Genomic DNA, 57671 nt, shown 5'->3' with positions numbered 1-57671 from the left:
CGACACCATTGGTGCGGCCTTCCGCCGCTGCCCCGGTGTCAGGCCCGCGCGGCAGCAGCGTACGCTTCTTCTGCCTGTGATCCATGGTCGGCCGCAACGCCTCGTCCGCCCGATCGCTGACGCCGAAGCGCCGTGCCTCGCGTTGGAGAATGCCGAGCGCCGGGGTCATGTCATCGATGTGATCGACCACCACATGGATGACGCCGCTTTCGCTCTGCAGGCGGCCGCGGATCTTCACCAGCCGCGCGCTCATGACAATGGCGCGGTATTTCTCGAATTTTTTCGGCCAGACGATCGCATTGGCGACGCCGGTTTCGTCCTCGAGCGTCATGAAGATCACGCCCTTGGCCGAGCCCGGCCGCTGGCGCACCAGCACGAGCCCGGCGATCGTCACCATCCGGCCGTTGGCGACATCGGGCAGGTCACGGCTCCGCACGATGCCCTGCCGCGCAAAATCGTCGCGCAGGAAGGAAACCGGATGCGCTTTCAAGGAGAGCGACAGGTAACGGTAATCCTCGATGACCTGCTCGCCGGGCAGCATTTCAGGCAGCGAGACCGCCGGCTCGATCTGCAGCTCCGCCTGGCCGCCGAGATCGAAGAGGGGGAGCTTTTCGGCAGCACTGCCGGCATCGAGTGCCCGCACCGCCCATAGCGCCTCCCGCCGGCTGAGGCCAACGGAACCGAACGCATCCGCATCCGCCAGTCGTTCGATCTGCGCCTTGGCAAGCCCGGACCGCAGCCAGAGATCGCGCACGGACCGATAGCCATCGCCGCGATGCTCGACCAGCTGCTGCATCTCGTCTTCGGAGAGGCCCTTGACCTGTCGGAAGCCGAGACGGACAGCACACTGCGACTTGATATGGTCACGCATCGTCGCATGACGTGACTCGACTGCACCACGATCGAAAGGCGCCTTCTCCAGCAGGCAATCCCAGACGGAATGATTGACATCCACGGGCCGCACCTTGACGCCATGCTCGCGCGCATCGCGCACCAGCTGCGCCGGCGCATAAAAACCCATCGGCTGGGCATTGAGGATCGCCGCGCAAAAGACATCGGGATAATAGGCCTTGAGCCAGGACGAGGCATAGACGAGCAGAGCGAAGGAGGCCGCATGGCTTTCGGGAAAGCCGTATTCGCCGAAGCCCTTGATCTGCTCGAAGCAGTTCTTGGCGAACTCACGGTCGTACCCCTTTGCGGCCATACCCTCGACCATCTTCTCCTCGAAGGTATGAATGGTCCCGGTTCGCTTGAAGGTCGCCATCGCTCGGCGCAGCTTGTCCGCTTCCGCAGGCTTAAATCCTGCTGCTGTAATGGCTATCTGCATGGCCTGTTCCTGAAACAGGGGAACGCCCAGAGTACGCTTTAGCACCGCCTCCAGCTCTGGACTCGGATAGTCGAGTTTTTTTCCCGCCCGTTTGGCCTCCCGCCGCTTGAGATAGGGGTGCACCATATTGCCCTGGATCGGGCCGGGCCGAACGATCGCTACCTCGATGACCAGATCATAGAATTCGCGGGGCCTGAGACGCGGCAGCATGCTCATCTGCGCCCGGCTTTCGATCTGGAAGACGCCGATCGTGTCGGCGCGGCAGATCATGTCATAGACCGGCCCGCCATCGGGATAATTGGCGTGACCGAGATCGGAGAGCTGTTTCTTCACATCGTAGTGCAGCAACAGCAGGTCGAAAGCCTTGGCGAGGCAGGTCAGCATGCCGAGCGCGAGCACATCGATCTTCAAGATGTTGAGATTGTCGAGATCGTCCTTGTTCCACTCGATCATGTAGCGATCATCCATCGCCGTATGCATGATCGGCACCACCTCGTCCAGCCTATCCTTAGTGATGACGAAGCCGCCGACATGCTGGGTCAGGTGCCGCGGAAATCCCATCAGCGTCGAGGCATAGGACAGGACGTTCTTCGTTGTCTTGTCGGTGAGATCGAGGCCGGCGATCTTCGCCTCGCGCTCGGACAGATCTTCCGTCGACCAGCCCCAGACGCCGCTCGCAAGGGCCGACTGCACATCCTCCGACAGGCCGAAGGCCTTGGCCACCTCACGGCCGGCCGAACGCGCCCGATAGCTGGTGACCGCCGCCGTCAGCCCGGCATGCTCCTTTTTGTAATGCCTGTAGATAAATTGAATAACCTCTTCCCGCTTCTCATGCTCGAAATCGACGTCGATGTCAGGCGGCTCCTCACGTTCCGTCGAGATGAAGCGTTCGAACAGGAGCATCGTGATCTCAGGATTAACCTCCGTAATCCTGAGACAGTAACAGACCGTCGAATTGGCCGCCGACCCTCGCCCCTGGCACAGGATATTCTCGCTGCGGGCAAACTCCATGATGCGGTGCACTGTCAGGAAATAGGGCTCATATTGCCGCTCGCGGATGAGCTTGAGCTCATGCTCGATCTGCGTCGAGACCTTTTTGGGAACCCCGTCGGGATAGCGCCAGTTCGCCCCCTCCCACGTCAGTCGCTTCAGCGTCTCTGCAACGGTCTCGCCGGGAACGCTTTCGTCGGGATAATTATGTTTCAACTCATCCAGCGAAAAAGACAGTCGGCTAAAGAATTTTCGCGTATTGTCGATGGCCTTCGGATAGTCTCGGAAAAGGCGAGCCATCTCGGCAGCGCCCTTCATGTAGCGTTCGGCATTGGCCGCCAATTTGAAGCCGGCCTCGGCGATCGGCACATGCTCGCGGATCGAAACGACGATATCTGCAAGCGGCTTGCGTTCGGTCGCATGATAGAGTGGCTGGTTGCTGGCGATCAAACGCACGCCGTTGCGCTGCGCGATGATGGATAATGTGGCAAAGACCAGACGGTCCCGTCCGTCATAGGCAGGCGACAAGACCATATGAAGTTTTCGGCCGAAGCGCGTCCACAGTCGCGCCAGGCATTGCTCCAGTCTTGCCTGCCCTTCTTCCGTCTCGACGCTCTCCGCATCGGGAACGAGCGCCAGCATCATCTCGTCGCCCCATTCCGTCAGGTCGCTTTCGTTGAGGATACAGGCGCCTTTCTCGGCCCTGAGGTTGCCGGCGCTCAACAGCCGGCAGAGATGCGCCCACCCCTTGCGGCTCTGCGGATAGGCAAGGATGTCGGGCGTGCCGTCCGAGAACACCAGACGAGCACCCGGCTGGAAAGCGACGGGCTTCAGGAGCGGTTTCACCGGTTCTCCCTTGGCGCTGAGTTCCAGATTTTCCCTGATGGTTCTCTCATATTCCGCCTGGAGAACTTTGGTATGCGCATGCGCCTTGACCACGCCGGCCACCGAATTGCGATCGGCAATCCCGAATCCGGAGAGCTTCAGGAGGGCGGCCTGTATCACCATCTCCTCCGGATGCGAGGCACCTTCGAGGAAGGAAAAATTCGTCCTCACTCCTATTTCGAGGAAGGGTACGGGTTCGTGAAAGCTCGGGCGCGCGTTCATGCGAAGACCCCATGCATATACCAGTCCGGCGCTGTCCCGCCCCGGCCATAAAGCCCCTTGCGGAACAGCCAGAAGCGATGACCCTCTTCATCCTCGATCTGGAAATAGTCGCGGGCAGGCTCTTCCTTTTCCTCGGTCCACCATTCCGCCGAAAGCCGCTCCGGCCCTTCGGCCCGGCTGACCCGATGCATGACACGCCGCCAGCGGAACTGCCGGGGCGGACCATCGGGCACTTCGGCGGCAATAGCCTCGATCGGCTCCGGCATGCGAAACAATCGCAGCGGCCGCTCGCCGCGGAAGAAGCCATGCCCGGCATCCTCTTTGGCGGTCCGCCGCCTGGAGGCGAGGATAGCCATGGCCGGCAGCGGCCGCACGGCCCGCTCGGGGATATGGCTCTGCCGCAATTCGAACCCTTGCAGGCAATCCGGCCCCAGCCGTGCGGCCACCCGGTCGACAAAGGCGGCAAGCGAGCCGTCCTGGCGGCTTTCTCCGACGAAATCGCCCTGCATCGCATCGAAGGGCGCATATTGGAGCACATTGAGGCGGATGATCTCGAAGCCGTAACCGACATCCAGATCGTCGTGAATGGCCCCGAAGCGCTCCGTGAACAGGCTGGCGACCCGGCTCGGTTCGCGCAAGGGCTGCGATGCGCCGGCGGCGATGCGGAAGACCGCACCATCCACCCGGAAGAGCAGAAGCTCGAAGGTGCGGCCGCCGACGCCGCGTGCCTCCAGCCCCGGTTTCAGGGTTTCGGCAAGCTGGCGGGCAATCTGCAGAATATCGTCTTCCGCCTGCACCGGTTCGGCAAGCCGGCGCTCGGCCGACAACTGCGCGACCGGCCGGCGCGGCGAGATCGGCTCTTCGACCAAGCCGACAGCCTGATCGAGCCGCAACAGCAGCGGCGCGCCGAACCTGCGGGCAAGCGGCGCCCGCGGCGCGGCCAGAAGATCGCCCACCTGCTTCAGTCCCAGCTTCTGCAACGCGGCAATCGTCTCCTCGCCGAGCCTCAGCGACGCCACGGGCAGCGGCGCCAGCGCCTCTTCCATGGCTTCGGGGGGAACGATGCGGCTCTCCTCGAAGCGGGCGACCGCCCAGGAGAGGCCGGGCGCGGAGGAAATGGCGCCGCGCACGTCGAGCCCCAGCCGGGAAATCCGGATCAATATATCCTCGAGCAGCGCCTCCTCGCCGCCGAAGAGATGGGCGCAGCCGGTAATGTCGAGAAACAGGCCGTCCTTGCCGTCGATCGCCACCAGCGGCGTATAGCGGTCGCACCAGTCGGCGATCGCCTCCAGCAGCTTGCGGTCCGCGGCGAGGTCTTCCTCGACGACATCGAGATCGGGGCAGATCGCCTTCGCCTCGGCGACGCCCTGCCCCTGCTTCAAGCCGATCCTCTCCGCACGCTCGTTGAGTGCGGTCAGACGCATGGTGTTGTTGAGCTTGCCGGCACAGGCCAGCGGCGGCGCTTCAAGCCTGCCTGCCGAACGCCAGGACAGACCCCAGCGCTTGCGCGCGATCCGGTCGGTCGGCAGATGCGGGAAGGTCAGCGCCAGAATGCGCTGCGTGTTCGCCGGGAAAGGCAGGGCATTGAGTGTCGAGGATAGGGGCAAAGCGGCGGTCATGGGCATTCCACTCCAGGGTTATGGAAAGAGGCGCCGGGTTTCGGCTCTTTTCCAAGGTCAGACGAAAGGCCGGATGACCGATGCTGCCGCCAAGCACCGATCCATCCGGCAGGGGCCGCGCCTGTGCTGGCGCGGGTTCGACGGAAAAGCGGAAGAGGGCGCTGCTCGCTTCCTCCTCGCCTCCCTGCCGCAAGAGAAACAAGGGCCGCCCCGCCGCCTTGGCCCTGAGCGCCAGCCGCCGGCTTTCGGTCAGGCCGAAACGGGCCGGATTGCCGCGCACCTCCAGAATGACGACAGCAAAGGCAGCACTGCCAAGTGCGGCTTCCGCCACCCAGAGCGCGTCCTCCAGCTTGCGCGGCGACGCCTGCAGAAAGGCCGCCGGCTCCAGCCCGAAATCCCGGATGCCGATGGCATAGGGCAGGCCCGCCTCCATCGTGGCGACCGTATCGCCGATCCACAGGATCGGAGACGGGGCCGTATCCGTACCCGAAGCCTGCGCATGAAGCTGCGCGGCAAGCGCAAGGACAAAGCCGCTCGCCACCGCCGCATCGCGCAGGCCGAGCGAGCGGATTTCCGTGAGGGCGTCGAGAGGAATACCGCCCTGCATCGCCCCATCGAGATCCTCGACCCCGGTCGCAAGCAATGGCTGGGCAGCATCTACCGGCGCAGGCGCCTGCTTCTCCGCAAGCGCTTCACGCGCCGACGCGGCCAGTGCCGGTAGCGGCCTGCCTTCCAGTCGGGCAATGGTTTCACGCAGGGCAAAAAGCGTTTCCCGCGCCACGGCGGCCTCAGCCATGACGTTAGCTCCAGATCAATAATGTTCCTGTTATGTTCTTATGGATTCCAGAGGTCGGGAAAAGAGTCAACACCATTTTATGAGAAAATATTCCTGTGCCTGGAGTCGGGCGATTTTGAGCCCATGCGACCGGAAATCTGAATCCGCTCTAAAATCAAACGGGTAGAGCATGATCTCGTCCGAAAACCGCTCAAATACTTTTCGGCATCATGCTCTAATCCGCTCTCGTAAAAGCGGCGCAAAGTCTCTATATGACCAGCCAAGGAAGGAAGCATTCATGGCTCGCATTGACCAGAGCGAGGATTGGCGGGATCGCCACGCGCCCTCAATCAGCACATTCGAATCTCTGGCAATGGAGGCCTACAGCCACCTGCCGGATGAATTCCGCTCGCTCACCGGCAACCTCATCATCCTCATCGAGGATTTTCCCGATGACGACGTATTCGAGGATATGGCGCTGGAAACTCCCTTCGACCTGCTCGGCCTTTTCGAGGGCCGTGGCATATCGGAACGCTTCACCGCCCAGACCGGCGACATGCCGAACAAGATCCGCCTCTATCGCCGGCCGATCATCGATTACTGGGCTGAGAACGACGAAACCTTGGGCGACATCATCACCCATGTCCTGATCCACGAGATCGGCCACCATTTCGGCCTGAGCGACGAGGACATGGAGCGCATCGAGGAAAGCGCCGAGGAAGCGACGGATCGCTGACGGCATGCCCTGACCGCAAGACGGTCAGGGAGAGGCATAAAACCTTTTATAAGGCGATTAAGCCCAGCTTACTGCTCTGAAAGCTTCATATCCGGATCGTAATCCTTGCCGGCGACTTCCTTGACGACGGCCTGGCCGCACTGCATCTGACCGCTCGCAGCATTGAAGGCATAGGTCGGCGAGCCCGACAGCTCCCAGCCCTTGTTCAACGCAGCGGATACCTTGTGGCAGAAGGATGCGTCATCGGGTCCGGTGAGAAAGCGGTAGAGTTTCATCAAGACATCTTTCGTAACATATCAGCCTTCATCCTGAGCCTGTCGAAGGGCGATGGAGCGCTGCGCGATCAGGCGAGCTTTATGGACGAGTCTTTCCGCCTGGACAAGGTGCAGCCGCTCCACCATCCGCCCACCGATATTCACGACATTGAGAGCGGCGGCACCCGGTTCGGCGAAGGCGGCGATGATGGCTTCAGCCTCGGCAACGGCTGCCGCATCCGGACCGAAATGCCGGTTGGCAGCCTCGATCTGGCTCGGATGGATCAGCATCTTGCCGGCAAAGCCCATGCTGCGGCCCTGGCCGCATTCCGCTTCGAACGCCTCCGCATCCTTGAAATCGTTGAAAACGCTGTCGATGGCTTCGAGCCCATAGGCGCTGACAGCCAGTATCACCTGCATCAGCCAGGGCACGAGATAGGCGCGGCCCGGCTGCGGCAGTACCCCCGTTTCCTTTCTGAGGTCGTTGAGGCCGACGACGAGGCAATCGAGCCGGCTGCCAGACGTGCGCCCGGCCTCGGCGATCGAAGCCGCATTCAGGATACCGCGCGGCGTCTCGATCATCGCCCAGATGCGCAGGTTTTCCGGCGCATCGGCCTCGGCGAGCCTATCGCCGACGAGCATGACATCCTGCGGCTCGTCCACCTTGGGCAGAAGCACCGCATCCGGCTCCAGCGCCAGGACCAACGCCAGATCGTCGGCGCCGAAATTGGAGGAAAGCGCGTTGATGCGGATGATCCGCTCCTTGCCGGGAAGGGGCGAAGCGGCAAAGAAAGCCCGTAAATTCTCCCGCGCCTCGGCCTTCTTCTCCGGCGAAACGGAATCCTCGAGATCGAAGATGACGGCGTCGCAATCGAGGCTCGAAAGCTTGTCCAGCGCGCGTCGGTTGATAGCGGGAACGCTCAAGACCGAACGGCGCAGGCGGGCGGGGCGGGAAGGGGAGGTTTGGCTCGCAGATTGGCTCATTGTGCCGTTTTGCCGCGCTTTTAATCGCCAGGCAAGTCAACAAAAAGCCATGCTCCTCTTGCAGAGGGGAGGAGAGAGGACCACATTGCCATGAGTAGAGAGGTCTCGACCATGCAGAATATCCGTTCCCTGTTCATCGCGCTTGCCGGCATCACCGTATTTGCCGCCATGGCGTTGTTTACAGTTTCGATCACGCTTGCCGTCGGCGCTATCCTGACCGTGCTCATGGCAGCCCGCGCGATTTCGCTCCGCATGAAGCCGGCACCGGTGCATGCCAAGGCGAAGACGAACGGCCAGCGCGAAATGCGCATCTGGAACGACGGTCGCGGCACGATCATCGACCTCTGAGGTCGAACACAGGCAAGGGCAGCCTGTTGCCGGCTGCCGAACGCGTTTGCCCGAGGGCTGACATGTTCCGGAAGGCAGGCTGCGGCCAAAGCGCCGCGTTTTAGAGCATTTCCAAGATTCTCCTTCATTTCGGGCCGGATTTGCTCTATTGGCAGGATAATTCGTGCTTTAGACGAGAATGAAGGCAGGACCCCATGGACAAGTTCGTGAAGTTGACCGGTGTCGCGGCACCCCTCCCGGTCGTCAATGTCGACACCGACATGATTATCCCGAAGGATTATCTGAAGACCATCAAGCGCACAGGTCTCGGCAAAGGGCTCTTCGCGGAAGCCCGTTACAACGAAGACGGCACGCCGAACGAAGAGTTCGTGCTGAACAAGCCGGCCTATCAGAACGCCAAGATCCTTGTCGCCGGCGACAATTTCGGCTGCGGCTCCTCGCGCGAACACGCTCCCTGGGCGCTGCTCGACTTCGGCATCCGCTGCGTCATCTCGACCAGCTTCGCCGACATCTTCTACAACAACTGCTTCAAGAACGGCATCCTGCCGATCAAGGTCAGCCAGGAAGATCTCGACAAGCTGATGGACGATGCCTCGCGCGGCTCCAACGCCATCCTGTCGGTCGATCTGGAAAACCTCGAAATCACCGGCCCGGACGGCGGCTCGCTCAAGTTCGAACTCGACGAGTTCAAGCGCCATTGCCTGCTGAACGGCCTGGACGATATCGGCCTGACGCTGGAAAAATCCTCCGCGATCGACAACTTCGAAAAGTCGAACGCCGCGTCGCGTCCCTGGGCCGCCTGATCGGTCTTACCATTACCGCATGTTTCGAAGCCGGGCCCTGTGCCCGGCTTTTTCATGCAAACATAAGGACCTCCGCTTCCCGTTTTGACGGCAGGGCCGTCGCATATGGCGCCGATCGATGCGGCATATACCTTCTCCCCTCGGGGAGAAGGGGGTACGCGGCAGCGATCCCGTCTCATATGCGATGGCCCTCCTCGAAAAAGGGAGAGGGATTATTCCGCACCTGCCATGCTCAAGAACTGGGGAATGCAGATCCCGGAAAACAAATCAGGGACTATCTTTCCTGTCCGCTGTAATATGATCGACAAGAAGCAGGTCCATACAAGCCTGCCGAGGCCGTTGCGGCCTCTCCTCCCGCCCTGATTCCTCTCCACGCAATGGAGCCTCTCCATGACAACTCTTCCTATTGTCGGCGCCGCCATGACGCTTGACGACGTCGAAACCCATCGCAACTGGCTGCTCGAAAAGCCGCGCGATCTGGAGCTGCAGAGCTTCGTCGAAGCCGATGTTCTGAACGGCGACTGGGCTCCGCTTGCCGAGCGCGCCCGCAAGCTGCTCGACGGCCATCAGGGCCGCCTCGGCATTCACGGCCCGTTCTGGGGCTTCGTCATCGCCTCGCAGGACCCGGATGTCCGCGCCGTCGTCACCCGGCGCCTGCTGCAGGCGCTCGATGTCTGCGCCAATATCGGCGCCACGCAGATGGTCATCCATAGCCCCTATACGTCGTGGTCCTACAACAACCTCGACAACAACAAGGGCGAGCGCGAGAAGATCATCGAATATACGCATCTGACGCTGAAAGATGCCGTCAAGCGCGCCGAGGACATCGGGCTGACGATGGTCATCGAGAATATCGAGGACAAGGATCCCCATATCCGCGTCGGTCTCGCCGACAGCTTCAACTCGCCCGCCGTCGCCGTCTCCATCGACACCGGCCATGCCCATTACGCCCATGGCTACACCGGCGCTCCGCCGGTCGACTACTACGTCCACGCCGCCGGCAACCGCCTGCAGCATATCCACCTGCAGGACGCGGACGGCTATGCCGACCGCCACTGGAGCCTCGGCGAGGGCAACATCCACTGGCGCGCCGTCTTTGCCGCCCTTGCCAAGCTCGACAGCAATCCGCGCCTGATCATCGAGATCAAGGACAAGTCGAAGATCCCGGCATCGGCCGCCTATCTCGCCTCGCTGGGTCTCACCGAGTAAAATATAAGGCAAAGCAAACCACCCGCCCTCGTCCTTCGAGGCTCCGCCTTTGGCTGCGCGCCTCAGGATGAGGGCTAATCTCCTCATCAGCATTTCAGCTCATTTCACCCCTCGCCAAAGGATAAGCGCGTCGAAGGATGAATTTGCCGGGTTATGGCGCGGTACTGTCTCCGCCCTCATGGTGAGGTGCGAAGCCCGGAGGGCGTAGCCTCGAACCACGAGGGCGGGTAAGGCTCTCAAAAGCCCGAAAACCGTACCGTTTCGGCCGCTTCCTCGCTTGAAAAGCCGCATTTGCAGGTCTAAAAACCCCGCAACTTTTTCTTTCGCGGAGGCTTTCCCATGACAGTGCGCAATCTCTTCCTCCTGCCGGGCGACGGCATCGGCCCCGAGGCCATGGGCGAAGTTCGCAAGATCATCGCCTATATGAACGAGGCCAAGAATGCCGGCTTCGTCACGGATGAAGGCCTTGTCGGCGGCTGCGCCTATGATGCGCATGGCGCCGCCATCTCCGAGGCAGACATGGGCAAGGCGCTTGCGGCCGACGCCGTGCTCTTCGGCGCCGTCGGCGGCCCGAAGTGGGACAGCGTTCCCTATGAAGTGCGCCCGGAAGCCGGCCTGCTGCGCCTGCGCAAGGACCTCCAGCTGTTCGCCAACCTGCGCCCGGCCATCTGCTATCCGGCGCTGGCCTCGGCCTCCTCGCTGAAGCCGGAACTGGTCGACGGCCTCGATATCCTTATCATCCGTGAGCTCACCGGCGGCGTCTATTTCGGCGAGCCGAAGGAAATCATCGACCTCGGCAACGGCCAGAAGCGCGGCATCGACACCCAGGTTTACGACACCTACGAGATCGAGCGCATCGCCGGCGTCGCCTTCGAGCTGGCGCGCACCCGCAACAACCGCGTCTGCTCGATGGAAAAGCGCAACGTCATGAAGTCCGGCGTCCTCTGGAATCAGGTCGTCACCGCGACGCACAAGGAAAAATATTCCGACGTGCAGCTCGAGCACATGCTCGCCGATGCCGGCGGCATGCAGCTCGTGCGCCAGCCGAAGCAGTTCGACGTCATCGTCACCGACAACCTGTTCGGCGACATGCTGTCCGACGTCGCCGCCATGCTGACCGGTTCGCTCGGCATGCTGCCGTCCGCTTCGCTCGGCGCGCCCGACGCCAAGACCGGCAAGCGCAAGGCGCTCTACGAGCCGGTACATGGCTCGGCGCCCGATATCGCCGGCAAGGGCATCGCCAACCCGATCGCCATGATCGCCTCCTTCGCCATGTGCCTGCGCTACTCCTTCGGCCTGGTTGCCGAAGCCGACGCGCTGGAAAAGGCGATCGCCAACGTCCTCGACAGCGGCATCCGCACCGGCGACATCATGTCGGCCGGCAGCCGCCAGGTCGGCACCGCCGAAATGGGCGACGCCATCCTTGCCGAATTCAAGGCTCTGTCCGCGTAAGCCACCTGATATATTTCACGTGAAACACAAGACCCCGCCCTGCCACGCAGCGCGGGGTTTTTGTTGATTGCCGCGGGGATGCGCCGGGAAGCCTCGAAGAGACGGTCGACGGCAGATCGCCTTAAAAATACTGTTACAGGAGCCTGCTAGTCGTCCCCTTGATTGGAAATCGACAATGGGCGGTGGGTTATGCAGGCGATCTTGACGTCTCTCGACAGGCGTTGGCGGCGGAGCGATGCGACACTTGCGCCATGCCATTGGAAGATCTGCCTTTTCCTGACGGCCAACGTCGTTCTTCTCTCGGCCCTCCTGTTCGATTGGCCCGTCGGCGCAACCCTCAAGAGCCTCTCGCCATCCATCCGCTTCATCGGCGAAATGCTGACCGGCTTCGGCAATTCCGAGTGGATCATCGTCATCAGCGCCTTCCTCTTTTTCGAAGGATGGGCCGGCAGCAGGCTCCTCCATTCGCAACGCTGCCGCTGTCAGGCGCTGCGTATCTGCCAGATCGGCGGCTATCTTCTGACGACCGTCGTGTTTTCAGGTCTTCTCGCCAATGTTCTCAAGCGCGCCATCGGCCGCGCGCGGCCGACGCATTTTGCGGACTGGGGACCTTTCGGCTTTTCGCCCTTCAACGGCCGCGCCAGCTTCGAAAGCTTTCCGTCCGGGCACGCGACCACCATCGGCGCCCTGTTCGTGGCGCTTGCCTTCATGTTCCCCCGCTATCGCTATATCTTCGCGGCATGCGCCCTTTGGCTCGCCGTTACGCGCGTCATGGTCGGCGCCCACTATCCGAGCGACGTCATGGCCGGCCTGGCACTTGGCGGCTGGTTTTCCTTCATGACGGCGATCGTCTATTCCCGCTATGGCCTGCTCTTCCGCATCAATGCTGCCGGCTGGCCGACACCGAGATGGCCGCTGCTGAAAGTCAGCAAGCCTTGATCCAAGCTCATCTGCCGCGATCGCAAAGGTTGCCATCGACCTCGAGCATTCATATATCTCTGAGCGTAGGTTGATCGAAGGCGGTCAACCCGATTTCGTTTCCCTTTGCGATGAAAACCATGGATACCGAGCCGATACGTTTGAGCGAAAGGCAGATGGGACTGATCTCCCGGGCCCTTGCCGAGCCGCGACGCGTCCAGATCCTGAAGGAAATCGGCACGCGAACCGAGCCTCTGCCCTGCAGCACCCTGAACGAGTGCCACGCCGTCAGTGCCGCGACGATGTCACATCACATCAAGGAACTTGAGAACGCCGGGCTGATCGAGATCCAGCGCGAAGGCAAGTTCGCAAACCTCGTGCTGCGGCGCGATACGCTGAACGCCTATATGGCGGAACTTTCCAGGATCTGACGATTCCGCATGGCCTCGGCCTCTCCTCCTCTTGTATCAATTAGATGATTATCTAAATATCAAACTGACGTTGCGGATCGGTTTTCGGGTCGCATGCGCCAAATGATTTGATGATTGTAAAACTGTCGAACAATTTCCGAAGGAAAATGACATGAGCAAACTGGCAGGAAAGGTCGCGATCGTGACCGGAGCATCCAAGGGAATCGGTGCAGGGATAGCCAAGGCGATGGGCGAGGCGGGTGCTGCCGTCGTCATCAACTATGCCTCAAGCCGCGAAGGTGCCGACAGGGTCGTGGCGGAAATAACCGCCAAGGGCGGCAAGGCGCTCGCCGTCCACGGCGACGTTTCGAAATCCGAAGACGTCAGCCGCCTCTTCGCCGAAACCAAACAGGCATTCGGCCGCGTCGATATCCTCGTTAACAATGCCGGCGTCTATCAATTCGCGTCGATAGAGGAGTTCACCGAGGAAGAATTCCATCGTGAATTCAACATCAACGTCCTGGGTACGTTGCTGACCACACGGGAAGCCGTCAAGTATTTCGGCCCGGAGGGCGGCAATGTGATCAACATCGGCTCCAATGCCGTCAGCATGAACCTGCCGACCGCCTCGGTCTATACGGCAACCAAGGCTGCCGTGAGCTCCATCACCCAGATTCTCGCCAAGGAGCTCGGACCGCGCAATATCCGGGTCAACAACCTGGCGCCGGGCGGCGTCGAGACCGAGGGTGTCGTTGCGGCAGGCGTCATCGGCAGCGATTTTGAGAAGCATCTCGTCTCGCAGACACCGCTCGGCCGCCTCGGCCAGCCGACCGATATCGCCCCGATCGCCGTCTTCCTCGCGTCGCAGGAAGCCGCCTGGCTGACGGGTGAAACCATCTACGCCGGAGGCGGCCTCAAGTAACGTCTCGCCAGCAAAGCCGCCCTCCTGCAAAGAGGGCGGCTCATTCGGCGGCCGTGGCGTCAAGCCGGATCGATGCGTCGGCAAGCAATTGCCAAACCGCCACATTCTCCTATTTAGTAGATACGTTCGGGTTTTCCGCATAGCATCGCAGACGACATGCCCGCAAACGGCGCCCCTGCCGTGCAATTTCAAAATGCATCCTTTTTCAATGCGATCCCACGCAACAGCGAATGTCATCGAACTCCCTTCATTATCCGCCGGCGATCGCTGTCGTGAACAACAAACGGAGGACGTCTTTATGAACACCGCCAACACCAAATCGAAATTGGGGACTCGCACCAATCTCAGCGAGGAGGCGACACGCGATATTTCGGCAGCATTGAACGCGCTGCTGGCGGATGTCTTTGCTCTCTATCTCAAGACCAAGAATTTTCACTGGCACATGAGCGGGCCGCATTTCCGCGACTATCACCTGCTCCTCGACGATCAGGGCGACCAGATCTTCGCGATGACCGACCCCATGGCCGAGCGCGCCCGGAAGATCGGCGGAACGACGCTGCGGTCGATCGGCCAGATCGCCAAGCTCCAGCGCATTCCCGACAACGACGCCGAATATGTCGATCCCCAGGACATGCTTGCCGAACTGGCGGACGACAACCTCAAGCTCTCGGCCGAAATCCGCGCCGTGCATGACGTCTGCGACGAATATGGCGATATCGCCACCGCCAGCCTTCTCGAAAACTGGCTGGACGAGACCGAACGCCGCACCTGGTTCCTGTTCGAGATCACGCGCAAGACCAATCGCTGACATTCGAAACCGCGCGCCCTCGAACACGACAGGGTGAAGGCGGGTTCCAATGTTCCCGATTTCCTCGCTCCCGCAGCGATGCCGGCGAGGAAATCCTTGACTCCTGTGGAAAACGTCTTAGAACCGGCGACGGAAAAGGAAGACTTCCATGGCTCGCTTCGAACAATTCGATAGCCTCCGTAACTTGGCAGACCATGCCGGGCGGGATGTCTATTTTCCGGTTTCTTCCAAAACCAAGGCCAAAACGACGACGAAAACCGTCTGACGTCTCTGGCCTGCCGCTCTCTCCCCGGCTCGGTCGGGGACAGGAACCGGCCGTCATGGCCGCGGTTCCCCCCTCGCCAAAGAGGAGAGAAGAGAAAGAGAGCTTGAGAAATGGGTTTCAAAGTTGCAGTAGCGGGCGCGACCGGGAATGTCGGCCGCGAAATGCTCAATATCCTCGCCGAACGTGGCTTTCCGGCCGATGAGGTCGTAGCGCTTGCATCGGCCCGCTCGCAGGGAACCGAGGTTTCCTTCGGTGACCGGACGCTGAAGGTTTCCAACCTGGAAAACTACGATTTCTCCAACACCGACATCTGCCTGATGTCGGCCGGCGGTGAAGTCTCGAAGAAGTTCTCGCCGAAGATCGGCGCCCAGGGCTGCGTCGTCATCGACAACTCGTCCGCATGGCGCTACGACGCCGACGTGCCGCTGATCGTGCCGGAAGTCAACCCGGACGCCATCACGCAGTTCACCAAGCGCAACATCATCGCCAACCCGAATTGCTCGACCGCGCAGCTCGTCGTCGCGCTGAAGCCGCTGCACGACTTCGCCAAGATCAAGCGCGTCGTCGTTTCGACCTACCAGTCCGTTTCCGGCGCCGGCAAGGACGGCATGGACGAGCTGTTCAACCAGACCCGCGCCGTCTTCGTCGCCGATCCGATCGAATCGAAGAAGTTCACCAAGCGCATTGCCTTCAACGTCATTCCGCACATCGACAGCTTCATGGAAGACGGCTACACGAAGGAAGAGTGGAAGGTGCTGGCCGAAACCAAGAAGATGCTCGATCCGAAGATCAAGGTCACCTGCACGGCTGTCCGCGTCCCCGTCTTCATCGGTCATTCGGAATCGGTCAACATCGAATTCGAAAACGAGATCACGGCCGATCAGGCCCGCGACATTCTGCGCGAAGCACCCGGCTGCCTCGTGATCGACAAGCAGGAAAACGGCGGCTACATCACGCCTTACGAATCCGCCGGCGAGGATGCGACCTATATTTCGCGCATCCGCGAAGATGCAACTGTCGAAAACGGCCTCAACATCTGGGTCGTCTCCGACAACCTGCGCAAGGGTGCAGCGCTCAACGCCATCCAGATCGCCGAACTGCTCGTCAACCGTGGCCTGATCAAGCCGCGCAAGCAGGCTGCATAAGGGTTCGTAAACCAATTTACGGTTTATAAACCTTCATTAGCTATGCAGGATTGAATGGAAGCCTCGCCATTTCGAACGAAAGGCGGGGCTTTTGTGAATGTTTGGGCGCCGATGTTTCACATGAAACGAAAACATCGACTGCTAAAATGTGATGATGACAGGACTGTCGGATGCTGGCATGGTCCGGTAGCGACGAACCACGCGTGAATCCCTGGCTTGGAAGGGTTTATGCGCCATTGAAAACGGTTACCGCGTTCGCAACGCGGTAAGAATTCGGGGACACTGAATGCGCTTCACAAAGTCTGGAATGGCAGCTCTCGTGGCGGGCGGGTTGCTGCTGGGGATGCCGCTTGCGGCAAATGCCGCATCTTGCGGCAACACTTCCGCCGGCTTCGAGAACTGGGTGCAGGAATTCAAGCGGGAAGCGCAGGGACAGGGCGTCAGCCCCTCCGTCCTCGACAGGGCCTTCGCCAACGTTCACTACAACCAGCCGACCATCCGCGCCGACCGCGGCCAGAAGAGCTTCAAGCTTTCCTTCGAGGAATTCATGAAGAAGCGTGGCGGCCAGACCATCATCAGTCGCGGCCGGAGCATGAAGCAGGCCAATGGGGCGCTGTTTGCCAAGATTCAGAAGCGTTTCGGCGTTCCGCCAGGCCCGATCATCGCGATCTGGGGCATGGAAACGGGCTTTGGCAGCTACATGGGCGACCAACACACGCTTTCTGCGGTTTCGACCCTCGCTTATGACTGCCGCCGTTCCGCATTCTTCACCGAGCAGCTCTATTCCGCCCTCAAGCTCGTCGGCGAAGGCTATCTCAGCCCGTCGGCTCGCGGCGCCGCCCATGGCGAAATCGGCCAGACGCAATTCATGCCAAAGAACGTCGTCGCCTTCGGTATCGATGAAGATGGCGATGGCAGGGTCGATCTTGTGGGATCGCGCGCGGACGCGCTGGCATCGACGGCAAACTTCCTGCGTGGCCATGGCTGGCAGCCAGGCGCCGGCTATCAGCCGGGCGAGCCGAATTTCGCCGCCATCGCCGGCTGGAACGACGCAAAGGTCTATCAGCAGGCAATCGCCTATATTGGCCAGCAGATCGACGGCAAGTAATCTGGATAATAAACAAAAAAGGCGCTGCGACCGAAAGGTCTGCAGCGCCTTTTTGTTTGATCTGGTTTCCACCTGGAGCAACTCCAGGAAAAATGTGCAGCGGTTTTCCGTCCGGAATCGCTTAAAAAGAGCGGCTACGCGCTTCGAAAAAGCCGAAACGCTATACGTCCGGGCGGATGAAATCGCGCGTTGCCGGATCCATGATCCATAGCTCGCCGGTCGAAATATCGAACCATGCGCCATGCAGCTGCAACTTGCCTTCTCCCTCAAGCGCCTTGATTTCCGGGAAGCTGCGCAGATTGTTCAGCGAATTGCGGATCGATATGCGCTCCAGCGCCGTCTGACGCTCGACAGGCGTCATGATGTCATTGCTCTGGATCTGTTCGGCAGCCGGCTTCAGCAGGCCCATCCACCGACCGATGAAATCGCCCGGCGAGAGCGGCTCGGCATTGGGATCGAGCGCCGCGCGGATGCCGCCGCAACGGCCATGGCCCATGACCACGATGTCGGAGACCTTCAACGACTGCACCGCGAATTCCAGCGCCGCCGACGTCGCATGGAAATTGCCGTCCGGTTCGTAAGGCGGCACCATGTTGGCGACGTTGCGGATGACGAAGAGCTCTCCCGGGCCGGCATCGAAGATGATCTCCGGCGCCGCACGGGAGTCGCAACAGGCAATCACAAGGGTCGAGGGGCTCTGACCGCTCTCGGCCAGACTGCGATAACGTTCGCGCTCGTCCGCATAACGTCCGCTCATGAAGTTGCGATAACCGCTCAGAAGGGAGGTGGGAAAGCTGTCCATGCAGATTGAATTACAGCGCCTCGCTGCCGATGGCAACTATTGCACTGCAAAAAGCTCTGGGCGACCTCGACCGCTATCTCTTCCGCTCCGCCGGATGAACGAGGTGCCGCAGCTGCACCATCGCCATCGGTGTCGACAGACTTGACGAATCCGCAGCCAGCGTCAGCTCGTCGCTGCCGCGCTTGACCGCCCTTGCCAGCACCTCATAGACGCTGGCCGTCGTCAATTGCAGCGCCCGCTCCTCGTCCAAGCCGGACAGCAGCCGGGACAGGAACACGGCCGACAGCAGATCGCCAAGCCCATTTGGCGCATTTTCTATGCTGCGATGCTCGGCAAGCAACGCGTTTCGACCGCTGAGGTAGAGGTTTCCGATGCCGCCGGCCATCATCGGCACTGCCGAGGTCACCAACATGCGCGACGGCCCGAGGGCGAGTGCCGCTTCCATGATGGCATTGTTGTCCTCGAGCGGCGCCCCGGCCAGCCAGGCAAGCTCATAGCGGTTCGGCGTCGCCAGCGACGCCAGCGGGATGAGATGGTCGCGGATCGCTTCCGCCGTCGCTTCGGGCACATAGAGGCCGCCGGCATCGCCGATCACCGGATCGCAGGCATAGAGAAGGTCGGGGTTTTTCTCCCGCAAGGCCGTCACCAGCCGGGCGACCGAACGCGCCTGTGCGGCGTTGCCGAAATATCCCGACAGCACGGCCTTGACCTCGGAGAGCCATGGCGCGGCGATGAGATCGTCGATCGCGTGGTCGAAATCCGCCTCGTTGAAGGTCAGCCGCGTCGAGCGGCCGTGACCCGGATGCCATGGCAGAACGATGGTCGGCAGCGCCCAGACAGGATGGCCAAGCGTTTCCAGCGCGAAGACGGCAGCACGATTGCCGACCGACCCTCTGACGACATGGCTGGAGATAACGATAACGGCGCCGGCCGACACTTGCGACATGATGCTTTGCTTTCAAGTTCAGGGCTTCAAACTGCAATGTCGCCGTTGATGGTCCCTTTCGCGCCATTCTGTCAACGGCACTTCACAGAGTCATGAAAACCTCTGTTGACGAACTGATTCCGCCAATTCCATCCGCTTTTCGCCAGGATCGCGCATTCCGGCAAGTTTTTTAAGAAAACGAGGCAAAATCAGTCCGAAAGCAACCAAATTCGCATTCTTTTTGCCAGTTTTTTCGCTAAACCTTCTGCTACTGTGGTCAAAATTCGAAAATCGGGAGGAATTCCATGGCGCCCAAAACCAATCCGAAACGGGAAAAACAGATCGAAGCGGCACGCAAGATAGCCGCGGCGACGGGCGAGGCGCACCTCGATCCCGAAATCCTGTTCGGCCGGGCTAGCAACGACGATATGGAGCTTTACAGCCCGGAAATGCTGGCCCTTGCCGCGACGCACGCGGCCAAGGAACTGGCAGCCTGGGGCCGCACGTCTCCGCGCGTCAGCATCGAGCAGGTCGCCAACATCGAGCCTGATGGCGTTGCCGTCTCGATCCTTTCGATCACCGACCACAACATGCCCTTCCTGTACGAATCGGTCATGGGCGAGGTGACCAGCAGCTATCGCGACCTCTACATGGCCGTGCATCCGATCCTGGTCATCGAAGACGGCAAGCAGCCGAGCCTCTATTCCGCCGACCACCCGAGCGATCCTGCCCACCGTGTCAGTCATATCCAGCTTCATCTCTCGCCGTTGACGGCGGCGCAGGCGACGGATCTGGCCAAGCGGATACAGGCCGTGCTCGATCAGACGCATCTCACCGTTTCCGACTGGAAACCGATGCTGTCGCGCCTCGATACCGTCATTTCAGAGCTTTCCACCTACGAGGCCGCCGGCCGCCGCAAGAACGATCGCGACGAAGCGCTCGCCTTCCTTGCCTGGCTGCGCGACGGCAATTTCACCTTCCTCGGCATGCGCGAATACGTCTATTCCGGCAAGGGCGCCAACGCCAAGGTCGAGCGTGATCGCGGCACCGGCCTCGGTATCCTCTCCAATCCGGACGTCCGCGTGCTGCGCCAGGGCAGGGATGCCGTCACCACGACGCCGGAAATCCTCGCCTTCCTCGATGGCCCGGATTTCCTGATCGTCACCAAGGCCAACGTCAAGTCGATCGTCCATCGCCGCGCCTATATGGATTATGTCGGCGTCAAGCGCTTCGACACGGATGGCAACGTCACCGGCGAGCTGCGCATCGTCGGTCTCTTCACCTCCACCGCCTATACCAGTGCCGCCGCCGAGGTTCCGCTGCTGCGCTCGAAGGTGCAGAAGGTCAAGGATCATTTCGGCTTCGATCCGACCAGCCACTCCGGCCGTATGCTCGACAATACGCTGGAATCCTATCCCCGCGACGACCTCTTCCAGATCGACACCTCGCTGCTGGCAAGCTTTGCCGAACAGATCAACGATCTGACCGACCGGCCGCGCGTGCGCGCCCTGCCGCGCATCGACCATTTCGACCGCTTCGTCTCCGTCATCGTCTATGTCCCGCGCGAGGAATACGACTCCGTCGTCCGCGAGAAGATCGGCAACTACCTGAAGACCGTCTATGACGGCCGCGTCTCCGCCTATTATCCGGCCTTCCCGGAAGGCGGCGTTGCCCGCGTGCACTTCATCATCGGCCGCAGCGCCGACAAGACGCCAAATGTTCCCCAGGCCAAGCTGGAAGAGGCCATCCGCGCCATCACCGCCCGCTGGGACGAACGCTTCGTCACGCTGGCCGGCCCGAAGGCGCCAAGCATCTCCGTCAGCCAGGCTTTTCAGGAAGCCTTCTCGCCGGAAGACGCTTTCGCCGATCTCGCCGACATGACCGCGACCGCCGGGGCGGAACCGATCCGCATCGGCTTCTATGTCCGCAAGGACGAGGCAGGCGATATCCTTTCGCTGAAGATCTTCCATGGACAAGGCAATCTGGCGCTGTCGCGTCGCGTGCCGCTGCTCGAAAATCTCGGCTTCAACGTCATCAGCGAACGCACCTTCGATATCTATGTCACCGCCAGGGACGGCTCGACCGGCCATGTCGTGCTTCACGACATGGAGCTTGAGGCCCGCAACGGCCTGACGATCGATCTTGCCCGCCATGGCGCGGCACTGGAAGAAGCTTTCCTCGCCGCCTTCGGCGGCACGATCGACAACGACGCCTTCAACAGGCTGATCGTCTCTGCCGATCTCTCCGCCCGCGAAACCAACGTATTGCGCGCCTATTCCCGCTATCTGCGGCAGGCGGGCATTGCCTATTCGCAGGATTATATCTCGTCGACGCTGGACAAATATCCGCACATTGCCGGCTCGCTCTTCCGCCTGTTCCACGACACGCTCGATCCCAAGCTCAGCGACAAGAACCGCACGAAAAAGCTCTCCGAGCTGCATACCGCCATCGAAACCGAGCTCGCCGACGTTCCGAGCCTCGACGACGACCGCATTCTGCGCCGCTATGTCAACGCCATCGACGCGACGCTGCGCACCAACTACTTCCAGAAGAACGCCGACGGCACGCCGAAGGCGATGCTGGCCTTCAAGCTTGATCCGAAGCTTCTCGACGGCTTGCCCGAGCCGCGGCCCTTCCGCGAAATCTTCGTCTACGGCGTCGAAGTGGAAGGCGTGCACCTGCGCTTCGGCAAGGTGGCGCGCGGCGGCCTGCGCTGGTCCGACCGTGCCGAGGACTATCGCACCGAAGTGCTGGGCCTGGTAAAGGCGCAACAGGTCAAGAACGCCGTCATCGTGCCCGTCGGCGCCAAGGGCGGCTTCTATCCGAAGAAGCTCCCCGTCGGCGGCAGCCGCGACGAGATCTTCAATGCCGGCCGCGAGGCCTACAAGACCTATATCCGCACGCTGCTGTCGATCACCGACAACATCTCCGGCGCCGATATCATTCCGCCCGCCGATACCGTGCGGCTCGATGGCGACGACCCCTATTTCGTCGTCGCCGCCGACAAGGGCACGGCCACCTTCTCCGACACCGCCAACGCATTGGCGCAGGAAGCCGGCTTCTGGCTGGACGACGCTTTCGCCTCCGGCGGCTCGGCCGGCTACGACCACAAGAAGATGGGCATCACCGCCCGCGGCGCCTGGGAAACCGTGAAGCGCCACTTCCGCGAGATGGACATCGACATCCAGACGACGCCCTTCAGCGTCGTCGGCGTCGGCGACATGTCGGGCGACGTCTTCGGCAACGGCATGCTGCTGTCGCCCAAGATTCGCCTCGTGGCTGCCTTCGACCACCGCGACATCGTCATCGATCCCGATCCGAACATGGAAAAGACGCTTGCCGAACGCCAGCGCCTGTTCGACCTGCCTCGCTCAAGCTGGCAGGATTTCAACAAATCCGTTCTGTCGAAAGGCGCGATGGTCATTTCCCGCTCGGCAAAGTCGGTCACGCTGACGCCGGAAGCGGTTGCCGCCATCGGCATCGACAAATCGGTCGCCACGCCCTTCGAGATCATGACGGCGATCCTCAGGGCGCCGGTGGACTTGCTGTGGTTCGGCGGCATCGGCACCTATGTCAAGGCACCGGCCGAAACGGATTCGGAGGTCGGCGACCGCGCCAACGATCCGATCCGCATTTCGGCTGAGGAGGTTCGCGCCAAGGTGATCGGCGAGGGCGCCAATCTCGGCGTCACCCAGAAGGGCCGCATCGCCTATGGCCTCAAGGGCGGGCGCTGCAACTCCGACGCCATCGACAACTCCGCCGGCGTCAACACCTCGGACGTCGAAGTCAACATCAAGATCGCGCTTGCCAACGCCATGCATGACGATCGCCTGACGCGCGCCAAGCGCGACACGCTGCTTGCCTCCATGACCGACGAAGTCGCAGTCCTCGTATTGCGCAACAACTACCTGCAATCCCTGGCGATCTCGCTGACGGAGCGCAAGGGCACCGGCAACGGCCTGGAACTCAGCCGCTTCATGAGCGTGCTGGAAGCGGCCAAGCAGCTCAACCGCAAGGTTGAAACCCTGCCTGACGACCAGACCTTCGCCGAGCGTTACGCCAACGGCCGCCCGCTCACCCGCGCCGAAATCGGCATACTGCTCTCCTATGCCAAGATCGTCCTCTTCGACGCGCTTGTCGCGAGCGACCTGCCTGACGATCCCTACTTCGCTGCCACGCTCAGCCGCTATTTCCCGGCCAAGATGCAGCGCTCGAACGCCGTCGATATCGAAACCCATCGGCTGCGCCGCGAGATCATCGGCACGGCGCTTGCCAATGAAGCGATCAACCGTGGCGGCCCCGGATTTGCGGTCAGCATGATGGACGCGACGGCCGCATCGGCTGCCGAAGTGGTCAAGGCGGCCGTGATCGCCCGCGACGGCTTCGATCTCGACCGGCTCTGGAACGAAACCGACGCGCTGGATGGCAAGGTCGGCGGCCAGATGCAGAACCGCGTCTACGGCGAGATTACCGAAGTCTATACCGTACTGACGCGGCTCCTGTTGAAGACGGGCGCGGTCAAAGGTGGCATCGAGGAAACCGTTAGCCGGCTTCGCGCGGCCCTCAAGAAGCTGCGGCCTGTCTTCCTCAGCCATATCCCGGCCGATTTCGCAGCCGAGATCGCCGTCCGCGAGACGGAATACCAGGCCGCCGGCCTGCCGGAAAAACTGGCTTCGGAGATCGCCACCATCTACGCGCTCGTCCTCGTGCCGGAGATCATGCAGATCGCCGAACGCACCGGCGATACGCTGAACCGGGCGGCGGAAAGCTACTTCACTGTCTCGCAGACCTTCCGCGTCGGCCGCCTGCTGCTGGCCGGCAGCAGGATCGTCACCGGCGACCACTACGAGAGCCTCGCCCTGGCGCGCAGCCTCGACCAGATCGCCGGCGCGCGCCGCGATATCGTCATCTCCGCGCTGTCCAACCACCCGAAGGACAAACAGCCGGTTCAGGCGTGGCATGCGGAGGACCGCATCCGCATCAATCGCATCGCCGAGGAGCTTGGCGGCCTCAGTGAAAGCGGCGATCCGAATCTCGCCCGCATCACCGTCGCCGCAGGCCTGCTCAGCGATCTTGCGAACGGCCGGGCAAGGTGACACAGTCCGCCCCGACCCGGCAAAGGCCAGGGGAATCAGGGGCTGGATCTGGTGGTGACTGACATTGACAATGACGTGCCGGCCAAAGTGCCGGCACGAGGCATCTGGGGCTGGATGTTCTTCGATTGGGCGGCGCAACCGTTCTTCACCGTCGTCACCACCTTCATTTTCGGCCCCTATTTCGTCGCACGGCTGACGGCAGATCCCGTCTCCGCCCAGACGACCTGGAGCAACATGGCGACGATCTCCTCGGTGATCATCGCCATCCTCTCCCCGGTGCTAGGCTCGATCGCCGATCAATCCGGCGCCCGCAAGCCATGGATCGCCTTCTTCGCCGTTATCAAGATCGCCAGCCTCTTCTGCCTCTGGGGCGCGGCACCGGGATCGCCGGTCATCTATCCGGTGATCTTCATGATCCTCGCGTCGATCTCCGCAGAGTTCTCCATTGTCTTCAACGATTCGATGATGCCGAGACTGGTGGGCAAGGACGATGTCGGCAGGCTGTCGAACACCGCCTGGGGACTCGGCTATCTCGGCGGGATGATCGTCCTCATCACCGTCGTGGCGCTGCTCGCCGGCAATCCGCAGACCGGCAGGACCATCCTCGGCCTGACGCCGCTCTTCGGCCTCGACGCGGCGCTCGGCGAGGATGCGCGCATCACCGGGCCGATTTCCGCCGTCTGGTACTTCCTCTTCATTCTGCCGATGTTCCTCTTCACGCCAGATGCCGCGCGCGGCCTGCCGCTGCGCGCCGCAGTTCGCTCCGGCCTGCGTGAACTCTCGTCGACCCTTCGAGAGCTGAAGCGCCGGCGTGGTATCAGCTTCTTCCTCATCGCCCGCATGATCTATCAGGATGGCGTCAACGGACTGCTGATCCTTGGCGGCACCTTCGCAGCCGGCATGTTCGGCTGGGCGACGATCGAGATCGGCATTTATGGCATCATCCTCAACGTCATCGCCATTTTCGGCTGCTTTGCCGCCGGCTATGTCGACCGCTGGCTAGGCTCGAAAACGACTGTCGTCATCAGCCTGACACTGCTGCTGGTTGCCACTTTCGGTATTATCTCCACAGGCCCCGGCTTCACGCTCTTCGGCCTGGTTCCGCTCTCGACGGTCAGTTCCGGTGGCCTGTTCGGCACGGCGGCGGAAAAAGCCTATATCGGCTATGGCCTGCTGATCGGCATCGCTTTCGGGCCGGTGCAGGCTTCCTCGCGCTCCTATCTCGCCCGCAGCGTCAGCCTCTCGGAAGCGGGACGCTACTTCGGCATCTATGCACTGTCAGGCCGCGCCACCAGTTTCATGGCGACGCTGTTCTTCTCGCTGGTGACTTATTGGAGCGGCTCGGCCCGCCTCGGCATGGCGACGCTCGTCATCTTTCTGGCCGGCGGCCTGCTGCTTCTGCTGCCCACACCCTATCCGGCCGACAAGACGAGGTAGGGATATCTCCTTATCTTCGTAGGGATATGCTCATCTCCTTCTCCCCAGCGGGGAGAAGGTGCCCAAAGGGCGGATGAGGGGCGCGCGCCGCGCATTCGGACCAACCTATCTCGTTGCGAACGATATGCAGACTCCCGGTAATGCCCCCTCACCCGGCGCTGTTGCGCCACCCTCTCCCCGATGGGGCGAGGGCAAAGTCATCAATGGCGGAAGTGGCGAATGCCGGTGAAGACCATCGCGACATCGTGCTCGTTCGCGGCGTCGATGACTTCCTGGTCGCGCATGGAGCCGCCCGGCTGGATGACGGCAGTGGCGCCGGCGGCGATCGCCGACAGCAGGCCGTCGGCAAACGGCAGGAAGGCTTCGGAGGCAACGGCTGAACCCCGCGTCAGCGGCTCGGCAAGCCCCATGGCCTTGGCGGCTTCCTCGGCCTTGATGGCAGCGATGCGGGCAGAATCGACGCGGCTCATCTGGCCCGCGCCGATGCCAGCCGTCTGGCCATCCTTGGCGTAGACGACGGCGTTCGACTTCACATGCTTGGCGACGCGGAAGGCGAACTTCATGTCCTCCAGCTCCTGTGCCGTCGGCGCGCGCTTGGTGACGACCTTGAGCTCCATGTCTTCGACCAGTGCGTTGTCGCGGTTCTGCACCAGCAGGCCGCCGGAGACGGTCTTCGCGGTCAGGCCGGGCGCGCGCGGATCGGGCAGGGCGCCGACCGAGAGCAGGCGGAGGTTCGGCTTGCGGGCGATGATCGCCTTGGCTTCCTCGCTGACCTCGGGCGCGATGATGACCTCGGTGAAGAGCTTGACGATCTCCTCGGCCGTTGCAGCATCGAGCAGGCTGTTCAGCGCGATGATGCCGCCGAAGGCCGAGGTGGAATCGCAGGCAAGAGCCCGCTTGTAGGCCTCTACGAGGCTCGGGCCGGTGGCAACGCCACAGGGATTGGCGTGCTTGATGATCGCGCAGGCCGGCCCCTTTTCCGGCAGGAACTCGGCAACGAGCTCATAGGCCGCGTCGGTGTCGTTGATGTTGTTGTAGGAAAGCTGCTTGCCCTGCAGCAGCGTCGCCGTGGAAACGCCGGGGCGGTTTTCGCCTGTCACGTAGAAGGCGGCCTTCTGGTGCGGGTTTTCGCCGTAGCGCATTTCCTCGCGCAAAACCCCGCCGATGACGCGGTGGCGCGGCGTGGCGATATCGAGCGCCTCGGCAAACCAGTTGGAGATCATCGCGTCATAGGCGGCGGTGCGGGCGAAAGCCTTGGCGGCCATGCGCTGACGGAAAGCATAGGCCGTCTGGCCGGCATCGGCGGAAAGCTGCTCCAGCAGTTCCGGATAGTCGGCGGGATCGGTCAGGATCGACACATAGGCGTGGTTCTTCGCCGAAGCGCGGATCATCGCCGGGCCGCCGATGTCGATGTTTTCCACCGTCGTCGGATAATCGCCGCCTGCCTTGCGGACGTCCTCGAAGGGATAGAGATTGATGACGACGAGATCGATGCCCTCGATGCCGTGCTCCTTCATCGCAGCCTGGTGCTCGGCATCGTCACGGATGGCGAGCAGGCCGCCATGCACCTTCGGATGCAGCGTCTTGACGCGACCGTCCATGATCTCCGGAAAATTCGTCACCTCCGACACGTCGGTCACGGCAAGGCCGGCCGCGGCGATCGTCTTGTGCGTGCCGCCGGTCGACAGGAGGCGCACACCCTGCGCGCTGAGGGCGCGTGCCAGCTCGACGATGCCGGTCTTGTCGGAAACGGACAGAAGCGCGGTCTTCACCTTCACTTTGTCAGGAGCAGGGATTTTCTTGGAAACGACGGCCATGGGCTTTCTCCGATCTAGAGCAATTCCAGGACCGGTATACGGCGGTTTTCCGTCCGGAATTGCGCGATAACAAAAAACAGAGCGCACCCGCTCTGGCATGAGGAGACGAGATGTCCGGCGGAAATGGCGCGGGACGATAATGCCGCCCCGTTAGCATAGCTGACGCGCTTAGCCTATGGCCGATAGGATAAAAACCAGCGGATTTCCGGCTTTTCGGTGATCCGGAAAACGATCTCGAGCTGATCGGAAGAGCGCATGCCCGAGGGATCGGCAAAGAATATATCTTCCGCCACCAGCACCTCGTTGCCCGGCGAGGAGAACACCCAGGTCTCCCCATCCGGCGCGATCAGCAGCGCGGCGTCCGTCTCGGTCTGCAGCAGGCTGATGGAGGGGTGGATGTGAAAGCGCGCGGAGGCGACGCCTTCGCCTCTGGGCGGCTGCTTCCTGCCTTCCGGTACCAAAAACCGGTCGCGGCCGGCGACGATCGTACCGCTGGCGTTGAGACTCAGCTCGCGCTCATGGACATAGCCGAAGGCAGGGAGATAGCCGTCATGGGCCGCGCGGACATAGTCCCGGCCGTCCTCGGTCTCGGCACGCTCCACGATGATCTTCTTCACCCCGCCGACCATGATCGGCCCCAGCGATTTCGCCTTGGAAAACTGACAGGACGACGTGTCGTTGAGCGTAACGGTCGAATGCGCCGCGGTCGCCCGCGCGGCCTGTATGAAGCGGTCGCCCGCGAACTCGGGCGAGCCGGAATTGATGATGAAGCGCGTTTTGCCCGACGACATCTCGAAGGAGAGGCAGCCGGCATGCGCCGTGCGGCTGAGATCGGTGGACGCGGCAGCCCCGACATCCATGATGACGACGGCCTGGCCGGCCGCCAGCCGGTGATATCGGGTGTGCGGCAGCGCCTTGAATGCCTGCCCCGCAGTCTCGTCATAGCGCAGCACCGACATCAGCTCGTTGGCAAGCGTCGACGTCGCGCCATTGAACAGCGCCAGATCGCCGTCCTGATGGCGGAAGAAGCGCAGCGCCGGATACATGCGGTCGATGCCGGGAATGAGCCGCACCGGCACGTCATGGCCGAGATTGACGTAGGTCTGGCGCAGCGGCAGCAGGTCGAGCAGCAGCTCCAGCGATGCGCGCGGATTGCGGGAGATATGGCCGCCATCCTGCAGGATCTGCCGGTCGATCTCGCGGTCGAGCGCCTGGCCGGCCCGCTTCAGCGTCAACGCGCTGCTCGGCATGGCGACCGACGACATGGCAAGCGCGATGCGCACGCGAAAACGGGTGATGCCGTCGGGTGCCGATGCCGCCATCCGCCGCAGAAAACGCACATGGAAGACGAGCATCCGCATGAAGCGGCGATAGAATCCGCTGTCCGTGCCATGCAGGAGCACCGGCGAATGCGACAGCAGCGCGATCAGCCGTTGCGCCGCTATGTCAGGCGACCAGGCGAGACCGTGCAGCCGGCGGCCGTGAACCGCAATCCAGTCGGTGAGGATCGCGCGCGCCATGGCCGAAGCCTGGTCGCTCTTTTCCGCCCGCAAATGCCGCAGCCAGCGAAAGTTATGCAGCTTGGCGGCAAAGGCCAGCGACGGCAATTCCAGCGAAAAGGGCGATGCCCCCTGCGTTTCCAGAACACGTCCGGCAAGCAGGATGCGCCCGTTCAGAAGCTCTTCGACGAAAAAGGGATCGACGCTGCGCAGATCGGTCGGCGCCACGATCAGGCGTTCCGGCACACGCAACGTGTGGCGGGTGAGACGCAATCGCGTCAACGCCGCGCGGCGCGACATCCGCCGCCATGCTTCCCGCATGTATGAACTCACTAAACCCTGCCGCAGATCTGCATATTTGCTTCTGCTTACTCTCATTATCCGTGGTTAAAAAGAGGTTACAAATATACCAATTAAGGACATGTTTGCAGGTTTTTAACCGTTCGATGCGTGAGAAACCCGGATGCCGCTAACGCGCACGCCGAAGTACGACGGCAAAGAAGCCGTCGAGCCCCGAGGCAAAGCCATCGGAAAGCGGCAGCATGTCCGGCGTGGTGCGGAAGGCGCCGAGCGGCGAAATCGCCGCTTCCAGGCCCGGCCAATCGGCCGCTGCGATCGGAACGCGCTCGGCATTGTCCGTATCGGCGAGCAGGCGCGCGACCAGATCCTCGCCCTCTTCGGGATCGAGCGAACAATTGGAAAACACCACCAGGCCACCCGGCTTGACCAGCGTCAGGGCATGACGAAGCAGGCGCTCCTGCAGGCCGGCAAGCTTGGCGATATCCTCCGGCCCCTTGGTCCACAGCACGTCGGGATGACGGCGCGTCGTTCCCGTCGAGGAGCACGGGGCATCGAGAAGGGCGGCATCGAAGAGTTCCTCGGGTCGATACTTGCTCATATCGGCCACGACGGTCTCTGCCTCCAGACCGAGACGCGCGAGATTGGTGGATAGTCTTTTCAGTCGATTGGCGGATTGGTCGAGCGCCGTGACCTTGCCGCCGGCGAGGACGAGCTGCGCCGTCTTGCCGCCGGGCGCGGCGCAGAGATCGACCACCCGCTTGCCGGCAAGCGAGCCGAACAATTTCGCCGGGATGCTCGCGGCCGCATCCTGCACCCACCACTCGCCGTCATCGAAGCCTTCAAGCGAAGGAATGGATCCTTCGAAGGAGGCAAGCCGCACGCCACCGGTCGGCAGGACAATTCCATTGAGGCGCTTCGCCCACCCATCGGCATCGGATTTTACCGTGAGATCGATCGCGGCCGGCTCCAATTGCGTGTCCGAAATTTTGATTGCCGTCTCCGCGCCATAGGCGAATTCCAGGCGGGAAAGAAACCAGGCCGGCATGGCGGGCACACCCGCGACCTGCTCCAGAATTGCCTGCTTCTCACGGCCGATACGTCGCAGAATGGCGTTGACCAGCTTGGCAAAGCGGCGGTTGCGGGGATCGCGGTTGGCCTGCTCGACGGCAAGGTCGACGGCGGAATGATCCGGCACATCGAGGTAGAGTATCTGCGCGGCACCGACGACAAGAACATGATGCAGCGCCCGAGCGCCTTCGGGCAAAGGCGAATCGAGCAGCGACGATATCGCCGCCTCGATGCGCGGCAAGTGCCGAAGCGCGCTGTTGAGGATGGCGCGCACCAGCGCGCGGTCGCTTTCGCTCAGCGCCCTATAGGCAGGGTTGCCGCCTTCCGCATCCAGCATGCCGTCGAGCGGCGTCTTGCGATCGATGACCGCAGCCAGGATCTTCGTCGCGGCGGCGCGCGCCGCAAAACCGGGCTTCGAAGGCGCCGAATCATGTGGCCGAGGCTCGGCCGACCCTTTGCCCGATCGTCTTCCATCCTTGTTGAACGTTTTGTTTTTATTGTCAGAACTCAAGACCAGGGTCCCTTCGGCGGTTGCGAACCACCGCGACCCGTATTCGGCACGGAGCGCGATTTTCGCTCCGGATTAGCAGTCAAGACCGGTCCAGTCGAGCCAAAGCCCGAAGATGGGGCCGCAGACGAGGCACTGCCGCCACCGTAACGGGCCATTTCATGCAGCGCAGCGATACGGTTTTCCGTGTTCGGATGGGTGGAAAACAGGTTGTCCATGCGCTCGCCCGAGAGCGGATTGATGATGAACATGTGCGCCGTCGCCGGATGGCCTTCGGCCTCCTCATTCGGAATATGCGCGGCGCCACGGGCAATCTTGCCGAGTGCGGAGGCGAGCGACAGCGGATTGCCGCAAATCTCGGCGCCGCGACGGTCGGCTGAATATTCGCGCGTGCGGCTGATCGCCATCTGCACCAGCATTGCGGCCAGAGGGGCGACGATCATCGCCAACAGAACGCCGATCATACCGAGCGGATTGTTGTTGTCGCGGCGGCCGCCGAAGAAGAAGGCGAAATTGCCGAGCATGGAAATGGCGCCGGCAAGCGTCGCCGTGATCGTCATGGTCAGCGTGTCGCGGTTCTGCACATGCGCAAGCTCATGCGCCATCACGCCGGCCACTTCGTCCGGTGTCAGCGCGTGCAGAAGACCGGTGGAAGCGGCAACGGCGGCGTTTTCCGGATTGCGGCCGGTGGCGAAGGCATTCGGCTGCGGGCTGTCGTAGAGGTAGACCTTCGGCATCGGCAGGCCGGCATTGCGGGCGAGATCGCGGACGATCCGGTAGAATTCCGGCGCGCTGCGCTCGTCCACCTCCTGCGCATTATAGGTGGAGAGCACCATGCGGTCGGAATTCCAGTAGGAAAAGAAATTCATGCCCGCGGCGACGACAAATGCGATCAACATGCCGGATTGACCGCCGATCAGATAGCCGACGCCCATGAACAGGGCAGTCATGAAGGCAAGCAGCATGGCGGTACGCATGAGATTCATCGACGGGTCTCCAACTCATCTGTCGTCCAAACCTTTTTCTTTGCAGCCGGACGCATTATGATTTGGCTATTCCTCCCTTCATTTCAATATTTCGGAGGTCGTGCGAGACCATGCAAACCGCAGATAACGACAATAAAATCGACACCGAAGCCGGCGATACCACGCGCAAGCCGCTCTCGCCCGCAGCAAAGCGCGCGCTGGCCGAAGCCGAGGAGCGCCGCCAGGCGCAGGCTCAAGCCGAACTCCCCCCCGAAATCGGCGGCCGCGGCGGCGCCGACCCCGCCCGCTTCGGCGACTGGGAGATCAATGGCCGGGCGATCGATTTTTAGGATTTAACTAACGGTAACGGCTGAGGTATCTGATGCCAAACGCATCTTGGATGCACAGTCCAGAAGAAGTGATAAGCGCTCGAACTTCCGAAGTTCATTTGAAAAGGCGCCGTACCGATCGTACGGCGCCTTGAAACATCAGGCCGCATCCGCCTTGTTCTGCCGGTTGGCGATCAGATCGTCGACCACGGCCGGATCGGCGAGCGTCGAGGTATCGCCAAGCGCGCCGAAATCGTCCTCGGCGATCTTGCGCAGGATACGGCGCATGATCTTGCCCGAGCGGGTTTTCGGCAGGCCGGGGGTGAACTGGATCTTGTCTGGTGAGGCGATCGGGCCGATTTCGGTCCGCACATGCTTCACCAGCTCCTGACGCAGCGCATCCGAGCCTTCGAGGCCGACCATCAGCGTCACGTAGCAATAGATGCCCTGACCCTTGATCGAGTGCGGATAGCCGACCACGGCCGCTTCCGACACATGTTTGTGCGACACCAGCGCCGATTCCACTTCCGCCGTGCCCAAGCGATGGCCCGAGACGTTGAGCACATCGTCGACGCGGCCGGTGATCCAGTAATAGCCGTCCTCGTCGCGGCGGCAGCCGTCACCGGTGAAATACTTGCCCTTGTAGGTGGAGAAGTAGGTCTGGATGAAGCGCTCGTGGTCGCCATAGACCGTGCGCATCTGGCCGGGCCAGCTGTCGGCGATCACCAGATTGCCGTCGGCGGCACCTTCCAGCAGGTTACCCTCGTTGTCGACCAGCTGCGGCTGCACGCCGAAGAAGGGCAGGGTGGCGGAGCCGGGCTTGAGATCGGTTGCGCCGGGAAGCGGCGTGATCATGTGACCGCCGGTTTCCGTCTGCCACCAGGTATCGACGATCGGGCAGCGGCTGTCGCCGACCACCTTGTAGTACCATTCCCAGGCTTCCGGATTGATGGGTTCGCCGACCGTGCCGAGCAGGCGCAGGCTGGAGCGCGAGGCGCGCTTGACGAAGTGATCGCCGGCGCCCATCAGCGAGCGGATCGCCGTCGGGGCGGTGTAGAAGATATTGACCTTGTGCTTGTCGATGACGTCCCAGAATCGGCCCTGGTCCGGATAGTTCGGCACGCCTTCGAACATCAGCGACGTCGCGGCATTGGCGAGCGGCCCGTAGACGATATAGGAGTGGCCGGTCACCCAGCCGACATCGGCCGTGCACCAGTAGATATCGCCGGGGTGATAGTCGAACGTATATTCGTGCGTCATCGCCGCATAGACGAGATAGCCGGCGGTCGTATGCAGCACGCCCTTCGGCTTGCCGGTGGAGCCGGACGTATAGAGAATGAAGAGCGGATCTTCCGCCTTCATCTTCGCCGGCGGACAATCGCCCTTCACCTTGGCGATTTCCTCGTGATACCAGAAATCGCGGCCGGGTTCCCAGCCGGTCTTGCCGCCGGTGCGGCGCACGGCGATGACGGTCTTGACCGCGACCTTCTGCTTGGCGGCGATATTGATCGCCGTATCGGTGTTTTCCTTGAGCGGAATCGATTTGCCGCCGCGAACGCCTTCGTCGCAGGTGATGACGACGGTCGATTCGCAATCGACGATGCGGCCGGCAAGCGCTTCGGGCGAGAAGCCGCCGAAAACGACCGAGTGAACCGCGCCGATGCGGGCGCAGGCGAGCATCGCATAGGCTGCCTCGGGGATCATCGGCATGTAGATGGTGACGCGATCGCCCTTCTTGACGCCGTGCTTCTTGAGCACATTCGCCAACCGGCAGACCTGCTCGTAAAGCTCGTTATAGGTGACCTTCTTGTCGATGTAGGGATTGTCGCCTTCCCAGATGAAAGCGACGCGGTCCCCATGCTTCTTCAAATGCCGGTCGATGCAATTATAAGAGACGTTGGTGACGCCATCCTCGAACCATTTGATCGAGACCTTGCCGGTAAAGGACGTATTCTTGACCTTGGTGTAGGGCTTGAACCAGTCGATACGCTTGCCGTGCTTGCCCCAGAATTTGTCGGGATCCTCGACGCTCTGCTGATACCATTTCTGGTATTTCGCCTGATCGATCAGGGCGCGCGCCTTGACCGGTTTCGTCACCGGATGAATCTTTTCCGACATAGTCTCCTCCTCGAATCCTCACACCCTCTCACGCAATTGTGGGTGCTCTTTCCGCTCAATCAATAGCAGGTCAAACTACGACAGCAATTGGACAAAGTGCATTTCATGCGCAAAGAATTGCAATTCCGCGACACTATCGTTATATAGGGCCGTATTTCCCGGACATTGTGGTGTTACACCCCGGACCGCGACACCGGCGCGGACTGACAGAAGGACTATATCCATGGCTCAACAATTGCTCATGCCGAAGGCAACCGCCATCTGGCTTGTCGACAATACAGCCTTGTCATTCGACCAGATCGCGCAGTTCTGCAAGCTGCATCCGCTCGAAGTGAAGGCCATTGCCGATGGTGAAGCAGCACAGGGCATCAAGGGCCTCGACCCGATCTCGACCGGCCAGCTGACGCGCGACGAAATCGCCCGCGCCGAAGGCAATCCGAACCATAAGCTGAAGCTTTCCGAGCCGAAAGTTCGCGTGCCGGAATCCAAGCGCCGCGGCCCGCGCTATACGCCGGTCTCCAAGCGCCAGGATCGCCCGAACGCCATCCTCTGGCTGGTGCGCAACCATCCGGAACTGAAGGATGCGCAGATTTCCCGCCTCGTCGGCACCACCAAGTCGACCATCGAGCAGATCCGCGACCGCACGCATTGGAATTCCGCCAACCTGGCGCCGATGGATCCGGTAACGCTCGGCCTCTGCAGCCAGATCGACCTCGACATGGAAGTCGAAAAGGCCGCCAAGGGCCGTCCGCTGCCGACCGCCGCCGAACTCGGCGCGACGCTGCAGCCCGCCCAGGAAACCGAGAAGCTCGGCTTCAGCTATGAGCGTGACGAGCCCAAGGAAAAGGAAATCGACGCCGACGCCGTTTTCGCCAAGCTCAAGTCGCTGAAGTCGACGACGCGCGACGACGAAGACGACGATCAGTTCTGATATTCGGTCTTATCGAAGATTTGCGAAGCCCCGGTGAAAAACTGGGGCTTTTTTGTCGGAAGACAGAGGCCATCCTCGCCCTTCGAGGCTTCGGCTTACAGCCTCCGCACCTCAGGGTGAGGATGGAGCAAGCACCGCTCTCGATGGAACCCAATTCTGTATGACGACGTGCGCAAAAGGTTAGCCCTCATCGTGAGGCCGTAGCCTCGAACCACGAGGGCGGGTAGCGTGGCTTTTATTTTCGACAGAATCTACCGCGCGCCGAAAATCGCGGAACCGACCCGGACGCTCGTCGCGCCGAAGGCGACGGCGATTTCGTAGTCGCTCGACATGCCCATGGAGAGCTTTTCGACACCTGCCTGCCCGGCAAGCTTGGCAAGCAGCGCAAAATGCGGCCCCGGATTTTCCTCCGCCGGCGGAATGCACATGAGGCCTTCGATCGAAAGCCCCAGCTCCTTGCGGCAGAGATCGACGAAGGCGACCGTGTCGTCCGGCGCGATCCCGGCCTTTTGCGCCTCCAGCCCGGTATTGACCTGCACATAGAGCCTCACGACCTTGCCCTGCTGCTTCATTTCGTCGGCGATGGCACGCGCGATCTTTTCCCGGTCGACGGTTTCGATGACGTCGAACAGCGCCACCGCGTCGGCCGCCTTGTTCGATTGCAGCGGGCCGATCAGATGCAGCTCGATTCCCGGCGTTTCAGCCTTCAGCTCGGGCCATTTGCCCTGGCTTTCCTGCACGCGGTTTTCACCGAACACCCGCTGGCCGGCCGAAATCGCCGGGCGGATCTGATCGGCGTCGAACGTCTTGGAAACGGCAACGAGCTGCACGGCGCCATCGGGGCGGCCGGCCTGACGCTCGGCCGTCGAAATATGGGAACGGACTTCGTTCAGACGCTCTTGAAGTTCCATCTCTTCGCCTCGATATTCTCGCTTGCTTCTCAACCTCTGCAGTAATGAGGCAGGCAGGCTTTGCCAAGGGCGCATTCGTCCGAATCCGGCTTTGCTTTGCAAGATAAAGCACTTGCTGCACCCGCTAAACTTGACGCTTGGGTGGTTTCGTGATGAAGGTCACGCCTGACTCCCCATGATTTTCCGGAATACAAGATCAGATGACGACCGAACGTTATAATCCGCGTGATGCCGAGCCCCGGTGGCAGGAAAAATGGAACGAAGAAGAGGTCTTCGTCACCGACAACACAGATCCGCGTGAGAAATACTACGTTCTGGAGATGTTTCCCTATCCGTCGGGCCGCATCCATATGGGCCATGTGCGCAACTATGCGATGGGCGATGTCGTCGCCCGCTACAAGCGCGCCCGCGGCTACAACGTGCTGCATCCGATGGGCTGGGACGCCTTCGGCATGCCGGCGGAAAACGCCGCGCGCGACAACAAGGTGCATCCGAAGGAATGGACCTACCAGAACATCGCCTCGATGCGCACCCAGCTGAAGGCCATGGGCCTGTCGCTCGACTGGAGCCGCGAGTTCGCGACCTGCGACGTCGACTACTATCATCGCCAGCAGATGCTCTTCATCGACATGATGGAAAAGGGCCTGGTCTATCGCAAGAAGTCCAAGGTCAACTGGGATCCGGTCGACAACACCGTTCTCGCCAACGAGCAGGTCATCGACGGGCGCGGCTGGCGTTCCGGCGCTCTCGTCGAGCAACGCGAGCTGACGCAATGGTTCTTCAAGATCACGGAATTCAGCCAGGAGTTGCTGGACGCCCTGGATACGCTCGATCATTGGCCGGAAAAAGTGCGGCTGATGCAGAAGAACTGGATCGGCCGGTCCGAAGGCCTGACCGTCCGCTGGGAGATCGTGCCGGAAACGGCACCGAACAGCGATCGTGAGATCAGCGTCTATACGACACGGCCAGACACGCTGTTCGGCGCATCCTTCCTGGCGATCTCGGCCGACCATCCGCTTGCCAAGGAAGCCGCGGCCAAGGATCCGGCCATCGAGACCTTCTGCGAGGAATGCCGTCGTGCCGGCACCTCGCTGGCCGCGCTCGAAACCGCCGAGAAGAAGGGCATGGACACCGGCATCCGAGTCCGCCATCCCTTCGACCCGTCCTGGGAGCTGCCTGTCTACATCGCCAATTTCGTGCTGATGGACTATGGCACGGGCGCCATCTTCGGCTGCCCGTCCGGTGACCAGCGCGACCTGGATTTCGCCCGCAAGTACGGTCTGCCTGTCGTGCCCGTCGTCATGCCGCGAGATGGCGATGCCGCAAGCTTCAGCGTCGGCGACGTCGCCTATGACGGCGATGGCGTGATGATCAACTCACGCTTCCTCGACGGGATGAGCACCGAGGAAGCCTTCGAGACGGTCGCAACGAAGCTTTCCGGCACCAGCCTCGGCAATGTGCCGCAGGCCGAGCGCAAGGTGAATTTCCGTCTGCGCGACTGGGGTATTTCCCGTCAGCGCTATTGGGGCTGCCCGATCCCGGTCATCCATTGCGACGATTGCGGCGTGCTGCCGGTGCCGAAAAAGGATCTGCCGGTCAGGCTGCCCGACGATGTCACCTTCGATCAGCCGGGCAATCCCCTTGATCGGCACGCCACCTGGCGCCATGTCGCCTGCCCGCAATGCGGCAAGGATGCGCGGCGTGAAACCGATACGATGGATACTTTCGTCGATTCGAGCTGGTATTTCGCCCGCTTCACCGCGCCTTGGGAAAACCAGCCGACCGACAAGGCGGCCGCCAACCACTGGCTGCCGGTCGACCAGTATATCGGCGGCATCGAGCATGCGATCCTGCACCTGCTCTATTCGCGCTTCTTTACCCGCGCCATGCGCGAAACCGGCCATCTCGACGTGAAGGAGCCCTTCAAGGGCCTGTTCACGCAAGGGATGGTGGTGCACGAGACCTATAGCCGCGGCGCTGGCCTGACGCGCGAATGGGTGTCGCCGGCCGATATCCGCATCGAGGAAGTGGACGGCCAACGCCGCGCTACGCTGCTTAAGACCGGCGAGGACATCGCCATCGGCTCGATCGAGAAGATGTCGAAGTCGAAGAAGAATGTCGTCGATCCCGACGATATCATCGCCTCCTACGGCGCCGATACCGCGCGTTTCTTCGTGCTTTCGGATTCGCCGCCCGATCGCGACGTGATCTGGTCGGAAGCCGGCGTCGAAGGCGCGCATCGCTTCACACAACGCATGTGGCGCCTGGTGTCCGAAGCTGCCGATATCCTGAAGACGGCCGAATCGAATCCGGCTAAGGAAGGCGAGGCGCTGGCGATTTCGCAGATCGCGCACCGCACGCTGAAGGCGGTTCAGGGAGACTACGACAAGCTTGCCTTCAACAAGGCCGTGGCGCGCATCTACGAATTCGTCAATGCGCTGGCGGCTCCGTTGGGCAAGGTCGCGGCGGGCCAGGCTGACGCCGCCTATCGCTCCGCCGTACGCGAAGCCGTTGAAATCCTGATTGCGCTCGTCGCGCCGATCACGCCGCATCTGGCCGAAGAATGCTCGGCCGCGCTCGGCAACACGCACATGATCGCCACCAGCGCATGGCCGGTCTATGACGAAACGCTCGTTACCGAGAACGAGATCGTCTATCCCGTTCAGATCAACGGCAAGAAGCGCGCCGAATTGACAATCGCGCGCGATGCAGATCAGAATGCCGTGCAGCAGGCCGTGCTCGCCCTGGATGCCGTCAAGAGCGCATTGAATGGTCAGGCGCCAAAGAAGATCATCGTCGTTCCACAGAGGATCGTAAACATTGTCGTCTGATAGTCTTTTCAAGTTTGCCCGCATCGCCGGCGTTGCATCCCTGGTGGCTGTTGCCGGCCTTCTGTCGGCCTGCCAGGTTCGCCCGCTCTATGCCGTCAGCACCGGTGTTACGCAGAAGCTGTCGGAAGTGTCCTTCTCCGACGTCGGTACGCGTGTCAGCCAGGAAGTCCGCAATCAGCTGGTCTTCATCGCCGGACGCGGCGCGGGCGAGACGAAGACGCCGAAATACAATGTTGTGCTGAGCGTTACATCCGGTACCGGCGGCGTCCTTTACCTGCCGTCGTCGGATACATCGGCAGCAGGCCGCACGACCGTAACCGCCTCCTTCACGCTGAAGGACATCGGCACGGGCAAGGTGCTCAAATCCGGCAGCCGCTCGGTGACGTCGCTCGTCGACTTCCCGACCCAGGAATTCGCCAAGCAGCGCGCAATTCTCAATTCGGAAGACAAGGCTGCTCGAGAAGTCGCCGAAATGATCGCTGCCGATATCGCAGCTGCGCTCAGCCGCTGAGCAAGAGCGCGGCATGGCGGAAATCAAGTCTCACGAATTCGACGGATTCCTCCAAAATGCCGCGCGCAACTATCGGATCTTCGTGATCTACGGGCCGGATCGCGGCCTTGTTTCCGAGCGTGCCGCGCAGATCGCGGGCAAGACCGGTGTCGATCTGAACGACGCCTTTTCCCTCATCAAGCTCGACGTCGGTGACCTGCAGAATGACGCCGGCCGCCTTCTGGATGAAGTCAACGCCATCGGCCTTTTCGGCGGCGAAAAGCTCGTCTGGATTCGCGGCGCCGCCAACGAGAAGGCGCTGGTCGATTCGCTGCAGATCATTGCCGGCAACCCGCCCGAGTCCAGCTTCGTCATCATCGAGGCCGGTGATCTGAAGAAGGGATCCGGACTGCGCAAGGTTTCGGAGCCGGCTCGCACCGTCGCTACCATTCCCTGCTATGCCGACGATGCCAGGGCTCTCAACAGCCTGATAGATACTGAGCTGGCAAATGAGGGACTGCGCATTGCCCCGGCTGCACGCCAGGCATTGCTGGAGCTTCTCGGCGGCGATCGCATCGCCTCGCGCAACGAGGTTCGCAAGCTGGCGCTTTACTGCCGCGGGCAGGGAACGATCGAGGAACAGCATGTCCTCGAAATCATCGGCGATGCCAGCGCCATTTCCGCCGACGACGCCGTCGATGCCATTTTGAAAGGCGACTCCGAAGCCTTCCTTCACGCCATGCAGAAGATCGCTTCCTCGAAGACCCCCATGTTTCTGGTGCTGCAGGGCTGCCTGAGGCAATTTCAGATGCTGGATACGATGCGGGCCGAGATGGATGAAAAACGGCTGGCCCCCGCCCAAGTGATGCAGACGCTTGGGCGCCACCTTCATTTCAGACGCAAGCCTATTATCGAGCAGGCCCTGAAGAGCTGGACCGCACCCGCCATCGCGCGTGAAATGAACAGGCTGCAATCCGCCATTCTTCAGACGCGCCAGCGCGCCAGCCTTGAAGACACCATCGCCACGCAAACCTTGCTGGCGACGACGCTGCAGTCGGCGCGCAAGGGCTGATGTTTCACGAAAAATGGTCTGCGGGAGGGCAGGGGCAACGCTGATTCAGCTCTGTCCTAGACCCTGCTGCGCTTGCGGGGACCGGAAGGCCGCTTAACGCCGTTCCAATAGCCTGCAAATCTCTTCGAGCTGCTCCAGCGTTTTGTAGCTTATCTTCACCTGGCCGCCGTTGCCGCGATGATTAATGGAAACGTCGAGCCCGAGCGTGTCCGACAAGGTGCGCTCCAGCGCCAGCGTATCGGAATCCTTTTCATCCCTGCGAACACCGGCCGGGCGAGGATCGTTCTGGGCCTTGATGTCGTTCTGCGCCAGCCGCTCAGCATCGCGGACGGACATTCCCTTGGAAACGACGGTGCGTGCCAGCGTGGTCGGATCCGAGGTCGATACCAGGGCGCGCGCGTGACCGGCGGAGAGGCTGCCGGCAGCGAGCATATCCCGCACCGGATCGGGAAGTTTCAACAAACGCAAGGAGTTGGCGACATGGCTGCGGCTTTTGCCGATGATCTCGCCAAGGTCGTTCTGCGTATAGCCATGTTCAGCGATCAATTGCTCATAGCCGAGCGCTTCTTCGAGCGGATTGAGATCGGCACGCTGCACGTTTTCGACAATAGCAATTTCAAGCGCCGTCTTGTCATCGACATCGCGAACGATCACCGGGATCTCGATCAAGCCCGCAAGCTGCGCCGCGCGCCAGCGTCTTTCGCCGGCTATGATTTCATAGCGCTCCGTTGAAACGGTGCGAACTACGACAGGCTGAACGATGCCATGCTGGCGAATGGAGCTGGCGAGGTCGTGAAGCTCCGTCTCGTCGAAATAGCGCCGCGGATTTCGCGGATTTCGGCTGATGAACTCGATCGGCACCAGGCGATCGGGATTGACGGCCGGCCTTCCGGCATCCACCGGCGTCGGCTGATCCATCTCACCGATGAGAGCCGCCAACCCGCGCCCGAGACGCCGCTTCGAAAGATCATCATTCATCGCCGATACTCACTCTGGAACAAATATTACATCAGGCGGCAGCCTTGCGCTGCCGTTCTCTCTGAATCACTTCCGAAGCCAGCTGCAGATAGGCCTGGCTGCCCGCGCACTTCAGATCATAAAGAATAGCGGGCTTGCCGTAGGAAGGCGCTTCGGACACGCGGACGTTGCGCGGAATCAACGTATGGTAGACCTTCTCCCCAAGATGCGTTCGAACATCGCTGACAACCTGCTGTGCCAGATTGTTGCGGGAATCGAACATCGTCAAGACGATACCCTGAATATCGAGGGACGGATTGACCGTACGCCGAACCTGATCGACGGTCTCCAGCAACTGGCTGAGTCCTTCCAGGGCGAAAAATTCGCACTGCAGCGGCACCAATACGGAATGCGCCGCCGCCATGGCATTCATGGTCAGCAGATTGAACGATGGCGGGCAATCGACAAGGATATAGGAAAAGGCCAGGGCCTCGGAGGCATTCAGCGCCCGCCGAAGTTTGAAGACGCGATCCGGCTGCTGTGCAATCTCCATCTCGATACCGAGCAGGTCCATCGTCGAAGGGACGATGAAGAGATTTGGCACGGCAGTTTCCTGAACCGTCTCCATGATCGTATGACTGCCGACGAGCAAATCGTAGGATGACTGCTTTCGATCCCGCCGTTCGATACCCAGACCCGTGCTGGCATTGCCCTGCGGATCGAGATCGACGATCAGCACGCGCTCGCCGATGGCGGCAAGAGCCGTCGCCAGGTTGATCGCGGTGGTCGTCTTGCCGACGCCACCCTTTTGATTTGCGATGGTAATAATCCGGTTTCGCTCGCCGATCATCTGCCGCATATCCAACTATGGTTAGTTAAATCAGGCGCCGAAGGCGACTCAGTTCCAGAATGACGGAATCTCGCTCGACGACACTCCGATGTTTTACCAGATCGAATTCCCAACGACCACGGGCTTTCTCCAGCTCCCGCTCGTAATCCCTGCCTTTATGCAGCAGAAGACGCAGATTTTCATTGCGCTCGCACCAAGGTGCTGCGTAATCCAGCAGCAGTTCAAGTTCCGCAAGCGCCCGCGCCGAAATCACGTCGCATTGCTGGATAACCGTTGGCGCCTCCTCGATTCGAATGGCGTGAACCGCGCCGCGAGCCTCGCACTCCCTTAGGCATACCCGCAGGAAGGCCGCTTTCTTCTGATTGCTTTCGACCAGATCGACATGCCCGGCATCCCGTTCCGCCAGGAGGATCGCCGTAATCACACCCGGAAACCCGCCGCCGCTGCCCAGATCAACCCAGTGATCCGTCGAGGGATGCAGCTGAAAGATCTGAGCGCTATCGGCAATATGGCGACGCCAAAGGTCGTCGATCGTGGAGGGGGCGACAAGATTGATGGTCTTCGCCCACTTCTGGAAGAGCTGGGCAAAATGCTGCAGCCGTTCTTGTGTTTCACGTGAAACACGCACACCGTTCAATTCCATATTTTGGACTCTCAAACCTTGCAGTGCTAGGAAACCAGCTTTTGTTCGTCAGCTGCGTTCGATTTCCTCAGATAAGCCAGCAGCAAAGAAATCGCCGCCGGAGTCATTCCATCGATACGGGATGCCTGCGCGATGTTCTTAGGGCGGGCTGCCGCCAATTTCTGCTTCAACTCATTCGATAATCCGGAAAGAACGGCGAAGTCGAACTCCGCGGGGATAGCGCGCTCTTCTTCCCGCCGGGCCTGAACGATATCGGCTGTTTGGCGATCCATATAAACAGCATAGGCCGCCTCGATCTCGATAGCCTCGACAACATTGCGCTCAAGAGACCGCAGGTTCGGCCAAAGCCGCGAGAGGGTCTCAACGGACTGACCGGGATGGGAAAGAAGCTCATAGGCAGAGCGCCGCTGACCATCCTTGTTGAGATGCATTCCGGCCTTCTCCGCCTCATTTGGCGTAACGGTCAATGCCTGCAACTGGCCACGCGCCTGATCAAGCATCTCGATATAGCGCTCGAAACGCGACGCGCGCCGGGAACCGACGCAGCCTATGGAAAGACCGACCGGCGTCAGGCGCACATCCGCATTGTCAGCGCGAAGCGACAGGCGATACTCCGCACGCGACGTAAACATCCGATAGGGCTCCGCAACGCCCCGGGAGGTAAGGTCGTCGATCATGACCCCGATATAGGAATCTGTCCGGCTGAACTCGATCGCCTTGCCGCCGGTGGCAAACCGGGCAGCGTTCAATCCCGCCACGAGACCCTGGGCGCCGGCCTCTTCATATCCGGTGGTACCATTGATCTGGCCAGCCAGGAAAAGGCCAGGAATCTTCTCAACCTCCAGCGAGAGCTTCAGCTCGCGCGGATCGACATGATCATATTCGATCGCATAAGCATGCTGGAGGATCCGGACTCGTTCCAGCCCCGGAATGGTTTTGATAAACTCCTCCTGCACGTCCTCGGGAAGGGAGGTCGATATGCCGTTCGGGTAGACCGTCGTATCGTCCAGCCCTTCGGGCTCAAGAAAGATCTGGTGACCGTCGCGCTCGCCAAACTTGACGATCTTGTCCTCGATGGAGGGACAGTAGCGTGGCCCGACACCTTCGATCTGACCGGAATACATGGCCGAGCGTTTCAGGTTCTCGGCAATAATCTTGTGTGTCTCCGGCGTCGTCCGGGTAACCCCGCATTCGATCTGCGGATTCACGATAGCATCGGTCATGAAGGAGAAAGGTGTCGGATCCTCGTCCGCACCCTGTCTTCCGACAGCACTCCAATCGATGGTGGTGCCGTCGAGGCGGGCCGGTGTCCCGGTCTTCAAACGGCCGAGGGCAAGACCATGCCGCAACAGGGTAGCCGACAGACCGATCGAGGGCTCTTCGCCGACGCGGCCTGCCGGGATTTTCTTATCACCGATATGAATAAGACCGCGAAGAAAGGTGCCTGTCGTCAGAACGACTGCACCGCAACGGATCATGCGGCCATCTTTCAAGGTTACCGCAGACACGCGACCATGTTCGAAGGCGAGATCGAAAGCATCTCCCTCGATGACATCGAGATTGCCGATCTCGGCGATCTCGGCCTGCATCGCCAGACGATAGAGTTTGCGATCCGCCTGCGTGCGCGGACCACGCACCGCCGGGCCTTTCTTGCGGTTGAGCATCCGAAACTGAATACCGGCCGCGTCGGCAACGCGTCCCATCAAACCATCGAGCGCATCGATCTCGCGCACCAGATGACCCTTTCCAAGGCCACCGATGGCAGGGTTGCAGGACATCACCCCAATCGTATCGCGCTTGTGCGTCACCAGTGCCGTGCGGGCGCCGAGCCGCGCAGCAGCAGCAGCAGCTTCGCTGCCTGCATGGCCGCCACCCACGACGATCACATCATATGTTTTGTCGAGCATCACCAAGTCCTCGGTCGTGCCGCTTGTTTGGCACACCAATTTCAGGAGTCAAGAAGGTTTCACGTGAAACGTCGATGGATGCCAACCGATCATATGTTTCACGTGAATCATTTGCCAATGCAAAATTCCGAGAAGATCACATCCAGCAGATCTTCGACATCAACGCGTCCCGTTATGCGGCCCAGGCTGTTGCCAGCCTGGCGCAGATACTCCGCCCTCACATCGAGACCCTTATCCACGGCATCAAGCGCGGCTTTCACAGCGGCGAGGCTCTCGCCAAGAAGAGTGCGATGGCGCAAGCGGCTGGGCAGCGCAAGCGATAGCGCTTCGGACCGATCGCTCAGATCCTGGCGAAGCAGCTTGTGCAGTTGCTCCAACCCAACCCCCGACGAGGATGAGACGAGCACGTCATAGTCTATGGGCGACCCTGCATGTATGTCGCTCTTGGTGCCGAGCGTCAGCACTTTGCCGGAAAATCCCGGAAAATCCAGTTGCGGACGATCGCCGATTTCGGCCAGCGACAAGACGAGGTCAGCATCCGCGACGGTCATGAGCGCGCGGCGTATCCCCTCGCGCTCGACAACTTCCTCGGTTTCCCGCAAACCGGCGGTGTCATAAAGCCGAACAGCATATCCTTCGATATTGAGATCGACATGCAGAACGTCGCGCGTCGTGCCGGCGATATCCGTCACGATCGCTACTTCCCGCTTTGCCAGCGCATTCATCAAGCTGGATTTACCCGCATTCGGCGGTCCGGCTATGACGACCTTTAGCCCGTCGCGAATGATCTCGCCAAGCTGAGCGCCAGCAAGATGGTCCGAGAGTTCGGAACGCAGCCGTTCCATATCTTCCCAGACAAGGTCCGACACGGAACCGGGCACATCCTCCTCGTCGGCAAAGTCCAACTCGGCCTCGATCAAGGCACGGGACCGCGTCAGGCGATCCGCCCAGGCATTATAAAGGTCGGAAAGCCCGCCAGCCGCGTGTTCCAGGGCAAGCCGGCGCTGCATTTCCGTCTCGGCCGCAATAAGATCGGCAAGCCCTTCGACCTCCACCAGACCCATCTTGCCATTCTCCAGCGCCCGTCGCGAGAATTCACCATGCTCGGCAAGGCGGCATCGATCGAAAGTGGAAAGTTCGTCCAGCAAGGCGTTGACGACCGCTTTGCCGCCGTGGACGTGAATCTCGACACAATCCTCGCCCGTAAACGAAGCCGGCCCGGGAAAGATCAGAACCAAACCGCGATCGATTGTGAGACCGTTACGAGTCCGAATCGTTTTAAGCGCCGCCATTCGTGCGACCGGCAGCGGACCGGTCAGGGCTTCCGCGACGGCAAACGCTGCAACGCCGCTCACGCGAATCACCGCGACACCAGCCGGAAGGCCGCCGCTGGAGAGCGCATAGATCGTGTCGTTGACTATCGGCATGAAATTGGTCCGCATCCGAATCGATTGTCGGTTGGCCTTGATGATTGTCGTTTGCTTCGTCTAAACGGAAATCGGGCCACCAGAGGCAGCCCGATCATAACAGTCTATTTCCACCATCAAAGTGGCAGATTGAGGAATCCGGCTAAGGATCAGGTGTTCATCGATTCGAAGAAATCCGGATTGTTCTTCGTCTGCTTGAGCTTGTCGATGAGGAACTCGATCGCATCCGTCGTGCCCATCGGCGCAAGGATGCGGCGCAGGACGAAGATCTTCTGCAGATCCTGGCGCGGCACCAGCAGGTCTTCCTTACGCGTACCGGACTTGAGGATATCCATGGCCGGGAAGATACGCTTGTCGGCAACCTTGCGGTCGAGCACGATTTCCGAGTTACCCGTACCCTTGAATTCTTCGAAGATCACTTCGTCCATGCGGCTGCCGGTATCGATCAGCGCCGTCGCGATAATCGTCAGCGAGCCACCCTCTTCGATATTGCGGGCTGCGCCGAAGAAGCGCTTCGGGCGCTGCAGGGCGTTGGCGTCGACACCGCCGGTCAGGACCTTGCCGGAGGAGGGAACGACGGTGTTGTAGGCGCGGCCGAGGCGTGTGATCGAATCGAGCAGGATGACCACGTCGCGGCCATGCTCGACAAGACGCTTGGCCTTTTCGATCACCATTTCGGCGACCTGAACGTGGCGTACCGCCGGCTCGTCGAACGTGGAGGAGATGACCTCGCCGCGAACGGAACGCTGCATATCCGTCACTTCTTCTGGGCGCTCGTCGATCAGCAGAACGATGAGGTAGCAATCCGGATGATTGGCGGTGATGGAATGGGCGATGTTCTGAAGGAGAACGGTCTTACCGGTACGCGGCGGCGCGACGATCAGGCCACGCTGGCCCTTGCCGAGCGGCGCCACGAGATCGATGACGCGCGGCGAAAGATCCTTCGACGTCGGAACGTCGAGTTCCATGCGGAAACGCTCGTTCGGGTAGAGCGGCGTCAGGTTGTCGAAGTGAACCTTGTGACGGATCTTTTCAGGATCGTCGAAATTGATGGTGTTGACTTTCAGCAGTGCGAAATAGCGTTCGCCTTCCTTCGGTCCGCGGATCGGCCCCTCGACCGTGTCGCCCGTCTTCAGCGAGAAGCGGCGGATCTGGGAGGGGGAGATGTAAATATCGTCCGGGCCGGGAAGATAGTTGGCGTTGGCGGAACGCAAGAATCCGAAGCCGTCCTGCAAAACCTCGACGACGCCCTCGCCGATGATCTCCACGTCCTGACTCGCCAACACCTTGAGAATTGCAAACATCAGTTCCTGTTTGCGCATCGTGCTGGCGTTTTCGACCTCGAGCGATTCGGCAAAGGCCAGGAGATCGGTCGGGGATTTATTTTTCAGTTCCTGAAGCTTCATTTCAGCCATGAAGGGAATTACTCATTTTTTTGGAAGGGAAGGCAATGTTGCTCGTATTCAGAACCGCGACAGGGGCGTTCGCGGGCGACAGAATGGATACATGCCACGAAGAGAAGATGGCGGGAAAATAGCGACTCACTTTCTGAACCGCAAGGGGGGCACGCAAAATGAAGGAAATTTAACGTCAGGCCTAAAACAGCCCCACCTCACGCAAACGGTTTCACGACCACCAGAATGACGATCGCGATCATCAGAAGCGTCGGCGCCTCGTTCATCAGCCGCCAGTAACGCGCAGAATGCTTGTTCTCGTCGCGGGCAAAGGCGCGCGCCGCACTGCTGAAGTGGCCGTGAACGGCCGATAGCAGCACAACCAGTCCGATTTTGGCGTGCAGCCAGCCGCCCTGGAAATCATAGACGGACCAGGCGAGATAGAGCCCGAAGATCCAGGTCAGGATCATCGCCGGCGTGATGATGTAGCGCAGCAGCCGCTGTTCCATCACCTTGAACGTTTCGGATTGCTGCGAGCCCGGCTCGGCATCGGTGTGGTAGACGAACAGCCGCGGCAGATAGAACATACCGGCCATCCACGAGATGACGGCGATGATGTGAAGCGCCTTGATCCAGAGATAGAGATCCGCCGGATGCCAGGCGAAGAGGCCGATCGCCAGAGCGGCAAATATCAGGATCATGAAATAGGCGCGCCGTCCCGCACGCTGGCCTGGAGCCGAATCCGTCTGCTTTTCCATCGTCATCAGCTCCCCCATCCCCGCACGCGCTCGACGATCCTGGCAACATTGGCCGGATCCGCCTGTGGTGTGATGCCGTGCCCGAGATTGAAGATCAGCGGGCCGTTTCCGAGCCGCTGCAGGATGTCGTCAATGCCGTCTTCCAGAGCCTTGCCGCCGGCGACGACCCGCATGGGATCGAGGTTCCCCTGCACCGGGCCATCCTTCTGCAGCTCCTGAGCGAAAGCCAGGGGCACCGACCAGTCGAGACCGATGGCATCCGCGCCCGTCTTCTGGCGATAGGTCTTCAGCAAATAACCCGCACCCTTCGCAAACGCGATGATCCGCGCCTGCGGGCGGCGAGCCTTGACCGAGGCGATCATCCTGGCAACCGGCCTCACGGCAAAGGCCTCGAATTCCTTCTCGCCGAGGACGCCGGCCCAGGAATCGAAAATCTGCACGGCATCCGCGCCGGCATCGATCTGCGCCACGAGGTAATCGGCGGAAATTTCCGCAAGCAGCGTCAGCAAATGCTCGAAAGCCTTCGGGTAGCGATAGGCAAACAGCCGGGCAGGGGCCTGGTCCGGGGTGCCGTGCCCGGCGATCATGTAGGTCGCAACGGTCCAGGGCGCGCCGCAGAAACCGAGAAGCGTCGTCTCCGCCGGCAACTCCCGCCGCAGCCGCCGCACCGTTTCCATGACCGGCGCCAAATGGGCGATGATCCCCTCCGGCTTCAACGCAAGGATACCGGCCTCGTCGATCGGATCCATTTCCGGCCCATGCCCTTCGGTAAAACGAACGTTGCGTTTCAACGCATCGGGGATGACCAGGATATCGGAGAAAAGAATGGCGGCGTCGAAGCCATAGCGGCGGATCGGCTGCAGCGTCACTTCCACAGCATGGTCGGGGGTGTAACAGAGATCGAGGAAACTTCCGGCCTTGGCCCGTGTCTCGCGATATTCCGGTAGATAACGGCCTGCCTGTCTCATCAGCCAGAGAGGGGGAGGAGTGAGCGTTTTTCCGCTCAACACTCGCAGGATCTTCCGGCACTCATCGGTCACAGACGTCGTCCTATATAAAACCAAACATATATTAAAAGGTTTCTATTTCTTAGAGTCGGTGAGTAGCAAGGATTAAAGTTCATCCATTGCCTGTCCAATTTGTCGCGGCTCGCGCGTGAATTTGCAAAGATTTCGCGGCGATGAGTCGATATGTGGAAAATGGCAGCAATTTTTCAATCTTTTGAGACGTTTGCAGGGAAATCCAGCTAGTCACGCCCTGGGGATAAGTCAGGGACAGCTGTGGCGCTTCCGAACTTGTCCACATTGCCCACAGCCACCGCGACGTCGTCTCCCGAAAACTCCAAATGTGGAAAACTCGGCTGTTTTCCACTTGCCCAGGACCACCCCCTTCTCGTACCTCTCTTTTCTCCCGAGATATCAACAGGCGACGGAAAGTAGCGTGGAAAACCGGACAAGCTTCTTCCATCTGCATCTGATTTCTGACTCAACCGGAGAGACTCTCATCTCCGCCGGCCGTGCCGCTTCGGTGCAATTCCATGCCAGCCAGCCCATCGAGCATGTCTATCCGCTGATCAGAAACCGCAAGCAGCTTCTGCCGGTTCTCGAAGCGATCGATCATAGTCCGGGCATCGTGCTCTACACGATCGTCGATCGTGAGCTTGCCGATTTCATTGCCGAGCGTTGCCGGGAGATGGGCGTTCCCTCGGTCAATGTCCTCGAACCGGTCATGAACGTCTTTCAGACCTATCTCGGCGCAACGTCGCGTCGTCGTGTCGGCGCGCAGCATGTGATGAACGCGGATTATTTCGCCCGCATCGAAGCGCTGAACTTCACCATGGATCATGACGACGGCCAGATGCCCGATGACTATGACGATGCCGATGTCGTCATCATCGGCATCAGCCGCACCTCGAAAACGCCGACGAGCATCTATCTGGCAAACCGCGGCATCAAGACGGCAAACATACCGATCGTGCATGGCGTGCCGCTGCCGGAAAGCCTCATAAAGGCGACGAAGCCTCTGATCGTCGGCTTGGTAGCGACGACGGACCGGATCTCGCAAGTCCGGGAAAATCGCATCCTCGGCACGACAACCGGTTTCGATCGCGGCGACTATACGGATCGAGCATCCATCTCCGAGGAGCTGAAATATGCCCGGTCGCTCTGCGCACGGCAGAACTGGCCGATCATCGACGTCACGCGCCGGTCGATCGAGGAGACCGCCGCCGCTATTGTTGCCCTGCGTCCCAAGCTGCGCTAAGCGCTGCACATCATTATCTCGGAGGCAGCCGTCATGACCGTGCCCCTTATCCTCGCATCATCCAGCCCGTTCCGGCGCATGCTGATGGAAAATGCGGGATTGCATTTTCAGGCCGTTGCGGCCGATATCGACGAGCGCGCGATCGAGACTCCGCTGGAACGCGAGGGCGCGGGGCCGGATGCGGTCGCGCTCGTTCTGGCAAAGGCCAAGGCAAAGGAAGTCAGCGATCGCTTTCCAGGCTCGCTCGTCATCGGTTCGGATCAGACCATGTCGCTCGGCACCCGGGTCTTTCACAAGCCGAAAACGATGGCCGATGCAGAGAATCATCTGCGGACGCTCTCGAATGAGACCCATCGCCTGAACAGCGCCATCGCCCTGGCGCGCAATGGCGACATCATCTGGGAGCATGTGTCGCACGCCAATCTGACCATGCGGGCGCTTTCGGACGATTTCATCCACCGGCATCTCGGCCGGGTGGGTCAGAAGGCATTATCGAGCGTCGGCGCCTACCAGCTCGAGGGGGAGGGCATTCAGCTGTTCTCCGAAATCGACGGCGACTATTTCACGATCGTCGGATTGCCGATGCTGCCGCTTCTCGAAAAACTGCGTGAACTGGGGACGATCGATGGATGATTCACGTGAAACACAAAGCGTAAACGCTTTCGTAACGGGTTATCCGGTCAGGCATTCGCGCTCGCCGCTGATCCATGGTTACTGGCTGAAGCAGCTCGATCTAGCCGGAAGTTATCGCGCGTATGAAGTGGCGGCCGAGGATTTCGCTGCCTTCATCGCATCCCTGAAAGACGGCACCAGCGGTTTCGTCGGCGGCAATGTCACAATCCCGCACAAGGAAGCAGCCTTCAAACTTGCCGATCGACCGGACGAGCTTTCGGAAGAACTTGGCGCTTCCAATACCCTTTGGCTTGAGGGCGGGCTGCTGCACGCGACGAATACCGACGGCCGCGGTTTCACGGCGAACCTCGATGAGCGCCATCCCGGTTGGGACCGCAGTGATCGCGCCGTCATCCTCGGAGCAGGGGGCGCCAGCCGCGCCGTGATCCAGGCCGTGCGCGATCGCGGCTTCAAGGAAATTCACGTCGTCAACCGCACCGTCGAGCGGGCACAGGAACTGGCGGATCGCTTCGGCGAACGGGTTCATGCCCATCCGATGGCCGCTCTCGGCGAAACCATGCGGGGTGCCGGCCTCTTCATCAATACGACGTCGCTCGGCATGGATGGCGAAGGGGCTCCCAGGATCGACTTCTCGCCTCTTGCACAGCAGGCGGTCGTTACCGACATTGTCTATGTGCCGCTGAAGACGCCGCTTCTGGCCCAGGCGGAGGAACAGGGCTTTGCCACCGTCGATGGTCTGGGCATGCTCCTGCATCAGGCCGTGCCCGGTTTCGAAAAATGGTTCGGAAAACGTCCGGCGGTCGATGAAACCCTGAGGGCTTTGATTATCGCCGACATGGATAAGCACTGATGATCAGGATCGGGCTCACCGGATCGATCGGCATGGGAAAGTCGACCTCGGCGAAACTCTTTGCCGATGCCGGAATTCCGGTGAACGATTCCGATGCGGTCGTGCATGATCTCTACGGCGGCGAAGCGGTCCTCCTGGTCGAGGCCGCTTTCCCCGGCACGACCAGCGGCGGCAAGGTCGACCGGCAGGAACTTAGCCGAAAACTTGCCGGCGATCCCTCCGGTTTCAAGCGTCTCGAAGCCATCGTCCATCCGCTGGTTCGGGAGCGCGAGCTCCGGTTTCTCGAGCGTCACCGGCAGGCCGGCGTCGATATGGTGGTGCTGGATATCCCGCTGCTGTTTGAGACCGGCGCCGACAAGAGACTGGACAAGATCGTCGTCGTCAGCTGCGATCCACAGATTCAGAGAGAAAGAGTGCTTGCCCGGCCGGGCATGACGGAGGAAAAATTCAACATGATTCTCTCCCGGCAGACGCCGGATGCGGAAAAGCGGGCGCGCGCCGACTATATTATCGATACCGGCGGAAGCATCGATGCGGCTCGCGAACAGGTGAGAGAGATCATTGCGGATCTGCGGCGCAAGCCGCCGATCGAGGAATAGGAAAGCGGAACCCCGACATGCGCGAAATCATTTTCGATACGGAAACCACCGGCCTCGACAACAGGGCGGACCGCATCATCGAAATCGGCGGCATAGAGCTGATAAACCATTTCCCGACCGGCAATACGCTGCATCTCTTCATCAATCCCGGCGACCGCAAGGTTCATCCGGATGCGCTTGCCGTGCACGGCATTACCGATGAATCGCTGAAGGACAAGCCGCCCTTCGAGGAGGTCGCAGACCAAATCCTCGACTTTTTCGGCGACGCCAAATGGATCGCGCACAACGCCACCTTCGATATGGGCTTCGTCAATGCGGAATTTGCACGGCTCGGCCGCCCGCCGATTCTGCCGGACATGGTGATCGATACGCTCGCCATGGCCCGCCGCAAGCATCCGATGGGCCCGAATTCGCTGGATGCGCTCTGCCGTCGCTACGGCATCGACAACTCGCACCGCACGAAGCACGGCGCGCTGCTCGACTCGGAATTGCTGGCCGAGGTCTATATCGAGATGATCGGCGGCCGGCAGACGGCACTCGGCCTCGGCAGCAGCAACGGCTCATCGGCGCGTTCCCGTCAGAATGATGATGCGGAGGATATCGTTGCCGATATTTTTGCGCGGCCCAATCCGCTGCCGAGCCGGTTGAGCGGGGAAGAGCTGGAGGCTCACGCCGCACTGGTCGCCAAGCTCGGCGCGAAGGGAATCTGGTCCAAATATCGCGCTTCCGAATAGAGCGCTTTCCCAAGCATACAAAAGAAAATGCCCGGACGATGATCCGGGCATTTCTGTTTCCAGCTGGAAAGGGTCAGGCTTAGTTCGGAACGGCCGAAACCTGGGCGCGGGCCTGTTCTTCGGCCATGCGCTGCGTGAACATCTGCGCGAAATCGATCGGGTCGATCATCAGCGGCGGGAAGCCGCCATTGCGGGTGATGTCGGCAATGATCTGACGCGCGAAGGGGAACAGCAGGCGCGGGCACTCGATGAAGAGCAGCGGCAGCATGTGTTCCTGAGGGAAGCCGGTAACGCGGAAAACGCCGCCATAAACCAGTTCGGTATGGAAGAGAACGCGCTCGCCGTCCTTGGCTTCGGCATTCAGCGTCAGCACGACGTCGAAATCCGAATCCGAGAGCGGATTGGCATTGACGTTGACGTTGATATTGATGTCGGGAGCATTTTCCCGGGCCTGAAGCGAGCGCGGGGCACCCGGATTTTCAAAGGAAAGATCCTTGGTGTACTGAGCAAGGATGCTGAGGCTCGGGCTGGCTGCACCGTTGCCGTTGGTCTCGTTGGCCATGGGGGTGTCCTCTCACGTCGATGGGTGTCGCCATCTAGCATTTCGAATAGGGGCTTACAACCCTTATGGCCCGGCGCTTGGTTGCCGCTATCCTAGTCTCCGAGCCGCTTCTGATCGGACCAGGGCGAGTTCCGGTTCGGCTCGCGATGGAAATCGTTTTCGTCCAGATCGACCACCGTTCCAGGGCTCTGCGGTCTGGCCTGGGGGCCGGCACCCGGTCCCTGTCCGCGCCGGAAGGGGCGCGAATTGCCGACGACGACGATACGTTTGCGCAGCATTTTCCAGGCGAGATCGCGCACGGCCGGAATGAACAGCAGCAGGCCGATGATATCGGATATGAAGCCGGGCAGCATTAGGAAGAAGGCGGCGACGACGATCATGGCGCCATGCACCATCTCGCGTCCGGGATCGCCGCCATTGCGGCTTTCGGCCGAGATGCGCTGGAGAATGCCGATCCCCTGTATTCTCAGAAGGGCGGCACCGAGAACCACGCTGAGGATGACGAGTCCCAGCGTCGCCCAGACGCCGATCATCTTTCCGACGACGATGAACCCGGCGATTTCGGCCAAGGGCATCAGGAAAACGAAGATAGGAAGAAATGATAGGCGCATGTTACGGTGGTCCTGAAAGCGGGTTTCTTCGCGTAAGCGTTGGTTTCTCGCATATAATAAAGAAACCGGTCCGCTATTTGAATGATAGATCGATGCGGACTATATGGGGACTGATCTTTTAATTTTAACGGTGGTTCCGATACGAGATGGGTGCAAACGACTTTGTGACGATCTTTTTCCTGGTGGCGGCGGTGCTGATCTTCTTTCAGCTGCGCAGCGTCCTTGGCCGCCGCACAGGGAATGAGAAGCCGCCGCGCGATCTCTATGGTTCTGCAGATCCGGCAAATGGCCAGACGCCGCCGGACGCCGGCAAGGTGGTGACCCTGCCGAGGCGCGACGCGACCGAAGAGGAAGACCGTTTTGCCGCCGTCGATGCCTTCACCCCGGCCGGTACGCCGCTGAATGATTCGCTGCGCGAACTGAACAAGGCCGACCCTGCCTTCAATCCGAAGGAATTCGTCAACGGCGCCCGCATGGCCTACGAGATGATCGTCATGGCCTTCGCCGAAGGCGACCGCAAGTCTCTGAAGGGTCTGCTGTCCCGTGAAGTCTACGAAGGGTTCGATGCCGCCATCGCCGATCGCGAGGCCAAGGGCGAGAAGATCAAGTCCACCTTCGTCGGCATCGACAAGGCCGATATCCTCAGCGCCGAGATGAAGGGAACGGAATCCCTCATCACCATGCGCATCGTCAGCCAGATGATTTCGGCCACCTATGACAAGGCCGGCGCGCTGATCGATGGCGATGCCGAGGCGGTGGCCGAGATCAGCGATCTCTGGACCTTCGCCCGCGACACGCGTTCGCGCGATCCGAACTGGAAACTTGTGGCGACCGAATCGGAACAATGACGAGCCCATTGCAGGAATTCAGGCTGGAGCCGGCAACCTTCGCCGATCTGAAGGGCTGGGAGGACGATGATCCTTCCAGCCTTTTTCGCGCGATGAAGGACTGCCGGGACCATATCCGCACCGTGAAGCCCTATCGCACGGGCGCTGCCGGGCTGACCTCAGCCGATCTCCTGACGCTGCTCGACATCGCCGAAGGGGTGGAATCGCGGAATGCGTCGGAAGCCCGGGCTTTCTTCGAGGAGCACTGTCAGCCCTTTTTCATTCGCCGCGACGGCGGCGCAAATGGTTTCGTCACCGCCTTCTATGAGCCGGAAATCGAAGTTTCGGCCGTGCCGGACGAAACCTTTTGCCATCCTTTCTATCGCCGGCCGGCCGATCTGATCGATCTGGACGACACCAACCGGCCCGCCGAACTCGACCCGTCCTACATGTTCGGCAGGCTTCAGGGCGACGCCATCTCCGCCTATCCCGACCGCGGCGAGATCGATCGGGGCTATCTCGGCGGCAAGGGTCTGGAAATCGCCTGGGCGAAATCCAAGGTCGATGTCTTCTTCGTGCATGTGCAGGGTGCGGCACGTCTGCGCTATCCGGATGGACGGCTTGGCCGCATCACCTATGCCGCCAAGGCCGGTCATCCTTTCTCGGCCGTCGGGCGCTTGCTGATCGAACGCGGCTTGCTGGATCGCGCGACGATTTCCATGCAGACGATCCGCGACTGGCTCTATGGGCACCCGGAGCAGGTCGACGAAGTCCTTTGGCACAATCGGTCCTATATTTTCTTCCGCGAGGCCGATGTCAGCGATCCGGCCTTGGGGCCGATCGCGGCCGCCAAGGTGCCGCTCGTGGCCGGCCGGTCCCTTGCGGTCGATCGGCAGATCCATACCTTCGGTTTTCCCTTCTTCATCCGGTCGGAAAGCCTCACCCATCTCGATGCCGGCAAGCCTTTCGCGCGGCTGATGCTGGCGCTCGATACGGGCTCGGCGATCGTCGGGCCGGCGCGCGGGGATATCTTTACCGGTTCGGGCTATAATGCGGGCGAGCTCGCCGGCACCGTGCGCAACGACGCCGATTTTTATGTATTCATTCCGAAGGCGGCGGCGCAGAGGTTCGGCTGATGGCCCCGGAACGGCAGAACAAGGAACGAAAGCTCAGTACGGAGGACCGTATCCTTTGGGGTAAGGTCGCCAAGAGCACGCGCCCCATGCCCGGCCGAATGACCGATATCGAGGCTTTCGAAGCCGTGCTGCAGGCGGAAGCCGAAAGCGAGGAAAGCAGCCGCGCGGCAAAGGCAAAGGCAGTGCCGGTGTCTTCAGAAACGCCGGAAGTCGCAGCGCCGGCAAAGCAGCCCGCCGGCCGTCACCATCCGCTGGAGCGTCCCGTCAAGCGCAAGATCGCCAAGGGCCACCTGGCGCTCGAAGCCCGGATCGACCTTCATGGCCTCATCCAGAGCGAGGCGCATTCCATGCTGTTGGACTTCCTGCTGCGGGCCCACGGTCGCGGTCTTCGCCATGTGCTCGTCATAACGGGCAAGGGCAGCTCCATGGGTAGCGAGGGAGCGCTGAAGCGCGCCGTGCCGCTCTGGTTTTCCAAGCCGGAATTCCGCTTTCTGATCTCCTCCTATGAAACGGCCGCCCAGCATCATGGCGGCGAGGGCGCGCTCTATATCCGCCTATCACGCTTGAAGGGGGAAAAGCCTTGACCCCGTTCGGCGAAGCGGTGCGAAAATTGAGACTGCGCAAGGGTGTCTCGCAAAAGCAGATGGCCGAGGCGCTCAATGTGACTCCGGCTTACTTATCCGCCTTAGAACACGGAAAGCGCGGCCTACCGACCTTCGATCTGCTGCAGCGCATCGCCGGCTATTTCAATATCATCTGGGACGAGGCCGAGGAATTGTTCCTCCTGGCGCGATTTTCCGACCCGCGCGTCGTCGTCGATACCTCCGGGCTTGCGCCCGAGTACACGGCTTTCGTCAACCATTTGGCCGGCAAGATTCGCAGTCTTGACGCCGCAACGATCCGCGAGCTATCCCGAGTTCTGGAAAATGCCGGGAAAACAGGCTGAAAAGCGCCTTAATCCCCTGTTTTATACCTGATTTCGGGGCCTTCCGTTTGGAACTTCAGGACGAAACACCCTATATTCAGGGCAGGAAAAACCGCTGATTCGCCAGGGATCGGCCGGGTTCTCTAAAACACTGGAAAGACTTCAATATATGACCGACACATCCGTAACCGACAACGGCGGCAGCGCCGAATATGGCGCAGATTCCATCAAGGTTCTGAAGGGCCTTGATGCCGTGCGCAAGCGCCCCGGCATGTATATCGGTGACACGGATGACGGCTCGGGCCTGCATCACATGG

Annotated in this window: 51 protein-coding genes (2 of these 51 cut by a window edge); 28 read left to right on the top strand and 23 right to left on the bottom strand. The window is 61.0% G+C overall.

What is annotated here, in order from left to right; genetic code table 11:
- The 3 genes in view from ACQZ6J_RS22700 to ACQZ6J_RS22690 are tightly spaced (at most 40 nt apart) and all read right to left on the bottom strand, a layout consistent with a single transcriptional unit that may run on beyond the window.
- Positions 1–3424 carry the 5' portion of an error-prone DNA polymerase gene (locus tag ACQZ6J_RS22700; protein ID WP_449085701.1) on the bottom strand. 41 nt of this gene lie to the left of the window's left edge, so only the first 3424 of its 3465 coding nucleotides appear in the window; its start codon is at positions 3422–3424; its stop codon lies beyond the left edge, outside the window.
- Positions 3421–4848 carry a Y-family DNA polymerase gene (locus ACQZ6J_RS22695; RefSeq protein WP_449085771.1) on the bottom strand — a complete coding sequence of 476 codons (1428 nt, stop codon included), beginning with the start codon at positions 4846–4848 and terminating at the stop codon, positions 3421–3423. Before ACQZ6J_RS22695 ends, ACQZ6J_RS22700 begins: the two co-directional genes overlap by 4 nt.
- A gap of 40 nt (positions 4849–4888) precedes the next feature.
- Complete coding sequence (locus ACQZ6J_RS22690) at positions 4889–5839, bottom strand: ImuA family protein (RefSeq protein ID WP_449085700.1); 951 nt, start codon at positions 5837–5839, stop codon at positions 4889–4891.
- A 277-nt stretch (positions 5840–6116) separates the two neighbouring features.
- Here ACQZ6J_RS22690 and ACQZ6J_RS22685 point away from each other — a divergent pair, with 277 nt between their 5' ends.
- The gene (locus ACQZ6J_RS22685) at positions 6117–6554 is read left to right on the top strand and encodes a metallopeptidase family protein (RefSeq protein ID WP_163987331.1); all 438 of its coding nucleotides are present in this window, start codon (positions 6117–6119) and stop codon (positions 6552–6554) included.
- Between the two features lie 68 nt (positions 6555–6622).
- Here ACQZ6J_RS22685 and ACQZ6J_RS22680 read toward each other — a convergent pair whose 3' ends face one another.
- Together ACQZ6J_RS22680 and ACQZ6J_RS22675 are read right to left on the bottom strand one after the other, a co-directional pair.
- Positions 6623–6829 (bottom strand): DUF1737 domain-containing protein, encoded by a 207-nt coding sequence (locus tag ACQZ6J_RS22680; RefSeq protein ID WP_449085699.1) that lies wholly within the window; start codon positions 6827–6829, stop codon positions 6623–6625.
- A gap of 21 nt (positions 6830–6850) precedes the next feature.
- Positions 6851–7792, bottom strand: coding sequence for an HpcH/HpaI aldolase/citrate lyase family protein (locus ACQZ6J_RS22675; protein ID WP_449085698.1), 942 nt, complete (start codon positions 7790–7792; stop codon positions 6851–6853).
- A 111-nt stretch (positions 7793–7903) separates the two neighbouring features.
- Between ACQZ6J_RS22675 and ACQZ6J_RS22670 the strand changes: the two genes are divergently transcribed.
- From ACQZ6J_RS22670 to ACQZ6J_RS22625, 10 genes are all read left to right on the top strand, one after another.
- Positions 7904–8140, top strand: coding sequence for a hypothetical protein (locus ACQZ6J_RS22670; RefSeq protein WP_112795815.1), 237 nt, complete (start codon positions 7904–7906; stop codon positions 8138–8140).
- Between the two features lie 194 nt (positions 8141–8334).
- The gene (leuD, locus tag ACQZ6J_RS22665) at positions 8335–8943 is read left to right on the top strand and encodes a 3-isopropylmalate dehydratase small subunit (RefSeq protein ID WP_163987334.1); all 609 of its coding nucleotides are present in this window, start codon (positions 8335–8337) and stop codon (positions 8941–8943) included.
- Between the two features lie 390 nt (positions 8944–9333).
- On the top strand, positions 9334–10152 hold the full coding sequence (locus ACQZ6J_RS22660; protein WP_163987335.1) for a sugar phosphate isomerase/epimerase family protein: 819 nt from the start codon (positions 9334–9336) through the stop codon (positions 10150–10152).
- A gap of 339 nt (positions 10153–10491) precedes the next feature.
- Entirely contained in the window at positions 10492–11604 is a 1113-nt protein-coding gene (leuB, locus tag ACQZ6J_RS22655; RefSeq protein ID WP_449085697.1) for a 3-isopropylmalate dehydrogenase, read from the top strand.
- 189 nt (positions 11605–11793) lie between these two features.
- Entirely contained in the window at positions 11794–12543 is a 750-nt protein-coding gene (gene lpxE, locus ACQZ6J_RS22650; RefSeq protein WP_163987337.1) for a lipid A 1-phosphatase LpxE, read from the top strand.
- 155 nt (positions 12544–12698) lie between these two features.
- On the top strand, positions 12699–12953 hold the full coding sequence (locus ACQZ6J_RS22645; RefSeq protein WP_163987338.1) for an ArsR/SmtB family transcription factor: 255 nt from the start codon (positions 12699–12701) through the stop codon (positions 12951–12953).
- A gap of 151 nt (positions 12954–13104) precedes the next feature.
- Positions 13105–13854, top strand: a complete 750-nt coding sequence (locus tag ACQZ6J_RS22640) for an SDR family NAD(P)-dependent oxidoreductase (protein ID WP_449085696.1) — start codon at positions 13105–13107, stop codon at positions 13852–13854.
- 298 nt (positions 13855–14152) lie between these two features.
- Positions 14153–14662, top strand: a complete 510-nt coding sequence (locus ACQZ6J_RS22635; protein WP_163987340.1) for a Dps family protein — start codon at positions 14153–14155, stop codon at positions 14660–14662.
- Positions 14663–15037: 375 nt separating this feature from the next.
- The gene (locus ACQZ6J_RS22630; RefSeq protein WP_163987341.1) at positions 15038–16072 is read left to right on the top strand and encodes an aspartate-semialdehyde dehydrogenase; all 1035 of its coding nucleotides are present in this window, start codon (positions 15038–15040) and stop codon (positions 16070–16072) included.
- 286 nt (positions 16073–16358) lie between these two features.
- Positions 16359–17180 (top strand): lytic murein transglycosylase, encoded by an 822-nt coding sequence (locus ACQZ6J_RS22625; RefSeq protein ID WP_449085695.1) that lies wholly within the window; start codon positions 16359–16361, stop codon positions 17178–17180.
- Positions 17181–17340: 160 nt separating this feature from the next.
- Here ACQZ6J_RS22625 and ACQZ6J_RS22620 read toward each other — a convergent pair whose 3' ends face one another.
- Positions 17341–17982, bottom strand: coding sequence for a carbonic anhydrase (locus ACQZ6J_RS22620; RefSeq protein WP_163987343.1), 642 nt, complete (start codon positions 17980–17982; stop codon positions 17341–17343).
- 73 nt (positions 17983–18055) lie between these two features.
- Positions 18056–18928, bottom strand: coding sequence for a pyridoxal kinase PdxY (gene pdxY, locus ACQZ6J_RS22615; RefSeq protein ID WP_163987344.1), 873 nt, complete (start codon positions 18926–18928; stop codon positions 18056–18058).
- A 284-nt stretch (positions 18929–19212) separates the two neighbouring features.
- On the opposite strand from pdxY, the gene ACQZ6J_RS22610 reads away from it, so the two are divergent.
- Together ACQZ6J_RS22610 and ACQZ6J_RS22605 are read left to right on the top strand one after the other, a co-directional pair.
- Positions 19213–24003: an NAD-glutamate dehydrogenase gene (locus ACQZ6J_RS22610; RefSeq protein WP_449085694.1), complete on the top strand. Its 4791-nt coding sequence runs from the start codon at positions 19213–19215 to the stop codon at positions 24001–24003.
- A gap of 51 nt (positions 24004–24054) precedes the next feature.
- On the top strand, positions 24055–25440 hold the full coding sequence (locus tag ACQZ6J_RS22605; RefSeq protein ID WP_449085693.1) for an MFS transporter: 1386 nt from the start codon (positions 24055–24057) through the stop codon (positions 25438–25440).
- 200 nt (positions 25441–25640) lie between these two features.
- Here ACQZ6J_RS22605 and purH read toward each other — a convergent pair whose 3' ends face one another.
- The 4 genes from purH to htpX all read right to left on the bottom strand — a co-directional run bounded on the left by purH (position 25641) and on the right by htpX (position 31618).
- Complete coding sequence (purH, locus tag ACQZ6J_RS22600; RefSeq protein WP_449085692.1) at positions 25641–27257, bottom strand: bifunctional phosphoribosylaminoimidazolecarboxamide formyltransferase/IMP cyclohydrolase; 1617 nt, start codon at positions 27255–27257, stop codon at positions 25641–25643.
- Positions 27258–27430: 173 nt separating this feature from the next.
- Positions 27431–29077, bottom strand: a complete 1647-nt coding sequence (locus ACQZ6J_RS22595; protein WP_246725761.1) for a heparinase II/III family protein — start codon at positions 29075–29077, stop codon at positions 27431–27433.
- A 148-nt stretch (positions 29078–29225) separates the two neighbouring features.
- Positions 29226–30641, bottom strand: a complete 1416-nt coding sequence (locus ACQZ6J_RS22590) for an RsmB/NOP family class I SAM-dependent RNA methyltransferase (RefSeq protein WP_449085770.1) — start codon at positions 30639–30641, stop codon at positions 29226–29228.
- On the bottom strand, positions 30632–31618 hold the full coding sequence (gene htpX / locus ACQZ6J_RS22585) for a zinc metalloprotease HtpX (protein ID WP_163987349.1): 987 nt from the start codon (positions 31616–31618) through the stop codon (positions 30632–30634). The genes ACQZ6J_RS22590 and htpX overlap by 10 nt, the downstream gene beginning before the upstream one ends.
- A 110-nt stretch (positions 31619–31728) precedes the next feature.
- Between htpX and ACQZ6J_RS22580 the strand changes: the two genes are divergently transcribed.
- Complete coding sequence (locus ACQZ6J_RS22580; RefSeq protein WP_449085691.1) at positions 31729–31947, top strand: DUF1674 domain-containing protein; 219 nt, start codon at positions 31729–31731, stop codon at positions 31945–31947.
- Between the two features lie 138 nt (positions 31948–32085).
- Here the strand turns inward: ACQZ6J_RS22580 and acs are convergent, their stop codons facing one another.
- A complete protein-coding gene (acs, locus tag ACQZ6J_RS22575; RefSeq protein WP_449085690.1) occupies positions 32086–34044 on the bottom strand; it encodes an acetate--CoA ligase in 1959 nt (652 codons plus the stop codon).
- Positions 34045–34267: 223 nt separating this feature from the next.
- On the opposite strand from acs, the gene ACQZ6J_RS22570 reads away from it, so the two are divergent.
- The gene (locus ACQZ6J_RS22570) at positions 34268–34975 is read left to right on the top strand and encodes a DUF1013 domain-containing protein (protein ID WP_163993340.1); all 708 of its coding nucleotides are present in this window, start codon (positions 34268–34270) and stop codon (positions 34973–34975) included.
- Between the two features lie 251 nt (positions 34976–35226).
- Here ACQZ6J_RS22570 and ACQZ6J_RS22565 read toward each other — a convergent pair whose 3' ends face one another.
- Positions 35227–35886 carry a YggS family pyridoxal phosphate-dependent enzyme gene (locus ACQZ6J_RS22565; protein WP_449085689.1) on the bottom strand — a complete coding sequence of 220 codons (660 nt, stop codon included), beginning with the start codon at positions 35884–35886 and terminating at the stop codon, positions 35227–35229.
- Between the two features lie 200 nt (positions 35887–36086).
- Between ACQZ6J_RS22565 and leuS the strand changes: the two genes are divergently transcribed.
- The 3 genes from leuS to holA are packed head-to-tail and all read left to right on the top strand — an operon-like array spanning position 36087 to position 40279.
- Positions 36087–38717 carry a leucine--tRNA ligase gene (gene leuS, locus ACQZ6J_RS22560; protein WP_449085688.1) on the top strand — a complete coding sequence of 877 codons (2631 nt, stop codon included), beginning with the start codon at positions 36087–36089 and terminating at the stop codon, positions 38715–38717.
- Positions 38707–39228 (top strand): LPS assembly lipoprotein LptE, encoded by a 522-nt coding sequence (lptE, locus tag ACQZ6J_RS22555; RefSeq protein ID WP_163993335.1) that lies wholly within the window; start codon positions 38707–38709, stop codon positions 39226–39228. The genes leuS and lptE overlap by 11 nt, the downstream gene beginning before the upstream one ends.
- 13 nt (positions 39229–39241) lie before the next feature.
- Positions 39242–40279, top strand: coding sequence for a DNA polymerase III subunit delta (gene holA, locus ACQZ6J_RS22550; protein ID WP_449085687.1), 1038 nt, complete (start codon positions 39242–39244; stop codon positions 40277–40279).
- A gap of 93 nt (positions 40280–40372) precedes the next feature.
- Here holA and ACQZ6J_RS22545 read toward each other — a convergent pair whose 3' ends face one another.
- The 8 genes from ACQZ6J_RS22545 to hemE form a co-directional block, all read right to left on the bottom strand.
- The gene (locus ACQZ6J_RS22545) at positions 40373–41257 is read right to left on the bottom strand and encodes a ParB/RepB/Spo0J family partition protein (protein ID WP_163993331.1); all 885 of its coding nucleotides are present in this window, start codon (positions 41255–41257) and stop codon (positions 40373–40375) included.
- A 31-nt stretch (positions 41258–41288) separates the two neighbouring features.
- The gene (locus ACQZ6J_RS22540) at positions 41289–42086 is read right to left on the bottom strand and encodes a ParA family protein (RefSeq protein ID WP_163993349.1); all 798 of its coding nucleotides are present in this window, start codon (positions 42084–42086) and stop codon (positions 41289–41291) included.
- A 25-nt stretch (positions 42087–42111) separates the two neighbouring features.
- Positions 42112–42729 (bottom strand): 16S rRNA (guanine(527)-N(7))-methyltransferase RsmG, encoded by a 618-nt coding sequence (gene rsmG / locus ACQZ6J_RS22535; protein WP_449085686.1) that lies wholly within the window; start codon positions 42727–42729, stop codon positions 42112–42114.
- A 26-nt stretch (positions 42730–42755) separates the two neighbouring features.
- The gene (gene mnmG / locus ACQZ6J_RS22530) at positions 42756–44636 is read right to left on the bottom strand and encodes a tRNA uridine-5-carboxymethylaminomethyl(34) synthesis enzyme MnmG (RefSeq protein WP_449085685.1); all 1881 of its coding nucleotides are present in this window, start codon (positions 44634–44636) and stop codon (positions 42756–42758) included.
- A gap of 107 nt (positions 44637–44743) precedes the next feature.
- A complete protein-coding gene (gene mnmE, locus ACQZ6J_RS22525; protein WP_449085684.1) occupies positions 44744–46063 on the bottom strand; it encodes a tRNA uridine-5-carboxymethylaminomethyl(34) synthesis GTPase MnmE in 1320 nt (439 codons plus the stop codon).
- 149 nt (positions 46064–46212) lie between these two features.
- Positions 46213–47478, bottom strand: coding sequence for a transcription termination factor Rho (gene rho, locus ACQZ6J_RS22520; RefSeq protein WP_028753790.1), 1266 nt, complete (start codon positions 47476–47478; stop codon positions 46213–46215).
- A gap of 197 nt (positions 47479–47675) precedes the next feature.
- Positions 47676–48221 (bottom strand): protoporphyrinogen oxidase HemJ, encoded by a 546-nt coding sequence (gene hemJ / locus ACQZ6J_RS22515; RefSeq protein WP_204326850.1) that lies wholly within the window; start codon positions 48219–48221, stop codon positions 47676–47678.
- Positions 48221–49255 (bottom strand): uroporphyrinogen decarboxylase, encoded by a 1035-nt coding sequence (gene hemE, locus ACQZ6J_RS22510; protein WP_449085683.1) that lies wholly within the window; start codon positions 49253–49255, stop codon positions 48221–48223. Before hemE ends, hemJ begins: the two co-directional genes overlap by 1 nt.
- 400 nt (positions 49256–49655) lie before the next feature.
- On the opposite strand from hemE, the gene ACQZ6J_RS22505 reads away from it, so the two are divergent.
- Genes ACQZ6J_RS22505 through dnaQ form a run of 5 tightly spaced genes read left to right on the top strand, consistent with a single transcriptional unit; the run spans position 49656 to position 53293 of the window.
- On the top strand, positions 49656–50477 hold the full coding sequence (locus tag ACQZ6J_RS22505) for a pyruvate, water dikinase regulatory protein (protein WP_449085682.1): 822 nt from the start codon (positions 49656–49658) through the stop codon (positions 50475–50477).
- Between the two features lie 33 nt (positions 50478–50510).
- Positions 50511–51110 carry a Maf-like protein gene (locus ACQZ6J_RS22500; RefSeq protein WP_449085681.1) on the top strand — a complete coding sequence of 200 codons (600 nt, stop codon included), beginning with the start codon at positions 50511–50513 and terminating at the stop codon, positions 51108–51110.
- Positions 51103–51960 carry a shikimate dehydrogenase gene (locus ACQZ6J_RS22495; RefSeq protein WP_449085680.1) on the top strand — a complete coding sequence of 286 codons (858 nt, stop codon included), beginning with the start codon at positions 51103–51105 and terminating at the stop codon, positions 51958–51960. The genes ACQZ6J_RS22500 and ACQZ6J_RS22495 overlap by 8 nt, the downstream gene beginning before the upstream one ends.
- Positions 51960–52559 carry a dephospho-CoA kinase gene (gene coaE / locus ACQZ6J_RS22490; RefSeq protein ID WP_449085679.1) on the top strand — a complete coding sequence of 200 codons (600 nt, stop codon included), beginning with the start codon at positions 51960–51962 and terminating at the stop codon, positions 52557–52559. The genes ACQZ6J_RS22495 and coaE overlap by 1 nt, the downstream gene beginning before the upstream one ends.
- 17 nt (positions 52560–52576) lie before the next feature.
- A complete protein-coding gene (gene dnaQ / locus ACQZ6J_RS22485; protein WP_163993312.1) occupies positions 52577–53293 on the top strand; it encodes a DNA polymerase III subunit epsilon in 717 nt (238 codons plus the stop codon).
- 79 nt (positions 53294–53372) lie between these two features.
- On the opposite strand, the gene secB is transcribed toward dnaQ, so the two are convergent.
- Positions 53373–53855 carry a protein-export chaperone SecB gene (gene secB, locus ACQZ6J_RS22480; RefSeq protein WP_163993310.1) on the bottom strand — a complete coding sequence of 161 codons (483 nt, stop codon included), beginning with the start codon at positions 53853–53855 and terminating at the stop codon, positions 53373–53375.
- Between the two features lie 92 nt (positions 53856–53947).
- Positions 53948–54466 (bottom strand): FxsA family protein, encoded by a 519-nt coding sequence (locus ACQZ6J_RS22475; protein ID WP_449085678.1) that lies wholly within the window; start codon positions 54464–54466, stop codon positions 53948–53950.
- Between the two features lie 146 nt (positions 54467–54612).
- On the opposite strand from ACQZ6J_RS22475, the gene ACQZ6J_RS22470 reads away from it, so the two are divergent.
- The 5 genes from ACQZ6J_RS22470 to gyrB form a co-directional block, all read left to right on the top strand.
- Complete coding sequence (locus ACQZ6J_RS22470) at positions 54613–55314, top strand: Tim44/TimA family putative adaptor protein (RefSeq protein ID WP_163993306.1); 702 nt, start codon at positions 54613–54615, stop codon at positions 55312–55314.
- Entirely contained in the window at positions 55311–56429 is a 1119-nt protein-coding gene (gene mltA / locus ACQZ6J_RS22465; protein ID WP_449085677.1) for a murein transglycosylase A, read from the top strand. The genes ACQZ6J_RS22470 and mltA overlap by 4 nt, the downstream gene beginning before the upstream one ends.
- On the top strand, positions 56429–57013 hold the full coding sequence (locus tag ACQZ6J_RS22460; protein WP_449085676.1) for a Smr/MutS family protein: 585 nt from the start codon (positions 56429–56431) through the stop codon (positions 57011–57013). The genes mltA and ACQZ6J_RS22460 overlap by 1 nt, the downstream gene beginning before the upstream one ends.
- Complete coding sequence (locus tag ACQZ6J_RS22455; RefSeq protein WP_163993301.1) at positions 57010–57375, top strand: helix-turn-helix domain-containing protein; 366 nt, start codon at positions 57010–57012, stop codon at positions 57373–57375. The genes ACQZ6J_RS22460 and ACQZ6J_RS22455 overlap by 4 nt, the downstream gene beginning before the upstream one ends.
- A gap of 148 nt (positions 57376–57523) precedes the next feature.
- On the top strand, positions 57524–57671 hold the 5' portion of the coding sequence (gyrB, locus tag ACQZ6J_RS22450) for a DNA topoisomerase (ATP-hydrolyzing) subunit B (RefSeq protein WP_449085675.1). 2288 nt of this gene lie beyond the right edge of the window; 148 of the gene's 2436 nt are visible here — the first part of the coding sequence; its start codon is at positions 57524–57526; the stop codon falls past the right edge of the window.

The organism is Rhizobium sp. A37_96 (assembly GCF_053521765.1).
Note: the sequence above shows the minus strand (reverse complement) of the source record. Positions and strands in the feature narration are given on the sequence as shown.

Excerpts from the sequence above, each read along its gene's own strand:
- ACQZ6J_RS22695 (WP_449085771.1), bottom strand. The coding sequence starts at position 4,848 with ATGCGTCTGACCGCACTCAACGAGCGTGCGGAGAGGATCGGCTTGAAG.
- ACQZ6J_RS22690 (WP_449085700.1), bottom strand. The coding sequence starts at position 5,839 with ATGGCTGAGGCCGCCGTGGCGCGGGAAACGCTTTTTGCCCTGCGTGAA.
- ACQZ6J_RS22685 (WP_163987331.1), top strand. The coding sequence starts at position 6,117 with ATGGCTCGCATTGACCAGAGCGAGGATTGGCGGGATCGCCACGCGCCC.
- ACQZ6J_RS22680 (WP_449085699.1), bottom strand. The coding sequence starts at position 6,829 with ATGAAACTCTACCGCTTTCTCACCGGACCCGATGACGCATCCTTCTGC.
- ACQZ6J_RS22675 (WP_449085698.1), bottom strand. The coding sequence starts at position 7,792 with ATGAGCCAATCTGCGAGCCAAACCTCCCCTTCCCGCCCCGCCCGCCTG.
- ACQZ6J_RS22670 (WP_112795815.1), top strand. The coding sequence starts at position 7,904 with ATGCAGAATATCCGTTCCCTGTTCATCGCGCTTGCCGGCATCACCGTA.
- leuD (WP_163987334.1), top strand. The coding sequence starts at position 8,335 with ATGGACAAGTTCGTGAAGTTGACCGGTGTCGCGGCACCCCTCCCGGTC.
- ACQZ6J_RS22660 (WP_163987335.1), top strand. The coding sequence starts at position 9,334 with ATGACAACTCTTCCTATTGTCGGCGCCGCCATGACGCTTGACGACGTC.
- leuB (WP_449085697.1), top strand. The coding sequence starts at position 10,492 with ATGACAGTGCGCAATCTCTTCCTCCTGCCGGGCGACGGCATCGGCCCC.
- lpxE (WP_163987337.1), top strand. The coding sequence starts at position 11,794 with ATGCAGGCGATCTTGACGTCTCTCGACAGGCGTTGGCGGCGGAGCGAT.
- ACQZ6J_RS22645 (WP_163987338.1), top strand. The coding sequence starts at position 12,699 with ATGGGACTGATCTCCCGGGCCCTTGCCGAGCCGCGACGCGTCCAGATC.
- ACQZ6J_RS22640 (WP_449085696.1), top strand. The coding sequence starts at position 13,105 with ATGAGCAAACTGGCAGGAAAGGTCGCGATCGTGACCGGAGCATCCAAG.
- ACQZ6J_RS22635 (WP_163987340.1), top strand. The coding sequence starts at position 14,153 with ATGAACACCGCCAACACCAAATCGAAATTGGGGACTCGCACCAATCTC.
- ACQZ6J_RS22630 (WP_163987341.1), top strand. The coding sequence starts at position 15,038 with ATGGGTTTCAAAGTTGCAGTAGCGGGCGCGACCGGGAATGTCGGCCGC.
- ACQZ6J_RS22625 (WP_449085695.1), top strand. The coding sequence starts at position 16,359 with ATGCGCTTCACAAAGTCTGGAATGGCAGCTCTCGTGGCGGGCGGGTTG.
- ACQZ6J_RS22620 (WP_163987343.1), bottom strand. The coding sequence starts at position 17,982 with ATGGACAGCTTTCCCACCTCCCTTCTGAGCGGTTATCGCAACTTCATG.
- pdxY (WP_163987344.1), bottom strand. The coding sequence starts at position 18,928 with ATGTCGCAAGTGTCGGCCGGCGCCGTTATCGTTATCTCCAGCCATGTC.
- ACQZ6J_RS22610 (WP_449085694.1), top strand. The coding sequence starts at position 19,213 with ATGGCGCCCAAAACCAATCCGAAACGGGAAAAACAGATCGAAGCGGCA.
- purH (WP_449085692.1), bottom strand. The coding sequence starts at position 27,257 with ATGGCCGTCGTTTCCAAGAAAATCCCTGCTCCTGACAAAGTGAAGGTG.
- ACQZ6J_RS22595 (WP_246725761.1), bottom strand. The coding sequence starts at position 29,077 with ATGCGGGAAGCATGGCGGCGGATGTCGCGCCGCGCGGCGTTGACGCGA.
- htpX (WP_163987349.1), bottom strand. The coding sequence starts at position 31,618 with ATGAATCTCATGCGTACCGCCATGCTGCTTGCCTTCATGACTGCCCTG.
- ACQZ6J_RS22580 (WP_449085691.1), top strand. The coding sequence starts at position 31,729 with ATGCAAACCGCAGATAACGACAATAAAATCGACACCGAAGCCGGCGAT.
- acs (WP_449085690.1), bottom strand. The coding sequence starts at position 34,044 with ATGTCGGAAAAGATTCATCCGGTGACGAAACCGGTCAAGGCGCGCGCC.
- ACQZ6J_RS22570 (WP_163993340.1), top strand. The coding sequence starts at position 34,268 with ATGGCTCAACAATTGCTCATGCCGAAGGCAACCGCCATCTGGCTTGTC.
- ACQZ6J_RS22565 (WP_449085689.1), bottom strand. The coding sequence starts at position 35,886 with ATGGAACTTCAAGAGCGTCTGAACGAAGTCCGTTCCCATATTTCGACG.
- leuS (WP_449085688.1), top strand. The coding sequence starts at position 36,087 with ATGACGACCGAACGTTATAATCCGCGTGATGCCGAGCCCCGGTGGCAG.
- holA (WP_449085687.1), top strand. The coding sequence starts at position 39,242 with ATGGCGGAAATCAAGTCTCACGAATTCGACGGATTCCTCCAAAATGCC.
- ACQZ6J_RS22545 (WP_163993331.1), bottom strand. The coding sequence starts at position 41,257 with ATGAATGATGATCTTTCGAAGCGGCGTCTCGGGCGCGGGTTGGCGGCT.
- ACQZ6J_RS22540 (WP_163993349.1), bottom strand. The coding sequence starts at position 42,086 with ATGATCGGCGAGCGAAACCGGATTATTACCATCGCAAATCAAAAGGGT.
- rsmG (WP_449085686.1), bottom strand. The coding sequence starts at position 42,729 with ATGGAATTGAACGGTGTGCGTGTTTCACGTGAAACACAAGAACGGCTG.
- mnmG (WP_449085685.1), bottom strand. The coding sequence starts at position 44,636 with ATGCTCGACAAAACATATGATGTGATCGTCGTGGGTGGCGGCCATGCA.
- mnmE (WP_449085684.1), bottom strand. The coding sequence starts at position 46,063 with ATGCCGATAGTCAACGACACGATCTATGCGCTCTCCAGCGGCGGCCTT.
- rho (WP_028753790.1), bottom strand. The coding sequence starts at position 47,478 with ATGGCTGAAATGAAGCTTCAGGAACTGAAAAATAAATCCCCGACCGAT.
- hemJ (WP_204326850.1), bottom strand. The coding sequence starts at position 48,221 with ATGACGATGGAAAAGCAGACGGATTCGGCTCCAGGCCAGCGTGCGGGA.
- ACQZ6J_RS22500 (WP_449085681.1), top strand. The coding sequence starts at position 50,511 with ATGACCGTGCCCCTTATCCTCGCATCATCCAGCCCGTTCCGGCGCATG.
- ACQZ6J_RS22495 (WP_449085680.1), top strand. The coding sequence starts at position 51,103 with ATGGATGATTCACGTGAAACACAAAGCGTAAACGCTTTCGTAACGGGT.
- coaE (WP_449085679.1), top strand. The coding sequence starts at position 51,960 with ATGATCAGGATCGGGCTCACCGGATCGATCGGCATGGGAAAGTCGACC.
- dnaQ (WP_163993312.1), top strand. The coding sequence starts at position 52,577 with ATGCGCGAAATCATTTTCGATACGGAAACCACCGGCCTCGACAACAGG.
- secB (WP_163993310.1), bottom strand. The coding sequence starts at position 53,855 with ATGGCCAACGAGACCAACGGCAACGGTGCAGCCAGCCCGAGCCTCAGC.
- ACQZ6J_RS22475 (WP_449085678.1), bottom strand. The coding sequence starts at position 54,466 with ATGCGCCTATCATTTCTTCCTATCTTCGTTTTCCTGATGCCCTTGGCC.
- ACQZ6J_RS22470 (WP_163993306.1), top strand. The coding sequence starts at position 54,613 with ATGGGTGCAAACGACTTTGTGACGATCTTTTTCCTGGTGGCGGCGGTG.
- mltA (WP_449085677.1), top strand. The coding sequence starts at position 55,311 with ATGACGAGCCCATTGCAGGAATTCAGGCTGGAGCCGGCAACCTTCGCC.
- ACQZ6J_RS22460 (WP_449085676.1), top strand. The coding sequence starts at position 56,429 with ATGGCCCCGGAACGGCAGAACAAGGAACGAAAGCTCAGTACGGAGGAC.